Origin of the sequence: Bradyrhizobium vignae (genome assembly GCF_004114425.1) — a bacterium.
Lineage (GTDB): Bacteria > Pseudomonadota > Alphaproteobacteria > Rhizobiales > Xanthobacteraceae > Bradyrhizobium > Bradyrhizobium vignae.
The window spans coordinates 1-57671 of sequence record NZ_RDQF01000031.1 but is presented as its reverse complement, the minus strand read 5'-3'; the positions used below and the strand labels follow the sequence as shown (position 1 = coordinate 57671).

Here is a 57671-nt window from a genome sequence, read left to right as displayed (position 1 = left end):
TGGCGCCAGCAAAAGCGATACCGTTTCCTCTCCTGACCCTTGGCTCGGCACGAACTGCGCAACTTCAAGCAAGGGCCTTGTCAAGCACAGCTGCATCCACATCTGTCGATCGAGGGCGAGGTTTAGCTGTGCTAGAGTTGTGACCGGTCCTCAGCAAAGCGATCCGGGCCTGTGATGGATCGTCCCGCATCGCTCACGATTGCAAGTGGTAGCACGAGGCTCCTACCGAACTAATGAACTGGAGCGCCCGAGGCGGGTCCTCGATCAGCGGTTTTCATTTGCCGAACTCTCTGAATAGCGGGCATGCACGGGGGGATGCTGGCGCGGCCTTGCTCTGTCCCTAATTCGCGGCTGAGGGAGCCAAAGATCTCGGTTCTGTCACGGGCCATCACGAACTAATCGTGTTCAAGGACGCCTCTGCGCGAAGCGACCAGTGTCAGGCCCCAGCATTTCCGTCGAGGCAGTGCATGGCAAGTTGCGCGCTCCACAATCTGACGCAGCGTGCGATTGGGCCCATTTCTTTCGAAGACATGTTGTGCGGCAGTTACAGCAATTCGCGGTCATATTGTTAAATGCACGCCGCCGGGGGAGCACCGAAAGGAAACGACACTCGAATGAAAAATATTCTGATTCTGACCGCAGCCATCGGCGTACTCGGTGCGGCCGCTCCCGCATTCGGCACGGACCTGGCCGGGCAGCCTGTCAAGGCCCACGCGGCATCGCTGCCGGTCCCGGCCCCGATTATCGACTGGTCCGGCTACTATATCGGCCTCAATGGTGGCTGGGGAACGGGCCGCAACTGCTGGGATTTCAATGGCGTCACTCCCGAAGGCTGCCATAATTCGGCTGGCGGGACCATCGGCGGCCAGATTGGCTATCGTTGGCACATCTTCAACATGGTCTACGGCATCGAAGGTCAGGGCAACTGGGCCGACTTCAGCGGCTCCAACGTCAGCAGCGTCTTTCCGGCAAACACCGTCGGCACCACGACAGATGCATTCGGTCTATTCACGGGGCATATCGGCTACGCGTTCAATGCCGTCCTACTTTACGGAAAGGGTGGTGCTGCGGTGACCAGCAACACTTATCACGTCAACTCGGTGGCTACGGGCGCCGAGCTTGCCAACAGCAATGATGTCCGTTGGGGTGGCGTGCTGGGCGCCGGTGCCGAAGTCAGCCTCACGCCGAACTGGTCAGTTGGCGTCGAGTATAACCACTTGTTCATGCAGCGCAGCAACATCAGCTTCCCAGGATTTCTCGGCACGGACCGCACCCACCAGGACGTCGATCTCATCACGGCGCGGCTCAATTACAAGTTTGGCTCACCCTTTGCCAAATAGAGACCTCCAAGCGGTTGAGTGAAACGGAACCCCGACCCACGGTCGGGGTTCTTTCCTCAGCGGGACCTCTCGCTGCCGGCTTCCAATCCCAGTTCCGAAGCACAAAGTGCGAGTTCATCTGAGCAACGGGCCACAGGCTGGGTGGTGTAAGGCCGAGATGGGGGAACAGGGTCAGTCAACTTCGACAGTCCATCGATCTCATGAAGTCCCACAACCTCACGCAGCGTGAGATAGCGGACTTGTCGCAAGGAGCGTCGTATCTGCGAGCTCCGCCGAAGGCGCGATGCTCAACATGGTAGACTCTGCCAGCCCACGATTTGGCACTTAGTGCCCCGTTCCTTACAATTCAAAGAACATTGAGGCGAATAGCGATAGCGACCGCTTGAATTCGGCTCGTCGCACCCAGCTTCCGCATCGCATTCTTGACATGAAAGTTGACCGTATTCTCGCTGATTTCCAGGATCTTTCCGATTTCCCATGACGATTTCCCCTCCGTCACCCACCGCATGCAACTGATCTCTCGCTTTGATAATGCCACTTTTCTCTCGCAACCATCATCATTGCACGGACGAGCGATCTCGCTATAAGCGGTGTGAAAGAGGCAGGCCAGCGCGTTGAGATGACCGATGCAGTCCTGAGGATCGGCATCGTCGAACGCGGATGCAAACGACACAACAGATATCCGACCCAACGGGCCGAACAACGGCACGCTCATGCCGTGCTTCAGCCCCGCCTCTCTCGCCTCCTCCAGTACGCGTCTTTCGTCCGGCTGAAGTTGATAGTGGTCGGCGAGTTGATCCCACAAAAACGGCCGCGAATGCATCGGCGTCCGCCGGACCACCGGATCGATAGTATGGTACTTTCGCTTGAAATATCGGTCGCACCAGTCTGGCGGCCACTTCACAGCCACAGTCGGGGGTGGATACTCTGCCAGGCGAAGTGGCTCAACGAAGTTGAGAGCGCCATATGCAACTTCACTGAAGCCTTGCTTTGTGGCACAGCCTACAAGAAGCTCGAATAGCGCTCTGAGTGAATGAGTCTGGCTCGCACATTCGGTGAAGCTAAAGAGGTCAATGATAGGCGCTTGAGTACGACGATCGAGCTCCCCGTCGTCGTGTTCGATTGCGCTTGTTTCAGGCGAAGCCAAATTCCAGTCCATGATCTGAACCTGACGGTTAGTTATTCGTGCAGTCTGAGCGCTCGCCCTGTGCCGGGCGCCATTCGCCGAATTCCTCGCCCTGCCGCCGAGTGCGCCGGCGTGATCCATCAAACACCCGAGATAGGGCCATCATCCTTATCTCAAAGGCTGAGCGGAAGTGATTGGTCCAGTTCGCCGATAGCGCACTGGTCAAACTAGAGATCATCGCTCGTCATCCGCGTTGAAGGACCGTGCCACCGGTACGTACCCAACGGTGTCCCCTTGGATGATGCGGACGCCGATAGAAGGTTCGCGGGTCCAGGACCGAGCTGACGACAATAACCGGACAGATTCCGCGGCTAGAGGCTCGGCTCTGTTAAGCTTGCACGGCGAGAAAACGCAGTCGCGTCCGAGCGACGCTTTCGTCTGTCTCGAGGCCGAGCACGACGAGATCCTGGGCTCTGATCTGCGCGATACAGCTAAGCTCGGCCACGCGCTTGGCGGTGCGCGACTCGACGAGCGTCCTGTCAGCATCCAGTCTCCGCTGAGAGACGAAGACAACACGAGAGTCATGTCTTTTCCCAATCTTGCGAATTGCCATCGCTAATCGCTCGCCGATCCTCCGCCGTGCGACGGCGCCGGGGACGTGATCGATGAGCAACACGCAACAGCCGGCGCAGACGCCATACTCCTCGCACCATTGTCCGGCGTCTCATCGACTCCGTCCGGCAGGCCTGGCGCAAACGTATCGAACGTGCAGAAACGGGCCGCGTCAAAGGCGCAGCGAGAGATACTCGTCGCCGCGAGATCTGCTTGATGCGGAGGAGATTTTGCATGCGCTTCTCCAACAGCGAGAGAACCCAGGTTCGACTAGCAAGTGTCGTACCAACTGTTGATTTCACCAAACTCAAACGTCGCGGAGAGGGGTTCGGACCCGCACGGTTGGTTGCGAGGTAGGAGCGTCGAAGCCTTTCTAACATGCGAAAGAAAGGCGACAGCACCATTGCGAGGCGCGGCAGGAGATGAGCTACAGCAAGAAACGCAGCTTCACCCCGGCGGCCCCTGGAGTGCCGCCCCTCAGGGTCTCAACGCAGCCCTATTCCAGCCCAGTCAAGTACCAGCTTCGGCAATTGATGGGACTGTTCAAGCATGGCACTCGTTAGGGAACTTGACCTGCCTGCACCTCCGGCCACCGATTTCGGCGAAATGCTTAGATCCGTCGCCAAGCAGAAACACATTTAGACCGCGCTTGATGCACGAATCATGATGGGCTCGGCGCAAAAAGGCGAAGATCTTCGCCAAGACCGGTGAGGCATGACTTCTCTGCTCTTCGCGATCATCTCAATGCTCTATGCGAGCGTTGGCCAGGCTGGTGGCACCGCATTCCTCTCGCTAATGGCATTTTTTGGTATGTCGTCGACAGAGATGCGCCCGACGGCGCTTGGTCTCAACATTGTCGTCGCGACTTATTCTACGTGGCTCTTCAACCGCAACAGGATCGTTGACTGGACGATCCTGCGCCCGCTCCTGTTTTCGTCGATGCCAGCGTCGCTCGCCGGTGGCCTGATTGTGCTCGGGGACCACATGTACAAGACGCTGACCGGGCTCGTTCTTCTTCTGGCGAGCGCAGTGATGATCATGCAGCGGGCACGAGTTTCCGATCGTGTTTCCGAAACTCCGGTCGCAGCAAGCGTGAGCTTTGGCGCGGCCCTTGGCCTGGTTTCCGGGCTGACCGGCGTGGGTGGTGGAGTGTTCCTCGCGCCGACGCTCATCACACTGAATTGGGCATCACCGAAGCAGACCGTCGCGTTATCACCCCCTTTTATTCTGGCCAATTCTGCAGTCGGCTTCGTCGGAGCTCTTTTCAGCGGCCAATTTCCTTCTCCGGATTTGGCTCTTTACGCTATCTCCGCCCTGGTGGGTGCGGTCGTCGGAACGGTAATCAGCCTGAACTGCCTGAACCCGGCAGGCATCAGATTTATCCTCGCGGCGGTTCTGCTCGTTGCCGGCATCCAACTGGTTCTCGCTTGAAAGTCTCAACTCCCATGTTTCGTAGGATCGGCAGGCTACACGGTCAGATCGGGTGCAACATGATGGCGGCCGCAGCTTCTGGTCCGCCCGCCTTGCCTAACTCTGAAGGCCGCCAGCAACCACGAAACGCTGTCGGGTCGAGCGACGATGGAGCGGCATCTCGCGCATCCCCTCTGATCGTCATGAGCCGAGTGGCCCGCATCTCGTCACATCTCGTCCGCGCACCCCATTTGGCAGGAAGGTCAATGTTGGCGGGGCAGCTAGCGGCATGAAGCGTAACTCCACTCGTCTATGGCTTGCGCGGTCTCTAATCTGGCGCGCAGATTCTATCGCATATAGTATATCGTCCGATGCATCGGGCCGGGATTGCCTTCCCATCAGCACGACGTCCAAAGTCGTTGTGAGTTGGTGAGCCGCATTAGACAGCGATGAGACGCCCCTGAGCCAAGGCGCCCCGACGCACTTCGCCGGGGGGCTGCAAGTGCGCTGGGGTCGCCCCAACATCATCAGTACATCCGTGAATGATGCTTGTGGCAATGAGACAACCAGCGTGGCGGAATTGAGGCTTATGCGTTCGATACTAGGGATGAACGCTCGTTTGGTCGGCTGCGTCAAAGGACTTGAATCGCACGTTGCGTCACGTTGTACTATGGCGCTCCTCGCGCTGTCAGCTAGCCGCCAACTTATCTTCCGTGGCACGCGGGCCACGGATGGGAGGCAACCGCTGAACTCTGTGAGCACCAAATCGGCTTTTGAAGAAGACTCCGCTTTGAAGATCCAGTGCGAGCTCGGCTGCTCCTCGTGAGACCTACAAGCCCCTGTTTTCGTCGCAAAAATGACTGACCGTCAGCGAATGCGAAATGACGTGCCCTCCGGTGAGCGATTGATCGCTCGCGCCGGCTCGTCCGGCACCTCTAGCATCTTCAACCGTGCGCGCACGAGAACATTCATAACCTAAACGTCCAGATAATCGCCAAACGAGCGGCTCTCTCTTCCTGCTCTGCCCCTAAGCCGCGTTGACTGTCACATCGAAAACGGGACCAGATCTCAGCAACGACTGGGTGGGTTTGACATAACGCAAAGACACAAGAGAGAGCATCGGTCAGCTTCGTGACGTTCGAGCCTGGGAAAGTTAAGCGTTGCGGACCTTCCTCCTAAACAAGTATTGCGATGCTCGCCTGCCTTGGTACACGATCTATCCAACCGTACCGGATTTCTCCGCGGTGGTTGGTGCCAAGACTTGTGGGACATGGCTGAGGCGGCTGCCGGCCCACGAGCCCGTTTCGCTCTATATCCATGTTCCGTTCTGTCACGCTATCTGCTGGTATTGCGGCTTTCCTACAAGCCTCACTCGCAGCCAGCGACCGGTCCGCAATTATTTGGCAGCACTGCGGGACGAGATAGGCTTGGTCGCAGAGCAAGTGCCGCGCGCTCTGCCGGTGAGCGACGTGCATTTCGGTGGCGGGACGCCGACCACCATTGCACCGAGCGATTTTCTCGGCTTGATGGAAGTCCTGCGACACTGTTTTGCTTTCAGCAAATCAGCTACTATCGCGATAGAACTCGATCCGCGTGGAGTCACGGCCGAGATGGTCGAAACGTTGCAAGCGGCCGGGATCAGCCGCGCGAGCATCGGCGTGCAAAGCTTCGATCCAGTGGTTCAAAGGTCGGTCAACCGCGTGCAGAGCGAGGAGCTCACAGCTTCGGTCGTCGAAAGTCTACGCCAGCATGGCATAAGCCGCATCAATTTCGACCTTCTATTCGGACTGCCACATCAGACAGTGCGATCCTGCGTGGACTCCGCGAGGACGGCTCTGGCCATGCGGCCAGACCGGCTTGCGGTTTTCGGCTATGCTCACGTCCCCTCCTATATGAAACGTCAGCGCCAGATCGACGAGACGGCGCTGCCGGACAATGTCGCCCGCGCTGAGCAAGCCGCGGCTATTGCAGATACGCTAGTCTCGGCTGGCTACCGCCAGATCGGGCTCGACCATTTCGCCTTGCCCAATGACGAGCTTGAGCTGGCCCAGAAAGCTGGTCGGCTGCGCCGCAACTCCCTGGGCTATTCGGCTGATACCTGCAAAACGGTGATCGGCTTAGGTCCGTCAGCCATCGGCCGTTTGCGGGAAGGTTATGTCCAGAACGAGATCGCAACAGCTTCCTATCACCAACACATTCGGGCTGGCCGTCTGCCAACCTCAAAAGGCTACTGTCTCACCGCCGAAGATCGCGTGCGCGCCGCAATCATCGAGCGACTGATGTGCGATTTGCAGGCCGACGTACCAGCAATATGTGCTGCTCACGGATTTGATCCGGTGCCTCTTCTCGGTTCGGCCGACCGTCTGGGAATGCTTGCCGAAGACGGGATTGTGGAGATTGAAGAGGGACTCATTCGGGTCAATCAGGAGCATCGGTTTGTCATTCGGGCTGTTGCTGCCGCGTTCGACACTCATCGCGACCGTGCCCCCTATTAACCCCAGCCACGGATGTGAGTAGATCCCAATCCTCGAAGCTCTCGGCGAAGGAACGATCCAAAGAGTGCGCTCGGACGCACAGGCCAGATTCCGAAAATGGGGCGTCGGTGTGATGATACGAGCTTTCAGCTATGGTTTGAAAACCGGCGAGGGCTGATAAAAAGGGAAGCGGATTGTAAGGAGAGACGCAGCCCGCTGCGCCGTTCAGGGCCACGCCTCGATCATGCGGAAAGGCACTGCCCCACCTCCCCGGAAGCGCTCTCGATCAAGGTGATGGCCTCAGCGACATGCCGCTGAAGACGCCGCCGCCCGCACAAGCTTCGGGTATTTTAGCCCGAGGCAGCTTTGCGAAGCTACGGTCCACCTCCTCGAGCACGGTTGGAGGCTTGACCGCGCAGCGTCTTAGACTTCAAGGCTCGGCTGTCTTCGGCTCGGCGATCACTGGCGCGCCTCCGACGGAAACAGGTCCCCGTGATTTGGACCGCCCTAAGCGTTTGCTGGGGACGCTCGAAACGGCCCGGGCTGGCGACGAAGGACTCTCGGAAGCAGCAGAAGGAACAGGTGTTAAACTCTGCAGCGAATCGATCCGCGAAGTCAGCATGGTGATCTGAGCCAGAATCCCTTTCAGGTCATCCCGCAGGGCATTGATCCGGCTGTTAAGCAATGCGATCTCATCGCCAGTTTTCTGCTGTGCCCAATTTATCTCAAACAAGGATGCCCTGTCCTCCAGTGACAGGCTCATCGTTGAAGCGACGTCTTGGGCTTCTGCCGTCTCGACAAACTCTTCAAGGTTAGCCCAAAGCCAGGCGCCAGCCGCACACGAGCCGACGAGGACAACCGGGAGTACCAAAACCGGGAGAATCCGTCTTGACGGCCCATGCAAGAGCGGCCGCAAGTCTGAAGGGGGCGCTTGATCAATCAAGTCCATTGTCCCTCGCTCAAGATCTCGAGGCGATAGGCTGCAATGCTCACGCGCTCAGCTGCCTGCCTCGATAATTATCATTCTTGCCGAGCTTCACGATCGGCTGCCCTGCTCCTATAAACCGCTCCTTCTTGAGCAACGCAACGCGACAATTTGCGCGCGTTATCCTGATGTGACCAGCGAGCAATAGCACTCATCTTTGCTAACACCATTTTCCCAAAACTCAGGAGGACCTTGGAGATTTTCTCACCGTGCCGATTTTCTCACCGTGCGACGGCACGAATGCAAACGTCCCCTCATTCCTGCAGTGTGTTCGATGGAGTCCCGCCTCATGCGCCACGTAAGCGCTAGGGCTGCTCGGCCGAGCCGCAATGGCCGATTGGACCCGCAAGCGTTACGCCTGATCAACTACCAATTCCGGCGGGTTGCTCGAGATGACGCGCACGTGGCAAGCGTGAGCAACGACCGCCGCACGTCAAGGATTCGGATGCAAGATCAGTTTTGCCGCGCTGAAGGCAACCAGCAACTGCTCGCAGATACGCGCCAAAGCTGCTCGATGGGTTCACTCCTTCGATCTCCTGCGCCATCATGTTGGATGCTGCGCTCTGTTGCCGCGCCGACAAATTCAAAGGCTCATCGGCCTTCAGGCGCGACGATTGTCTCCAATTTTGCTGACAGCGATACCAATGAAGCGATTCGTGAAGCAAAGCCTCTTGCCCGGGGAGCCTTGCTTTGTAGTAGCTGCCGCTCCGTCCAGAAAGCCACCTTCGTGGCAGATGCGCGGCACCGCCAGACTCCGCTGACTCTCAGTCAGCAGGGTGGACATTCCCAACGTTTTTGTGCGCGGGACAGCAACCTCCGCGCGCTCGTGGTGAGCGTTTGCAGAGCCAGCGCTCTCCGCTGGCTTTCGGGCACCGGCCCGATGCACAAGCAAAGTTTCGGACGAGATCATCATCGCGCTGCGGGCTGAGAGGTTCAGGAAGCCTGGCTGGTTCTCCTCGGATAGCTCGAGTTGTGGTTCGTCCCCGCTCGCACTCGGACGCGGAAACGCGGCAAGTTCTCTCTGGGCCAATCAAGCCGCAGTTCAATCTAATCATGGCCCGCAGACATGGAACCGAAGTACGCCATGCGTCATTGCCTTCCTGCGACGAGCTCGCCTCGAACATACTCGGCTACGGCAGCACTTTCTTCCAATTGGGGGGGGCAATCTTGGCTTGTTGTCGCACTTACCGTAGGCGCTTGTGTGGTCGGCAATTCCGCACTGGCACAAATGGCGAGCGGACTTGATCCTAGTAAGCACGCTGTCGATCAGCCCAGCAAAAGAGGAAAGACTTCCGATCGGGCCGCAAAGCTCTTGATCGACCTGAACCGTCAGGCAATCCGCCCTCCTGCCCCGGCGCCAGCAGCAGGTCTCGGACTGCCTTTGAAGAAGCGCGGCAATGCGGACAGGCCTGCTCAGACCAGACTGCAGAAGACGATCGATCCCTTCGCAAGGTACGACAATCTGCGTGAAAAAGGCTCGTGGCTCAACATACCTGGACCTGCGGACACGATCGATCAGGACAGGGACGGAATTAGATCGGCGCTGGCAGATGTCGGCATCGGCTACATCGGCTGGACACACAACAGCTTTGCAAACAACCAGCTGCCGAATGCGGCCAGAAGCACTATCGCAAACCAGCTCTATATGGGCCAGAATCCGACCTTCGCGTCGACAAACTTCATGATCGTTACCTACGATCTCAGCCGGTTTGGCATTGCCGACGGACAGATTGTCGTAGGAGGCGAGCACCAATACTGGACGTGGGATCGCCCGGGACCAGATCGAGCGGGAATCAATACGCTCGCCTACTACCAGACTTTCTTCGACAGGACGCTAGAGCTCAAACTTGGCTATCTCAGAAACCAAAATGAGTTCACCGGCACATTGTTCGGAGGGATTACAGGATCGAACATGTCTGCTTTGTTCCAGGCAGGGATGAGCACCAATGCTGCGCCGACGCCGGCGGTCAACTTGAGGTACAATTTTGACGATCGCTTGTACAACAAGGTCTCCGTACAGCGCTCAATCAGTCCAGATGGTGCCTATGCCCACATAACCGAGAACCCCACCGGCTTGAACTGGAGCACGGCCAATGCGGGCATCCTTCTCGTTGACGAAGCCGGCTACAAGAGCAAGGCTGCTCCCGGCGTACCCGACACGTGGCTGCGGGCGGGCGTTGGTTTCAACAGTAGCCGCTACACGAATTTGGCCGACCCCAAGCGACAAAGGGAAAGTGGGAATAATTTTTACTACATCGCTGCGGACAGGCAGCTCTGGCAGAGCGACGCCCTTGGATCGCCGTCTCGCGGTATCTATGGCGGCTTCTCCATCATGGGAGCTCCGCCTGGCCTCAACAGGATCAGCCAATATTGCGAGCTTCGTCTTTATGCGAAAGGCCCCTTTGACAGCCGGCCCAGTGATCTGATTGCACTCGTTGCCAGCCAGACGAGCTGGAGCAAATTTGCGGTGGATGCTGCCCTGGCTAAAGGCCAGCTTGCGCATCGTGATACCACGGCAATCACCGGAACATATACCGCCCATCTTGCTCCGGGAATATATGCAGGCGTGGGATTATCATACATTCATAACCCCACAAGCGTCACGCACACGCCCCAAACGGAACACGCGCTCAATCTGTTGATATCTACGTTGATATTCTTCTGATCATCGCGCCCTTCTGCTCCCACCTTCTCGTGACGCATGGGACCGGCTTCGCGAACTCTTTGAAAAGATCGCCCCGCATCTGCGCTAGATGAGCCGTTAGGTCGGATATAACCGGACGCCAACTAAAAGGGTCACGGGAAACGATGTCCTTAGTTCTCCAGGGAAATTGAGCGAATTGTTAAGGAGAGGCTGGTCTCGAGCGCCGTCAATTGCGAGATCCGCCAGGGCGAATAACTTCCGTACGAAACCATGGCGAGGTCAGGTTCTCGAAAGCTTGCCCGACTAGTCAGACCTGTTCAGGTGATCCTGGAGGTGAGGCTAGCGTGGACCCGCAAGATTTTGACCGGTTTAACGTGCCAGCTTGGTCCCAGGTGCAAAGCGCGGTCTCGCAAGAGCCGCAGACGAGCCAGGCGGGACAAGATGGCTTTGAGCAGCACTTGGCTGAGGCAAGGCAGGCCGAACCCGCTCCCGTCCGCGGCGGTGGGGGCCCCTATCCCCATCTAACTACAGAAGACCGGGACCTTATCGACAGGGCGATTGCTCAATATACGGCTCAGAAGAACCCACAACGGAACACGGTCGGGTTTTATACACAGGCACTTCGTCGACTGGCGAATGATCTCCGCGCCCGTGGCCAAACGACTGATCTAGCTGACCACAACTCCCTAGTTCATCACGCAGATACCTACTTTCCCAAAGAGGCTCTCGTGAAGACGGCTCTAAGCGTCCTTCGCGCGTATCACGATTCCGACCATGTCGTTTCTCGGGGGCGACCGCGCGCGCTCCCCTCAGCGAAAGACGCTTCTAACGATCTCCAGCAATCCCCGGACGAGCCGATGGATGCACGTGCCCGGAGCAATCTCCCGCCAAACGAGGAGGTCCTCATCAATCATGAGCATGACACAGCTCAATCAAGAGCAGCGAAGAGAAAGAGGACGCTGAACGATCTGGAAGAGGTTATGGTATATCGGCAATCGAGCGCAGGCGGCGCTTCAGGAGAAAGTGGCGGAGCAATGCCGGTCGCCACAATGGGCGTCATAATCCGGGGGCAGTGGGACAGGCGGCCTCTTTATCCCGAGGATGCTCGCGATGTCTTCAGGCTTGAGGAGGCTCTCATTGAGGGCGGGATGGCCGCCGCTACGGCGAAGCAGCATGCAAATTCGCTTATTGGCTTTAGCCGTTGGCTCTTCGCAAAAAGCAAACCAAGCATTGTTGCTCGGCTGGACGGCAAGTCGCTGACCGATGGCGGTGACGTCCGCGAATTCAGCGCAGAGGACAAGAGCAACAGAGTCGTTAGAGCATTAGAGCATCTGCGGACCTTTCGGTCGACGGGCGTCGTCATGCCGATCATTCGCCCATGGCGCACTCGCGCTAAGCTCACTCCTGCTCCGCAAAACGAGGCTTCCATCAATCGCGTAGGCGCGGTACAAGCGGAGCCGAGACGCATCGACGGCGCGGCTGCGCAGCACGGCGCCTCGCACGAAGCTCAGCAAGAGGAGCAGCAGGCGGGGCAGGATAGTCGGCCCGTACTGCCCGCTCTCCGCGAAGGACAGGCCGCGGACGATCCAGAGCAGCCTGGTGAGGAGCAGCTTCGGCGCGTACAGGGTCGTCGTGATGATCAATCGATCGTCTCGCCAGGTCCGGCTTCTTCAGAGGAGCTTCGGCAGCCGGCGGAATTACATGACGAGCTTCACCGGGAAGGGGAAGCCGCTCCTAGCTCTTCGTTTTCCCTTGATCCAGCAGAATTTTCTATTGACCCAGAGCAGTTCTCTCCAGGGGAGTTTCGTCGACTGCTCGAGGATGAAGACGCACAGGAGCTTGCCGAGGAGGGAGATGATCAGCCCGCCACGTCGGCTTTCATCCGGGAGCAAATCACATTCGATTCGCAGCAGCTCCCCCAGATAGAGTTCCGACGAGCATTGGATCATCTTGATGATCAATGGAGCCGGTCGCCGATCTCGGGCTATCCAAAGGAGCTTCAATATCAGGAGGGCCTGCCTGGCCCTTCCTATTCTGTTGATCCAGAAGAACTTAGTATTGATCCGGAGCAGTTCGCTGCGGGGGAGTTTCGGATGGCTCAGGAGCTCGTCGCAGGGCGAGATGATCGATCCGCTACGTCGGCGTTCATCCAGGAGCAAGTTACGCTGAACTCGGAGCAGCTCCCTCAGACAGATCTCCGGCGAGTGCTGGTTCATCTTGGTGATCAACCCAGTCCTTCCCCAATCGCAGTCCCCGCAGAGGAGCTTCAGCAGCTAGAAAAGGACTTGCATGACACGCTTTACGGACTGGACGATCCCCTCGTCCCTCAGCTCACCATTGATCCAGAAGGATATACTTTCGACCCAGAGCAATAGTCTCCACGGGAGCTTCGGCGACTGCTTGACGATGAATAAGCAGAGGAGCCTTAGGAAGGGCGAGGATCAACCCGCCCCGTCCGCTTTGGTGCAAGGGCACATTCGACGCAGAGCAGACTTACCAGGAGCGACGGTGGGCAAGGTGGGGTAGCGCACACTATGGATCGGGCTTACACCGCGTTTTCTTAAGAGACTGTCGTTTTCTAAGCTTCCGAGCCAACCTCCAGAGATTGCAGATCGAGAACGCGTTGGAGTCAACACCGCCGTCCAAATCAGGCCTGTATTCACGCGCCCACTTTTGCGATCTGCATCGATAGGGTGCATGGCCGTCAAGCGTCGCATGATAGAACGCCTCGCGCGAGCTGCCCGCCGAGCATTTGGAATTGCAGTCAACTTGTCGTCTTCACCGACGTTCGGGATAGACGCGTACGCGCTGGCGTCCCTCACTTTCCACCAACTCGCCTCGGTAAGGCACTCCGCGGATCTCGAAATAGGTCGGACGCCCAAATTCGGGCATGATGCGCTGGCCTTCCAGCACGCGGACAAGATAAAGTGGAAGGAACCGCTCCCTGTGCTCCCATCCGCCGTGGATCAGATAACCAAGGTCCACTGCATTCTCACCGCGACCTGCGGCTGCAAGGACCTGCGGAGGGCGATAGAGCGGCCGCGATGGGCCAGCTTCGTTCCCGGCAACGCGCGGGTGATGGATCAGGCGAATATCCGTGCCGCCTTCCGGCCCGAATGCCGCGGAATAACGCTCCCCATTAATCGCAAACTGACTTGGCCCGAACTGGCTTGGCAGCAGATTGATGTTGCCCAATACGTCGATCAACACGTCTGAAGCCGCCTGGGAGCCGTGGCGCCAGTTGGCGCCAACGATCGCTCCAATATCCCGCAGCTCCGGAGCTGCCCCCTGCGGTTCTGCCAACGACGAGGCGGCTGCAGGTTCAGGTGCTGGCGCAGAGCGCGCATCGTCACGCAAGTCGAAGGGTGTGCTTGGATCCAGATCAACGAAGGACTCGAGACCGCCGTAGATGTTTGACGACCTGGGCCTCACGGACGACGGCGAGGCGGGTTCTTGCATCTGTTGCCCAAGCCAAGCCCAGGCTCCCTGGCTCGGGGTGGCCGGAGTAGCAGGAAGCTCGAGCGGCAGATGAGCTTGCGCGGCCGAGTCCGGCGCTGCCGATGGTGAAGCAAATTCGTAGATTTGACCGCCGAGCCAATCCCAGGCGCCCGTGCTCGCCCCCGCCCGCGTTGCGGGGAGCTGCTGCGATGAACCGGCCTGCCAATCGCGGGGCGGCGCTGGCATCGATATGGTGGGCCCGTGGATCTGCTCGCCAAGCCAATCCCAGGCTCCCGCGCTTGGGCTAGCTGGTGTTGCGGGAGCCTCCTGCAGTGAGTGCGGCTGTCGAGCAGCTTCCCGAGAAGGCTGGCCGGGATCCTCAGGAGGCGGCAATCCAAGCGCCCTGTTCGCTTCAAGGATTTGCTGGTAGAGCCCAAGCTTGACCAGATCAGCGTTGATCTTGCTGTCGCCGGTTTCGCGCCTGTACTCCTCGACATCCCGGACAAATGCGGGCGTGGAAAGTCGACCGGCCATAGGCGGCCTATCATGCGTCTGCAGCCAGTCACTCAGCCTGGACATGCGGCGAGCGAGCCTGTCGATCGTGTTTGAGTCGATCCTATGTGTTGCCTTTTCCGCAGCCGCCCACATGCGGATGAGGGTTGCGTCCGCGGCGTAAGGAGCCAGTCGACGGATATCGGCCGCCAGGGTGTTTCCGGCGCCGACCTCACGGAGCTTCTTCAAGGCCGCCTTGATGCGCCGGCCTCGATCATTTGCGTAGGTGTCGACATCCTCATCGAGCTCAGCTTCCAGCTGGTGGTTTTCCACCTCCGGATTCTCCTGCTGCGCGTTCTCCAATTCCCGGCGAATTCGATCCGCAATTGAGGGCCTGCCCGCCGCACTCAGTCGCGCGCTCAAATGGCGCAAATCGGCTGCCGCATTCTTGATGGTGCCGTCGCTGAGGTTGCCAGCCGCTCGGTTTCTGAACTCTGTTATGAGCATCTCGTCCGCGTCAGGGACAGGCCCCCCGCGCGTCCGGCCCGGCTGCCTGGCATAGTCAATCCGTAAATTCGTCGAAATGACGTCAGATTGCCCCACCTCGTGCGACGACTTTCCGCTGCTGCTGCCGCCAAGGGCCTTGCCGATTCCCGACTTGAAGCGTGACCATAATCCGCGGCTTTTCCCGCTCTTGGCCGACGCGACAGACTCTGCGTCCGGAAAGCTGTAACGTGCGCTGCTGAACAGATCATCTCGTAAACTAGGCTGCGGTTGCGCCGAAGCGGGAAGCTGAAAGCTGGGAATGTCTACGCTCCGGCGCGTGCCGCCCAGCGCACTCTCCCTAAAAGCGGAGTGCGGCGGCGCCCGCATCGAACCGCCGAAATCGTCTCGTCGGACTGCTCGGCCACCTCCTGCGGCAGGCCGATCAGGCGAATTTGAGTTCCTTTGATCAGACGGATCCAGATTCAAGTCCCGCAGCCGCCCCTCAAAGTCACCCTGCTCGCTTGGGCTGCCCGCTCCCTGCGCAGACCGCCCCTGCAGGGCGGCGTATTCCCGCATCCAGGCTCCTGAATCGAAGAATGGGTCAACCGGATCCATCCTGCTCTCCTCATGTTTGTGTAGACCCTGTAGCAATCCGCACGGCCTGGATTAAGGCCCAGATCGCAGCTCGTTCAGCAAGAATCAGGTTCTCGATTGTTGTAGCCGCAACCTTTCGAAAAGCTGACGAGATCACGATATCGCTGCCTTCAAGACCGGCCTCGCACCGGCAACCGCGTGACGACAGCACGGGGTCACTCCCATTTGCCGCACCTCTTCGCTGGCCCCCTGCTCGAGGCGGCGAAATTCGTCGACGACATCGCAACGGATCGCCTGCATCGTGCGCTGAATTCAAGCATCACGGCGGGGCCACATACCTGTAACAGAGTCCAATGATCATACGTGACGAGCATCTTGTCATTCTCGTATCAACTTTGGCGCTGAGCTTGTCATCTTGCAGGCGCTCATTCAGGCAACGTTCGTTCTCGTGCCTTCGAGTTCAACTTCTGCTTTGACTGCGGTCCGTAGGGACCGAATTGCCCTCGCTTGTGTTTCACTACTCCGGAGCGATTGCCGAATGCCCTATGCGCCGTCCGGCACTCGGCCGTAAGCCTTCGAAAAAGACGTTCGGTCCGTGAAGACGAGATGGGTCGCCTGCGGCGAACAAAGGGCGTTCAGGCGTCAAACGACCCAAACATTGTTTTATCGAGAAGTGTGCAGGCCGTCCTGAGTTGCAGCTCGCGAAGGCCCCGAAGTCAAATAGACCTGCCGAACAGGTAGCTGCATCGTGAAACCGAGCTGGTTGGCTGCGGCAGCGCCTCCGCAACGGGTGATTTCACCGCTGCGCGCGTTGGTCTCCTCAACAACTTTTTCGAGCAACGGAGCTCTCGTCCCGAAGCGGCTTTCGACCGGACGCAGATACGCCCTCGCCGCGCGCGGGACTTTTCGTCGGTCGGAAACACCGAAAGCCCTGGTCGGCGGCAGCGTACTTTCCAAGGTGCAAAAGCACCTTGGCAGCGAGGGGCGAGGCTCCACGAGCGATGTTTAGGTACCGCCGCAGAGCAATGATAAATACTTCTGCGGCGGTTTGGGAGCCTCATAGTTCGAGGCCGTGCTCTGCGAGCACACGGTGCATGACCTCGCGTTTGATCTCGCCAGCGATCTCGTTTCTGACTTGGGCTCCGAGCACCCGCTCAGCATCCGGATCGCCTAGAAGACCATGCTCGGCCAGTCGCTGATCCAAGCGGGTTTGAAACTCTTCGTCCATGGCTTCGACCAGCCGGTGTTGCATCGCTGCATGCTCGTCCGGAGCAATGCGCTGCAGCACCTTCTCCCAAGGTTCCCAGCGGCTTGCCATGTAGTCGGTGAACTGGCTCGCTTCCCGCTCCCGGACCAGGTCGAGCGCCTCCGTCGCATCATCCTCGCTTACGTGAGAGACCGCCAGGAAGCGCATGTCACGGGCGGCATGGCTGAGCTCGAGTGGCTCGCGCAGCCGATGTTGATAGGCCAGGTAAACTTCGATGTCGTCTACGTCCGGGTTGCCGCTGGAGAGCGAGTTGACCCTGTCGCGCGCGATCTCGTCCAGCGCCTCCAGGCGGAACGCAACGCGGCCACGCTGGATCAGTTCACCAAGACGGTCGTCGTACACGCCGTCCTGGACTTCAGCGTTAAGGCGCGCGGTCTGCATACCGTTCCAGTGCAGAGTAACACGATCCTCGCAGCTCGTGTTGGCTTCGGACGCCTGCGTGAAGAAGTGCTCGCGCAATGTCGGATTGGCGGCCGCCTGCCGCAGATCATCAGCCACTGCTTGCCGAAACGCGTCATTGCCGTAGTTCACGGTTCCTCGCAGCCTGTCCAGGAACTGAGCGTAGTCTTGGGCGCCGGGCTCATCTGCAAACTGCTGCCATTTCGCCAGTTCCGCCGGGTCGTCTGCGAGCCAGTGTGCGACAGTCTCATGCAGGGATTGCTGCGCAAGCTGCGGTGGCGCTGCAGCCGCAGCCATGTGCGCGAGGACGTCGTCCGGCAGCGCGTTATCCACCAACGCGACCCTCTCCAGATTCGGGTAGTAGAGACTATTATTCGGCATAACAGCCTCTAGAACACCTTCAGGCAGGCTGGTCAGCTGGTTACCCCTGGCATTGAGTGATTGGAGCGTGCTTGGAAGAGGGTCGGGAAGGTGGGCCAATTGATTGCCGCTGACATCGAGTTCAGTGAGCCACGAGGGAAGGGACGCGGGAAGCTCGGTCAGCTGATTGCCACTAACCGCAAGCGAGGTGAGGCCGCTCGGGAGAGCGTCCGGCAGACTGGTTAGCCGGTTGTCGTTTGCGTTCAGGATCGCAAGCCGGGCCGGAAGGTTTGCCGGCAGACTGGTCAAGCTGTTGTCAGCGACCTCCAGCTCAGAAAGGGACGCCGGAAGATCGTCCGGCAAACTGGTCAAGCGATTATGGCTGATGAGAAGATGCTGGAGACCGGGTGGGAACACAGCAGGCAAGCTGCTTAGCTCGTTGTGCCTGGCGCGCAGTTCCAGCAACCTTGGCGGCAGGGCGGCGGGCAGAGCGGTCAGCGAGAGCGAGGACAAATCCAGCGAGCGCGAGCTTGTGTTATCCGAATTCCTGATTCGTCTGCGCCCCTGTAGCCTATTCTCGGCTTCGCCCTGCCCCTCTTCGGCAACCCAATTGTCGAGGATCCGCGCGCGTGAGGAGCCGGCAGTGCGATACCCTGTCAAAACTTCGACCCAACCCGCCAGGACTCGGTTGACGCCGCCGAGGTAGCTTTCCTGCTCGCCCTCTTCAAAAGTGTCGCCGGAGGAACCCGTGCGACGGTGAGCCTGTCCTGTGTCCATCAGTTTCCCCATCGTCAGAACCAAAGAGTACGCCCGTCGCTTCTCAAGGCCGCGAAGCAGTGGTCGCGCAGCGAATGTTCCACATTCGAGAGCGTGTGCACGTGCGCTGCGGCTGCCCGGCTGGTCACGAAACCGCAGAAAGCTCGCACCAGTAATAAGTCCGGAGGACCGTCAACGTGACAGCGTTGCTGCCCTTAGCAGGCCCACCTGTCGATCAGCTGACGAGTGTCGGTGCAGAAACACTCTTCGGTTTGCCACCAGTGGCAAACACCAGCGTGGCACAAATTGCCTTGGCACGTGAGAGGGCCGCCGCGAAATTGGGCGTTCGAGCACGCTCGTTGAAAGGTCCGACATTTGCAAATGAGCAGAGGACCAGAATGCTTCATAGGCCGCTCGCGCTCCAGCTGCGAAATCCTCCTCCGGCCCGTTGGTGCTCACTGTGAAATCCACGTGATTAGACTCCGACTTAAGGTAGTCAATCGATAGGCTTACCATAAAGTCCCCTGCGGTTGATCTCAGCAAGCAGACTGTCGGCGCGATGCCTTGCCGGAAATAGAAACTAGCTGATTGCCATTTCGCCGATGCTCGCCTGCATTCAGGGTAAAGGGCAGACGCTGTGACTGGCGTTGATCGGTGAACGGGCGGCTCCGAATGCCTTTCAAATCGAGACAATGCGGTTTCTGTTTCGTTACGCAACGAAAGACTTTCACGCTTCGAAAGAAGATTAAGACATCGCTCGCCGTCGTCATTGCGCAGATTACCGCCGAGCAGTGCCTTCGCCTGGCTTTTGGGAGTACTCACGGCGTGCGATTCAAGACCTCCATGTGCAGAACCCGACAGCACATTCCGGTTGAGTCGATCTGAAATCTCAAAGGGATGGTCTGAATCAACTTCGCGAGTCCTGGCATGTCAATTGCTAGGAGGTGCCCGCTACATCATGCCACCAACTAGACGCAAAGGCCGAGTCAGACCTTCGCGTCTAAACCAAGTCCCTAGCATAGAAGCGGCTCTGTTAACTGCCGCTCCGCCAACGGAGCCAGGTCATGTTAATCGATACATCCGAAATCTTCGACTCCATTCGCATCAATAAGCAGGAAGCGCAGGAGCGCCAGCCCGCGGCGCTATGCGAATGGCCTGGTTGCCAGAACAAGGCGACCCATCCCGCGCCCAAGGGTCGCGACAATGCGCGAGCCTATTGGCGCTTCTGCATCGACCATGTTCGCCAATACAATCAGTCCTACAATTTCTTCTCGGGAATGGACGCGGAAGCGATCGCGCGCTACGAGAAGGACGCGCTGACCGGCCATCGTCCGACCTGGAAGATTGGCGAGAACATCAGCGCACACAAAATAGCCGGCAGCACTGCCAACTTCGAGGACGATTGGCATGCCCTCTGCACGTTCGCCGAGCTGAATGGACGCGCCGGTGCCCGCCCCCGCGCGAAGGCCAAGCCTGAGGCGCGCAAGATTTTCAATGTCGAGGGCAAAGCCTTGCAGGTGATGGGCCTGAATGCCAATGCGACGCTCGGCGAGATCAAGGCGAAGTACAAGGTGTTGGTCAAGCAGCACCATCCCGATGCCAATGGCGGCGACCGCTCCACTGAGGATCGCCTGGTCGAGATCATCAAGGCCTACCAGTACCTGAAGACCGTGGTGCGCTAGAGCTAGCCCGAACATCTCAGCGGGCCTTAACGACGCATCGGAAGTGGAGGACGGAACCATCCAGAGCTTTGCTCTGGCTAGGCGGGCAGTTTGACTTACCTGCCTAACGCTTCTCGAGCGAACCGTGGCGGACAATCGACACGATGACCGCTTCGTTTCGTTCCGCGCAGCGGTCGGCAAGAAGGGCCGGAAAAAGGGATGCGGCAAGATCCTGGGGATGTGATGGCTGCATCGGCCCAGGGGTGAGTTCGTAGAAATGCCAAACGGCTCCCTCCACTCCTGACCAGTACCACCGCTTCCAGCTTCGAAGCTCCAACAGGAGTTGCGCACGATCGATCCCTCCGTTGTTAGAGAGCCAAGCCGAAAGTACAAACTTTTCCGGGGACACTCGTTGGCTGTATGGAAAGGGTCTCGGCGCAGAAGCGGCCCTTCCAGGCCCATTCGCTCGGTGGCGCCGGATCAACGATGATCACGAGAGCCCGATGAATCGCGGGGTTCGCAGCCGGTCCTGACATGGCCGCTGTAGCGCCCGGCGCCACCCACCTATTTCAAGAGCTCGGCCGATCGCCGCGAGGCAAGGCAGGCATCGTGAACTTGATCGCGCTCCAGACCATGCATCGCATTCATCAAGCACTCGATTATTGCGCGCAGTTGCGCGTTTCCTTGTTCGTGAGTGACCCTCTGGTGAGGCTTACGATTACCCACAAATATGGTGCCCAGCGCGATGTCGGTGACAGCCCACGCCGCCGTGATATCCGCACGCCCCCGTCATTCATCCGACGATCGCGGTCGTCTCGTCACTCTTGCTTTGTCTTCCATCGATATTCCCTTTGGCAGCCAATCTGTGGCGCCTCCGAAGAACACGCCCAGGGACCATCTTGCAGCTTCACCATCTGTCAGTTGATGGGAGTGAGGCTCGCGGCCTGAGGGGTTAGCCCCAACGCCGAAGGATCTGTATTCAGCATAATAGCTTGTCCTCAAAGTGTTGGTCTTGCCGGGCGTCCATTCGCGCCACCCTTCCGCGATCACGGGGGCATCTATCTTCGCCGCCAGGAAGACCACGGTGGCGTAGGGGCGCCAAGGGCGGCCAAGTGCGATATAGCCCGCAGCAGGCTCGGCAGTTAGCCTGCAATGGTCAAAAACATAGCCACTGTCCTCATCCGGCGCTGCCTTGCTCTGAGCGGTATAGATGACTGTTTGATTTGCGAGGCCGTGCAACTCACATTGCCGGAACCAGGCCTTGGCGTTGCCAAATATGAAATCGACATGCCCTTCGATGTAGCAGTCCGAGAAGTATTGTCGTGACATTCTACCGTTTGGTCCCTTGCCGGCAAATAGCGTGTCCTGGGCACCGAGCAGGCGGACGCGCGTAACGACATCCCTGTCTCCGGTAACGGACAGTGCTACCGCCTGCGAAGGGGGATTGGCCGGGTTGAGCGCGTACTCGTTCTGGATAGTCAGATTCTCGATCCGCAAGTCATCGCCAGCGGCATCCAGCGTCGCCGAACGAGCGGTTCCTCCTACATTGATCGCGCCGTCGCCATACACAATGACCGTATCCTCCGGCTTCCTGCCAGTCCCTTCGATATGAATACCGGATTTGGAGATTTTGACCTTCTCGCGATAGACGCCCGGCGCGATCCGGACATTTCCGCCTTCCGCTGGCAAGGCGTCGATGGCTTGCTGCACGGAGCGATAGTCTGCATTTGCGGCATGCGACACGAATAGTGGCTCAGCGTAGGCTGCCCGGATGCAGAAACACACGGCCAGGAGCGCAGCGGAGGGCACGAGAATTCGCATGTGATCTCACTCTTCGTTGAGCTCGCGGCACGTTCGACGCAGTCGATATGAGAACCGCCGCGGGATAGCCGCTGTGCATGGTCAAACACATTTTCCTCGCCAGCCCAGAACCCCACGTAACTCTCGCAATTGCGGTCCTACAAATCGGGCGGCCGCCCGCAACGAAGTACCGGACATGAGGCTGAGGTTCTGCAACCCGAGCGATTTAGGCCTGCCGATGCGCAAGTCACCAGCCGGGTTCGGCGCCGGGTGTCGTGCTTAGCGATGTGTGTCGCGGAATGCTCTGGCACATGCCTCCGATCCGCGCGGCAGCGGTTCGCTGGCTCGTCCCGGCAGCGGCGGCGATACGTCGGAGGGACTTGCAGTCACCTTCGCGTGTTCGAGTTGCCAGGTCGCGGAATTGGCAAATCGGACATCCTCGAGTGCAACGTCGAGGGCATGCCGCTCGTCTACGCCGCGCATCAGCAGCACACCATTATCACCACGCACATGGCGCAGAACGATCTGCCGATAGACCGGAATCCTCGTGCCTTGCGCGCGGGGATCATATTTTGCATCGAACGTTACCGGCCAACGGTTGCCCCTCAGGCACACGTTCTCATAAGTCACGCGCTCGACCAGACCGCCTCGACTGACATCGCTCTTGATGCGCAGGCCAGACGTTGTACCGTCCAGCGTCAGATTACGTACCAGTATGTCGCTAACTCCGGAATTCACCTCGCTGCCGATAGACATGCCGTGCCCCCAGCCGAAATAATTATCAACAATGGAGATATGGCTGCTTGAGCCATTGTCGCCGGCCTTGATGGCAACGTTGTCATCTCCCGTGCGGATGAAGCTGTGGGCGATAGTCACATTCTGGCTCGCGCCGGGGTCGATGCCGTCGGTATTGCGCGCATCCGCCGGTGAATCGATGGTCAGGCCCCAGAAAGTGGCACCTTCGACCCGGTTCATCGCGACATGGAAATTGGGGGCATTGCGCAAGGTGATACCAGAGAACGTGATGTCCTGCGCATGATCGATCTGGATCAAGCGCGGGGCGTTCTGGTTGCCGCCCTCAGCTTGCGCGCGGCGGGCCAGCTGCCACCAGGTTTCGGCGCCGCCGCTCATCATTGCGCCGCCCTGACCATCGATGATGCCCTCGCCGTAGATGCCCCCACCACGTGTTTTGGAAAAGCTGATGAATGGCCGGCAACCATCGCCCTTGCCCATGATGCGACCACATTGTCCCCGGCCCTTGTCGTAAGCAGCTGGTTCGGGGATGGCGATCAGCGCGGCGCCGCGTCCGATCCATAAGGTCACGCCCGATTTCATCTCGAGTGGACCTGAGTGAAACTCGCCGCGCCCGAGATAAACTGCAGCGCCAGCGGGGCAATGTTCGATGGCGTCCTGTAGGCTGACTGTATCGTCCTTGCCGGAAGGCACAGGGCGATCGCAGACCGTATGAGGTGCAACAGGTTCGGCGATCGCCCGGCGGTCTTGCGCTTTTGCGGCGGGGCAGACAATCACGGAAACGAGTATGGACGATAGGGCCAAGTTGCGAAAACGCTTTGTCATCGAGCTGCTCGTGCTTTATCGCGCGCATACTTGCCGCGTGCCGTTCTGGTAATGAGTGCTGGCTCCGATGGAGCCGCCGCGCACGTCACTGGCCCGCGCAAGTTGACATTTATAAGACGCAGCAGAGGCCTGGACTTGCGATCGCGCAGTAGCACCTTGCCTATGCGCGAAAACGATCAATCGTTGTGCGATCTCCAAATCCAAACAGATTCTCAGCGTTCTCATACTGATTGAGTGCCCAACTGGTCCAGATTTGCGGGCGACGCGCTCGATACGAGCTAAATGCGGCGTTGGCTTTTCCGGGAAGTCAGGTGATCGCGATAGCGAGTTCGGAGCGTCTGCGACAATGGCTTGTGTCCTCTAATAATCGCTGGGCAACCGGCGAGGCGCGTGATCGGAGGACGCCGGCTCATGTTCAAGCAGTCGCCGAAGCTCTCCTGGCGACATCTGCCCCTCGTTGAATATAATGAATGCATCTGGATCAGCCCTAACCGGCAGATCGCCGACCGGATGATCTAGGTCGGACGACACCGGCCCATGGTCCAGCAGTCCACGGAGCTCGCCTGTTGAGAATGGCAGGTACTCGAGTTCCCGTGCCGCGGTATTGGCCATCGACGGCATGTGGCCGGAGGACGGGTCCACTCCGCCCGGTGGAGGCGCATCATCGATCAGTCGACCAAGCTCCCCCGCAGAAAGCGGTAAGGAATCGGAACGGAAAAGATTTGGATCTGTCGAGCCGGAGTGCTGATCGAACAGCCAATCCGGCAGCGGTGGTGTGAATTCATCATCCAGCAGTCGCCAAAGCTCCCCAGGCGAAAGGGGCGCTGGAGCGATGACAGAAGCTTCTGGATCTAGCGAGCCTGCGGCCTCCTGCGCGAGCCGATGTGGCTGCGACGTCGTGGGTTCAATATCCAACAGCCGCGACAGCTCCCCCGGAGAAAGCGGCAGGGGCGCGAAAGTAAAGGCGTCTGGATCTGCCCGGGCTGCGAGCTCATCGGCCAGCATATCCGGATCCAACTGCGCACGACCCATTAGCCAAGAACTGGGAAGGCTCCGCGGGAGCAAACTGCCGGGCGTCCAACGTGAGCTCCCCTGGATCGACGGAGACCGGCGAATGCACTGGTTGACGCTCCGGTGCTCGCCTGCGTTTCGCCGGGCGCTCCGTGAGAACCTCTGGATCCGAAATGAATTGCTCTCGACCCGTGGAAGCCGACAGAAGGATGGATTGATCATCCCACCCGCCGTCGATTTGGTCGCGAAGCTCCTGTTCCTGCCTCAGAAGTTCGGGATCCTCGGCCATGACGGACGGCTCGTGGCCATCGTCATCATCGAGGAGCCGCCAAAGCGCCTCCGGGATGACATCCGACCTTGGCGAGCCGGCGGCGGCGCTGCTTTTGGCCTGGTCAGGGCCGACTGCGCAAGACCCATGCTCCGCACGGGCCAAGCCCCCTCGATGCTCGCGAAGCGCCCAGAGCGAACCTGTCATTCTCTTCCAGTTCTTCGGGAAGGCTTCCTTAACATAGTCGTACAGCGCCTCATCGCTTGTTCCAGCAAGCGTCTCGCCGCGCTCGGCGAGACTGTTCGACAGCTTGCGAAGGGTGGTGTCATGATGCTGGACGGTAGCTGGCGCCCAGTGCTTGCTCTTGCTACCTTCGTCTATGACGCTTTCGATAAGCGGCGCATCAACTTTAGTTGGAGCAACACGTGTGCGGCCAGTACTCATCGAAGTGGCGGCACGCGCGCGCCTGACCCTGACTACAGTTGAACCTCCGCGCTGTTCTTGAAGCGCGCGCAAAGCTATACCTACGTGCTTATTCTCCCTGAACACGGTGTCAGAGAGCTGATTTAGTGCATTATCATCACTGGATTCGAGCGACTGGCCGCGTTCGCCGAGGTAATTCGCCACCTTGTAAAGCATTAAAGTATACTTCTCGGCAGTCAACGGCGACAGTTTTCGGCGAGCACTGACGCCGCTCATCATCTCGTGAATGTAATCAAAATCCGCGCGCGACACATTCGGCGGCGGTTTACGGCCGCGGCGCCAGGCAAGGTCAGCGGAATCGACCGCGCGCGCCGCATCTAGTTGCTGCTCAAAGGCCTCTGCTCCCGCCTGGTTCGGTTGATCGTCTGGAACGCCGTGCTGTACCTCTGGCGGAGGTGCGGCATTGGATATGGCGAAATCGTGCGAGTCCATGCCAGCCTCCTCAACCAAGGATCACTGGTCAGTCCGTATTCGGAGAAGCTTTCCAGAAGCTGACGAGGCTACGGCCGGCCCTGGATCGCATTCGCCGGGAACCCTTTTCTTGGGTTCTCACGAATTTAGGTGACTGACGTGCCTGCCCTCTTTCGGATGGCATCGTGATCATTTGCGAACATAGCCAGCGAGTTCTCGTCATCCTCCATGCAATGTCGGATGAGACATGGTCGGCTCCCGCGGTCAGCACACGCCCGTGACCCGCATGCCATAGCGGACCATCGTGTCATTGAAGCGCCCCTCGCGCTCCAGACACGTCTGGCGGTAAATTGAAAGACCTTAAGACGGACAAAACGGAACTGGCTGGCTCAAGGTGGAGAGCTTTGACATTCCCTCAGAACATCTACGTGAGCAGCCCCCAAAACAGGAGGCTCTAGCGTAAGACGCGGCGCGACGTCCGGATGTGCGTGCATCTCTGGAGAACGCACCGCGGGCAACCCAAAAGACGAGCCTCTCGACAGGGCTGCACCCCGTTGTCCGGTACGTCCGGCGGGCTCGCAACCCTATGCGCCTCGAAATCTTCACCAACTCCGCGACAAAAACGTTCGCCGCCAAGTCCGGCGCGCAGCTTTCAGCAATCCCATGATTGACTCGAAAACGCCGCACCAGCATTCTGATCAACAGGATCATCGACGCTTGAGGATGTGCGCGGTCGTCTTTTACGTATTGAATTGATTGCCGCAGAGTTGCGCTGGCATTCATCTATCGACGGTGAGACCGCTCGACGCTCAAGCCTTCGCTCCAGATCCGCCAATCCTGCCTTACATTCGGCGACAACCGATTGAGCGTGAAGCAGCTTGACCTTGAGCTCGTCCTGTTGCCTGAGTATTTTCTCGAGATCCCAATCGCCCTGCATCAACTCATTGACCCGCTGGAAAGCACCGATTGAAGGCCGCCGCTTAGCTCCACCAGCCCAGGCTCGGCATCTCGCAGATGCCCGCGCTTGAGCCCGGGCCAAAAGTGGCGCAAACATGGTCGTGAGGTATAACGCATTTACGTTGGCCTGAACCATCTTGTTGAGGACCGCCATTCGCTGCGGCCTTTACAAGACAATCGGATTCTGCCCGGAAAACCGGAGCGCGATCCGAAAATGGCAGAGTTCGCGGCGCAGCCGCATGGTTTGGAAAGCGCATCAGGAGACCTCTGCCACCGATCAAGCGGGCAAGTTTCATCTGAACACCTCGACCGAATGCTGAACGAGCATCATAGTCAGAAGTGGTTGGTCACATGTTCAAGCAACCGGCATGCCAATGCCGTGGAGCGTTTTATGAAGAAACGATGTCGGTTTTCCGGTGCTGTTGTCGCGTTTGAACAAACCACGTCTTGAACGAGACATCCGAAGCCGCAACCACGACGTCCACGGCAGCGCTCACTATTGCAGCGGTCAATAGAAAAGATTTTGCGTGCGGCGGCCAGAATGCTCTCACCATTTTTGATTGGTGGGTTGGGTCGAAGCACGGCAAGGAGCCGCCCTACTCATGGCGTTCGCGCTGCGGAACGCAGGTGTTGTTCACAAAGGCCGACGGAGGTCGTCGACCGAGCAAGCTCATCGGGATCGGCACCGCGTTGATCCGCGCGCATTTTCTAATGAAGCTTTGGCAGGACTGGATCGAGTTCTTCCTGCTCGAGCGTCTTGGCTCCATCTTCCGCCAGGTACGCTGCCAGAGCCGCGATACCGGAGCTCGGTGGACATCGAGCGGGTGCCGATTTTTTGAAGGGCACTTGTCCCAAGCGCTCGGCGACTTCGACGCTCATGAGGTGGGGACGGATCGGTCGATCGACGGCGCGCTCGATGGTGTGGAAGATCCAGGTGCCGTCCGGATCGATGTCCGACCAATGAAAGATCGGCGTCTGTTCGGATATCAATCCTGCGATGGTCCGCAGCGCCTGCTGGGTGGCAAGCGAGGGGTACCCGCCGACATACATGGTCGTTCCTAATCGGCCCGGGTCCGCTTCGGCAATGTGCCGGTTGAAGCTTGCGAAGTTTTCAATCGTCAGAACGTAGGCCGGCGGCTCCCGGAAGCGGATGCGATCTGCTTCGTTGGGACTGATCCCGAGATAATGCGGAGAGATACCGGACAGGTCGGCTCCATCGAGGTCGATCTTGCCCGCGATCAGCAGCGGCGGGGCGAAGCGCTCCAGTCCGATCGCTCGCAGTGCCTCGCGGGGGCGGGCGCCAGGCGGAAAGTCCATTATGCCGCTCAAAAGCCGGACTACGGCACCCTCGATGCGCTCGAGTATCTTGCTGTGCCCCACCGTGCGTCGCGAGAAAGTTTTGTAGTCGACGTCCAGATGCTTGTTATCGAGGATCGCCTGCGCGAGAACGAATGCGTGGCGCAGCGTGTCGACGTCGGACGAACCGAATCCGTGCCACGTCTTACCCCGCGCCCACACCTCTGCGATTTGAGAGCCACTGTTCTTCAGGGACTCGTGCAGCGCCACGCCGGCTACAAGCCGCGCGGCGGCGTCCTCCGCGATGCGTGACGCCGGGGTGCGGTCGAGATATCGGTATAAGATCTCCGCTGAGGCCAACCGCACGTGCGCCACTTGGTCTCGTTTGGCACCGCGGCCCCAGCCAATGGACACCGCGCCGGCACTTTCGGCTATCCTGATCTGCTTCAGAAAAGCGTCCGCCGCGACTACCGACGAGAAAGCGGCATAGTCGGGGTGGGCGATTGGGCTTGCGGCGCCGGCCTCGAAACGGTCGAGCAGGTCGTTCAGCAGGCCGATCGCGTCCGTGAAACGTCGCGCCATGACTACTCGGCGGCCAGACGGCTGGCGAGCTCATCTTCGGACATCAAATCCGGATCGATGGCCATCAGTTCGCGCTTGGCCTTCTCTTTCAGTTCCACCACTGTCGCCCTGGACTGTTCGCCGATGCGGTCCACCTCCACGATGGTGTCCATGTGCTCGAGCACGGCGACCCGCTTCTCGAACGGCGCCGCGATCACGAACTGGAGTCCCAGGTTCTTGTAGAAGCTCATCATCTGCCGCTGGTTCTTGCCGTCCATCTTGGAGAAGGCTTCGTCGAACATAGCGAGGGCGAAGCCGGAGGGCTTGCCCGTGCGGCGCTCGGCGCTGCCGTAGACGGCGGCCAGCGAAGCGCCGATGGTGACGTAGATGGGCACCTGCTGTTCGGCGCCGGATCCGGTGCCGCGCCGCTGCTCCCAGCGGGTTGAACGACCCGTAGCTACATCCTCCATGTGAATCTCGAAGGTGTAGAAGTTGCGGTAGTCCTCAAACTGGGTGAAGTCCTTGTCTGGATCCTCGAGCAATGCCTCGAGCGCAAGGATCGTATCCTTATGCGGGAAGTCATCGGGCACGTCGCCTCGGAACAGCATATCGAGCGCCTCCGGAGAGGTTTTGGCAATCTCGATGATCTTCAGGATGGGCTGGAATTCCACCACCTGGGTGCGGTGGAATGAATAACGCTCGTTGTGGAAGGGATGTGTGTAGAGGCTACGGTTCAACGATTGCAGCTCCCGCTCCATCTTGCCGATCCGGGCTGTGAGCGCGTTGATGAACTCGCCGCGCAGCAGGGTGGAGGCTTTTTCCGCCGCTTCCCGCGCCTGCCGTTCGTACTGGCGCAGCTCGTTGGATTCGATATCCGCGATGAGCTGCTCCATCCAGGGCTTCACCTCCCTCAGCGGCTCGCTCTCCGCGCCGACTTGCGAGCTCATCCCGAACTGGTCGAAGTAATCGTAGAGGAGCTCGCGGACCCGCCGCTCGATGCGGGCGCGCTCTGCGTCCGAGGCGTCCGCATCCTTCAGTGCCCTGTCCGCGATAGCGCGGTGCTTCTCGGCGAACCCCTTCTGGGCTGCGACATTGAGGCGCTCGCGGTACACGATCCTGCCCTTGGCGGCGGAGTAGAGCGGGAAGATCTTGCGATAGATCGACCGGGCGACCCGCAGGTTGAGCTCGGAGCCGGGTACGTTTTCGCCCTCTCCCAGTCTCCTCTCTGCCGATCTGACCTCACCGTCATGCTCGCCGAACGCCTTCTGCTGAATCTTTCTCTCGTCGAGCCTCTTGTCCTTCAGCTTCTGCTGCGCTCTCTTCTTGTCGCGAAGGCCGCCGTCACTCGCGCCGTCGAGCGCATCTAGTCTGGCCTGCGCCTCGGCGATCTCGGTCTGCGCAGCCGCGAAGGCCGCGGCGCAAGCCCTCAGATCGTCACGCCCCTCGCAGATGTTCTTCAGTGCGGCAAAGGCCTGCTCCGCTGTGACGGCCTCCTTGGTCTTGTCGGCCAAGATCCGATCCAGCTCCTCGGCCTGATACTGCAGGGAGCGCAAGGCGTTCGCCTGGGCCGCCTTTCCGATCTTGTGTTGCGAGGTTTCGATCCACCGATGGCTTCTGACGAGACCGTCGTCGTAAAGGCCGTCCTTCATGATAGCCCGGCCGGGTCTGTTGAACTGGTCAAGCGTGTCCGCGAGGCGGACCGTGCCGTAGCGGCGCATGATGAAGGCCATCGCGTCCGGATCCTGGCTCCGGAAGATCGAAGGGAAAGTGCCGCGCTCCGGCTTGGCCCTGAACTGCTCGAGCTTGTTGAGGCTCACGAGCGATGCATGGCGAAACTCGCGGCGACCTTCCTTGAAGATTGACGTGGCGGCGCTGATATCCGCTCTGTCCACGAGCACGGCTTCCCGGTCGCGGCCGAGGAGCGCCTCGGCGGCTCCTACCCACTCGGGTTCGGCGACTTCGATGATGTCGCAGAGCACGCGCGGGGCCATTCCGCTCTGCCGCAGCCTGCGGCAGAGGAGTTCAGTGTCGTCGCCGAGATAGGCCCGCGCCCCTCCGGCGGCGTGCTGTCGGATCCGTTCGAGCACCTCGTCGCGGCGGCCTCGGAGCCCGGAAAGCTCCGCGATGATCGTTTGACGTGCTTCGTCGATCTTCGGCAGCCATTTCGCGCCGCTTGCGGCGAAGGACTTCTCGGCCGCGGAGAGCTCGTCGGAGACGCGCCCGATGTCGGCCCCGGCGGTGGCGGTCAGAAGACGCTCAAGCGCAGGAACGAAGTCCTCGAAACGGTCCGCGCACATCGCGCGGAGCGGCTCCAGGCGACGGATGTTCTCCATACGAGCTTTGAAGTCCGCCGAGGCGCGGTGCGCCGCCTGCCCGGCCACATCGGCGGTCTGCTGCAGGAACTTTCTGCCGGTCTTGGCATCGTGCTCGGCGATCGCGGCCGTGAGGCGTTCGATCTCGCTATCGATGGCCTTGACGTCGTCGTCGATGAATTCGAGTTCTTTTGCTGCCGCGTCCCGGCGCGCCATCTCGGTACGCCGCTTGGTCTTGAAGTCCAGGTTTGTCGCGCGCGCCGCGAGCCAAGTCGCGCGTTTTGCGATCCATTCCTCCCTGAACTTGGTTTCGAGCGCTTCTTCAAGAGTGCCGAGGACGACCCGAAGCGCCCTCAGGGCTTCGAGCCTGAGGCGCATCTTTCTGATGGTTTCGCTAATGTTGCGGTAGGTCTGGATCGACTCGCGCAGCTCCTTGATGCCAATCGGACTGTCCTCGAGGATATAGTTCCGGACGAACTGCGTGGCCGTCTGGTTGTGGTCGAGCGTCATCGCGTTGACGATTGACTTCTGCAGGGCGCTGGCGTTCTGCTCGCCATAGGCCGAATGCGGCAGAAGATGGCGCATGTACTCGCGGACGTAGTCGCTCGGCCGGTCGCGATGATTGACGAAATTGCCTTCGCCGACCGCAGCGACGATCCGAGCGCGCACGTCCTCCCACTGCGCCGGGAATTGCGACTTTCCTCGCTGCTCGATGAAGTCCTTGGAGCTCAAGACGGTGCCGACGGCGATGAACAGTGCCAGCACAGTCTCCCTGCTGTCGGACTTGCGCGCCTCAAGCGCCATGCCGATCGTGACCGGCGGTCGATCGCCTTCCTTGTCTTCGAAGCCTAGCGCCACATAGGTGCGTGCCTCGTCGCGCCGGCGCTGGTCTTCTCCGAGCGTCCCAAGGCAGTAATCGACGACGCTGCGCTTCGAGCCGCTGCGCGATTTTCCGCTGTCGCCGGCGACCGCGTTCAGGCGCAAGAACCGCCGGCTCCCGCCGGTGAGAACGACCTGTGCCATGTCGAGGATTGTGGATTTGCCGGACCGGTTCTCGCCCAGGACCCCGACGTGTCCTGTCACGTCAATGTCGGCGACATCGAACAGGTGCCAGTTCACCATCGTCAGGTGGCGTAGCTCCATCATGCCTCGTCTCCTGCAGGCTGCGGAAACCGCGCCTCCTCGCTACGGACGTAGCGCTCAAGCCGTTGGAGGGCGTCGCTGCCACTGATCAGCTTAATAATCGGGCGGATCCTGATCTCGCAGTCCTGCTGCTCGTCGTCAAAATCACCGATCTCGACCAAACTGCGTTGGGCGGCCTCGCGCAGGATGTCCCGGAAGCGGGCCGGCGAGATCGCGCCTCCGCCGCCGTGTTGCGCCATCTCACGATAGCGATCGAACAGGTCGTTCAAAGTGGCAACTACGACGGCCCGGTCCTCGACCGCTCCGACGTTGACCTCCTGTTGCCAGTATGCCGCCAGCACCAGGACAACAATGGTTTCGTCGAGCTTCATTCGAGGCAGCGGCACGTCCTCGTCCATGGCGACGATGCCGGCCCACTGCGCCTCCGGATCGCGATGGACGCGGTATCCGCAACTATCGAAGAAGCCGTCGACCACGTCGCGGAAGCGGCCATCCATGATCGTGTTGTAGACTGTCCCAGTCCGGGGATCTCCCGCGAACACGAACTGCCGCCTTAGCAGGAAGTGCAGGGCTTTGCGGAGGTCGGCTGCCTTTTCCGCGCCGAAGGAGCGCTCGACGTTTTCGAACTCACTGAGCACGGGCTGCCTCTGCTTTCCGGAAGGGGCCGGATCGCCTGACCACGAAGTTCGCACACCGAAGCCATTCGCTGTCGTGGGGCGGCGTGTCTGGGCGCGGCTCCAGATCGAACCCGGCCGCGACCTGCGCCGGAACCTCACCCGTTAACGCATATCGGCGGGCGCAATCGAAGGCGAGAAAGTCGTCCACGGTCTCGATTTCCATGAAGCGGGCTTCCTTGGTCGCGAATGGCGGCACCTGGCCCTCGAGAAATCGTCTGACATCCTCAGGGCGGGGTGCGATGCGAGCGATGTACTCGAGGCGGAGCTTCTTCCGCAGTTCGTACAGCGGGTCAGACGGGGGCCCTGCGAGCTCCCTCGCTTCGACGGGACGGCGCGGCTGCCTGGCCGGGGCCTGATGGTGCTCCGACCAGGGGGACCGCAGCGGCTCGATGCTCCATTCGATAGTCGCCTTGTGGTGTCTGCCGTCCCGCAGTAGGGCATCCAGACGCCGCACCAGGTCGCCGGCCCGGCCGACGAGTCCCTGCCCGCCCCGCTCGGCGTACTTAATCGTGTTGCGGACCCGGGCTTCGAGCTGCCTGCGGAAGGCCTCGATCCTATCGAACATCTCCCCGATCTGATCGAAGATGCTCTCGATGGCCAGCAGGTCGTCGGTCGCGGCCATTCGACCGTCCTCGATGTCGGCTGCCATGCTGGAAGCTGTGTACTCCTCGGCGAGGACCTGCATGGTTTGCGGGGTGTAGGAGATCCTCCGCGCGAGATCGACGATGGCGTCGCGGAAGCGGTAGGGATGGTTGACGGTGAGGATGGACTCGAAGTCCTTCAGCAGAAGCTGGTCGACGAACTCCTCGAAAAAGGCTTCCAGCCGGGTAGCGACTGTTTTCGACTCCATGACGGTCCGTCGGACGCGCTTCAGGTCGGCCAGAATGGCCCGCAGGCTCTTAGTGAACTGGTCGGCCTGATTGCGCGCCTCGCGGACTGCGAGCGCGGCTTCCCGCTGTTTGCGGTCGGTGATCTCGGGCCTCAGTTTTTCCACGGCCTCCAGGTTGAGGCGGATTTGCACGATCAAGCCGCCGAATCGCTGCGAGAGATCCTTGTTGAGGCTCGCGAGCCGCTGGATCACGAGCAGTGGTCCCATAGCCATGTCCACGGTAACGCGAAGCCCGTATTCCTCCTCCTCAAGCCATCCCCAGGCGAGCAGTCGGGCGTACAATTGTCGGGCAAGGCCGAGCGCCTTGTCGCCCTTCTCGCAAGCGAGCGCGAGGTCGGCCTTCCGGATCCGGCGGCGTCCCGCGGAGATCATTTCCGGCAGGCTGCCAAAATCATCGCCCTCATTCCAAAGGGCCGGGTTGGCGCGCATGACGTCATAAATGGCATGGACGACCTGCTGGGGGGTCGGAAACGACGGCGCGCCTGAAAAGAAGCGTTCATGGAGGTCGAGCAGACAGGCCGCGTACAGGTGCTTGTGATCGCGCGAGAAGGCCAAAAACGCGTCGTCATGCAAATGGCGGAACAAGGTCAATGACGCGGCTCCTTGGCCCGACTTCATGCTGAGATGGCGACGCTAAACGCATGATGTGCCGGACAACATTGTTATTGAGAGTGGGTCTTGAAAATACAACCGGAAGATCGATCCGTTCTTAGTATGTTCTAATATAGCTTTCCAGCTCAATCGCTGTCGAGGCTCCAAAAGTCGGATCGGAGTTTGTGTCTAGTCTTTAGATATGGAGCAATCGGCCTCAAATCATTGAATCTATTTGTGTAACTCTTCTAATAAAAGGAGTTGCTGGCGCGAGAGATACAACCAGTTTTGTTACCACTCCGCCAAAACGTGAACAAACATCTATAAAGCATTTTTCCATCATCGATCGAATCCATTCTCTCATTCATACGCAATTGCGTATTAAACGTAAATATACGCGGACGCGCATAATCGTTGATATTCGCGAACGCGCATATTGACGTCATATACGCAGTCGCGTATCGTGATTTGATGGATACGATCGCCCGCACCCCGCAACAAGTTGGCGCTGGAATCAGACGCTTCCGGCGGCAGAAGAAGCTTACCCAGCGTGACCTGGGTGAGAAGATGCATGCGCGTCAAGCGACAGTCTCGAAGCTCGAGGCCGGCGAACCTGCAACGCAGCTACGCATCCTGATGGATGCGCTGGCCGGGCTCGACCTCGAGCTCGTCATCCGGCCGCGCACCAAATTAACGGCTGAAGCGATTGAGGATCTCTTTTGATGGCGCGTCGTCCTGCCCGGGCGCCGCTCAATGTTTACCTCAACACGCGGCTGGTCGGCCGGCTGCGACGCGAGAGCAGCGGCGCAATCGATTTCCAGTACGACAGGCAGTGGCTCGCGTGGGAAAATGCCATCCCTGTTTCGGTGTCGCTGCCTCTGCGCGAGGATCGTTATATTGGCGATCCAGTCGTCGCTGTCTTTGACAATCTTCTGCCCGACAATGACGACATTCGCCAACGCGTCGCTGAACGTGCGCATGCTGACGGCCCCGACGCCTACAGCCTGCTTTCCGCCATCGGCCGCGACTGCATTGGTGCGCTGCAGTTCCTGCCCGATGGTGCCGCGCCCGGAGCCGCCGGCGCTATTGATGGCCGTGCTGCCAGCGATCAGGAGATTGCAGCCATTCTCGGCAATCTTGCCAGCAATCCACTCGGCATCGGCCCCGACCAGGATTTCCGTATTTCTCTGGCCGGTGCGCAGGAAAAGACAGCGCTGCTTTACTGGAAAGACAAGTGGTACGTTCCTCATGGCACGACCGCAACTACGCACATCATCAAGCCGCAGATCGGGAAGTTGCCGAACGGAATCGACCTGACCAGCAGCGTTGAAAACGAGCATCTGTGCCTCGAGCTGGTTGCCGCGCTCGGCTTGCCGGTCGCCAAATCAAGCATCATCGATTTCGCCGGGCGCCGCGTGCTCGCAGTCGAGCGGTTCGATCGCACCTGGACGCGCGACGGCCGCCTGTTGCGGCTGCCGCAGGAAGACTGCTGCCAAGCACTATCGGTTCCGCCCGCGCGCAAGTATGAATCCGACGGCGGACCTGGCATCCGCAAAATCTCGGATTTCCTCAAGGGCAGCGATACGCCTGAGGACGACCGGGCCATTTTCTTCAAGGCGCAGATCGTGTTCTGGCTGCTTGCCGCCACCGATGGCCATGCGAAGAATTTTAGCATTCATTTGGCGCCGGGCGGACGTTTTCATCTTGCCCCGCTTTACGATATCATTTCGACCCAACCGAGCCTGGACGCTGGACAGATCAGCCAAAACCAAATGAAGCTGGCTATGGCGATCGGTAGCAACCGGCATTACGTCGTCCACACGGTGCTCGGCCGACATTTCGTGCAGACTGCGAAAAGCTGCGGTCTATCCGACAAAACAGTCAAGGCTGTCATCCAGCAGCTCGGCGATACAGCCGCAAAAGCCATAGATCAGGTGCTGAATGCGCTTCCAGAAGGATTTCCGGAGAAGATGGCCATATCGATTGCTGATGGCGCGAAGCGCCGTGTGAATTCGCTGGCTGGTCTCAAGAGTAGTGAATGATCCGCGGCCAGTCGGCGCGGCGCGTAGTTAGGCTTTTCTGACCGAGCCGGCGTTGCGGCCAAGATCTCGGGATCATAAATTTGCTATGTGTCGCCTGATGAAAGAAGTTGCTCTCCGCGTCCCATCTTCCAAGGCGGCCTTCATCGAAGGAGCCCAATCAGCCACCGCCGCACTCAATTCGTGCCCGGCGCCTTCACCGCATGAGGCGCCGCTCCAACGCCTCTAGAACGGCGTTGAGAGCAAGTCCGATCATCGTGATGCTGATGATGCCCTACATCTGAGGCATCAGGAACGTGTACTGACTGTTGATGATGAGACAGCCAAGATTTGCCTTTGCCCCAACCATCTCGGACGGCATCAGCACCACGTAGCGGACGCACTGCCAAGACGAGTGCATAAAGATGGTGGGAAGCAGGCAGGATCACCCTCCGGATGAGTTTTTGCAGCGTCGCGCCCAGCATCGTGATGCGCGAGAGGCTTGCCGGAAGGCAACTATTTGACAAGCGTCTGACGGCGCCAGCTCTCGACAGCCTTGTCGAGCGTCGCCGCAGCCGCTGGGTCGGCCCAACGATCCCAGAACTGGATCGTGCCGCTAAGCGGTTCGTTTATCGGTTTGGCAATGCGGATACGCGTGGGCAGTAGAATCGCATCGCCAACGACGAGTGCTTCGCCCGTGTCGAGGACCGGAAGCAGGTCGCCGAAGCCGCCGAGGCTGTCGGGCAGCAGCCGTCGCACGACAGCTTGGTCGTCGCCGTTGGTTAGCCGCATCGCGATGAGATTGTTGCACTGGCTGGCGACCGTGCGGTTCACTTCGGCGGGGCGCTGGCTGATCACCACCAGCCCGACGCCATATTTCCGCCCCTCCTTGGCGATGCGCTCGAAGGTAGCGATCGCATTCTCCGCGGCGCCCGAAGTCGGATCCTGTGGAATATAAAGATGCGCCTCGTCACAGAACAGGGCCACCGGATGGCGAAGTCCCTGCGTGCTCCACTGCTGCACGTGGAAGGCCATGCGCGCGACCATGCCGACGATCAGCGGCAAAATGTCGGATGGAACTTCAGAGAAGTCGATGATCTTGACGCCACCGTAGCCGCCTTTGGCCGCCCTGCCACCGAGCAGCAGCTCAACTGCGCGATCGAGCCAATCATAGCTGTCCGCCACGCCGGACGCAGGGAATAGGAAGCCCAGGCGTCGATCGGTGCGTTTGCCCTCGAGGCGCTGAATTAGACGGCTGAGCTTGCCGTGGAAATCGCCCTGCTTCTCAGTGCCCGCCTTGGCTCCCGGTACCATCTCGGCGTTGAGCCGGTTGAGCTCGCCTAGCACGGTTTCCATCCTGAAAGGCACCGGACTGTCGATCGTGAAGTTGGCGAGCACCTCGACATGACCGCCGGCTTTCAGGAAGCCCGTCTTGGCGTCGACGACGGTACGCGACATGATCATGGCCTGGTTTGGGGCGTTCTGATCGGAGCGGTCAACAAACATCGAGACAAGCGCCTCGTAGCTCATGAGCCAGTAGGGCAAATGCAGCACACCATCGTTCAGCCCCTTCCCCGCTTCGATGTCGCTTGGGCCCGCGACGCGAAGATGGACGAAACCGTCGCCAGCCATCGACGCATATTCTCCGTGCATGTCGAACACGATGACATTGGCGCTGTCGAGCTCGGCGATTTGCTCGAGCAGGCGCGCGGTCGTCCACGACTTGCCCGAGCCGGTGCTGCCCACGATGAGCGCATGACGCTGGAACAACCGATTGCCATTGACGAACGCCTGAGCGTTGGGATCGAGCGTATAGGCGCCAAGCGACAGGCGCTGCGCGCCGCCGGTCACCTCCGAAATCACCCCCATGAAGCGCGTAAGGCGCTCGCCTTCGAGAGCGAAGCAGCAGGCATCAATCTCCGGGACGGTCTCAAGCGTGCGCCGGAAGACATTGGCGCGCGGTCCGTCCCGATCGAGCAGCGTGCCGATCAACATAATCCGAACCAGATTGACTTCGGGATGCGCGGCCTCGCCTAGCTCGACATCGGCGATCTTCGCTTCACCGAGCGCGGTACGGATGATCTTTTGGATCACACCAATTAACTTATGGCCGGCAAGGCTGCTCTGGAGCGCAACCAGCCGGTTCACCTGCAGCGCCCGCAGCGCCTCGACATCATCGACGTGGACGATCACCGTGGTCGTGTCGACCGATTGGACGCGGCCCAGCGCTTCTCCGTCCGCAAAATTCAGAATGCTCACGCGGAAACTCCTGTCATCTCATTGAGGAAGCGGTCGAGCCGCCAGATCGGTTGATCTACGTCGAACCCGTTGGGCACGTCGTGCATGTAGGCGCGCGCGCCCATCGTCCCCTCCTCGATTGCGAGGTAGCGCCGGCAGCGTCCGCCGCCCAGGAAGGTCCGGGCGGACGTGGTCAGCTCTTTGGTAATCACCACAAGCGGGACGGAATCGCGGTCGCAACGCTCGATCAGCTTGGTCTGAAGGTGTTCGTCGTTAAAGCCATAACCAACGCAGAAATAGGCGCGGGCGTTCTCCAGCGCGGCGTCGCTGCAGCCCAAGATCGTTCGGAACGGCTCGCCATGTGTCAGCCGGTATTTATCGATGCCCGGCGTGATCATCAGCGGCGAGTATCCGGCCGGCACTTCGGGCATTCCGCGAACGCCGATGATCTGGCCAGCGGAATCCTGGAACCAGTCGAGAGAGCCATGCACTTTCCAGACGGCAACGGTACGGGTCACCTGCCGATTAACGAAAACGCGCGTGTTCGAATCGCGGGCGCGCGATTGCAGATAACCGTAGTTGAAGCCGGTGAACGTGCTTACGTCGACGGCATCCGCGGCATATTCGGCAAGCCGGTCATAGTTAGGCGTGACGACATGGACGGTCTTGTGCGTGCTGTCGAAGAGATGGCGGTACAGCCGCGAAAGGGGTAGCGCGCGCCGATCCGCCACAAGCGTCTGGAGGACGCGAAGATCGTGCGGCAGCAGGACAGCGCGGGTCTCGGTGGCGATGAACTGGGTCTGACGTTCCGTGGGGCGCACGGCCTGGAGGGCGCTTTCGAGATCATTGCCGGCCGCAAGCCGCGCGACGAACTTATCCCATTCGCTCCTCTCGTCTGCCGTCCAGCTCGTGGGAGGCTTGATAGCGGAAAGCTGCAACGCCAAGCCGCCCATGCCGGGCACACCGTGTGCAGCCGAGGCGCCGCTGCCTAGAATGATCACCGGCGTGGCGCTAAGCGCCGCCTGCGCGAATTCCTGCGCCATCTCCGGCGCGCTCTTGGCCGCCATACAGTCCCTTCCCGGCCAACGCGGACTGTATCCACTACAGCCGTCGTCATCCCCATGAGATTGAGTGAATGGAACAATTTCGGCGAGGATTGCGTCCTCGCTAAATCTGAAATTAGCCCTTAGCCGATCAGGTTACGCTTGGTGTCGCGGCGACGAAGGGCCTGCAGGACCGTGAACTTTCCGGGATTGATCTTCCCCAAAGGAAGTCCGAGAAGCATATCGACGCAAACTCCGCGTCGCGGACTGCGTTTGAACTTAGCGAAAATGATGTCGAGACATGCATTCTGTAATCCATCTAAGCAACATTCTTCATTTGATGTGGGCGCGGCTCAAGCGTTGCCGTCGAAACACTCCTGCCAAACGCAGTAGACGCCACATCAAGCAGGTGCTGGTGATGGGTGAAGAAAAGCACCTGCGTTTTCTCCGCAAGCAGTTGCAACACCCTGAAACCGGCCGAGGCGCGCGCATCGTCATAATTGATGAAAAGATCATCGGCGATAAATGGCACCGGCGCAGCATGCATCAGATACTCTTCAACGGCAGCAATGCGCAGCGCGAAAAAGAGCTGATCGGCAGCGCCTTCGCTGAGACCTGATACGGGCACCGCTCCACCGTCCCCACGCACGCCCGCCAGATGTGGCAGATCTTTTTCGTCGTATTCGAGCGTAAGGCGTTGGAACGAGCCGCCGGTCAGAATAGAGAACAGCTCCCCTGCCCGTTTGAGCAATGGTGCCTGCTTTTCGCGCCTAAACCGCTCGATCGCCCACCTCAGGATGATGGTTGCGGAGCGAACGCGCGCATACTGCGCCGCCACCTCCTTCATCTCGGCCAAAGCCAGCTGACGATCACCAGCAGCTTTGGCCGCAGCGGCGTCGCCGCCGACGGCTTCGAACAAACGCTCAGTATCATTTCGACTCTGAATTGCGATCAGCTGGCGTTCCCTGACATCTTTGAGTATTGCCTTTAGCGTTTGCTCCCGAGCCGTTGTTTGATCGGGATCGGCGCTGCGACATTCCTCGGCGAGTTGTTCGACACCAAGCCCATCGCCATCAGCCTCAAGCGTGGTCCGCAAGCGCGATCGCTCATCCCGAAGCGCGCGTTGTAGATCGGACTGAAGAATAGCCGCTCGCAATCTGTCGATCGAATCGACGGCTGCGGCGCTTTTGAGGCCATCTATTACGGCCGCGGCGTCCGTCCTGGACTTGTCGCATTCTTCCAATTTCTTCTGGAGGCCCCGCATCGCCTCAGCTTTTTCGTCGCGGGAGACGACAGTCTGCCTCGCCGCATTCAATTGAGCATGGAGTTGGAGGATTGCTTCATCTGCATTCTGCCCGGAAAACCGTGGCGCGATCGCATTTACGAGCTTTTCGACATCCTCCGTAAACGCCGTGATGTCCCGCTCGATCTTTCCAATGCGCTCGTGTTTCAAATCCGCGATCTTGGCAGACGTCTCCCGCATCTGATCGATTGCTTCGATTTGCTCTTGAACGGTCTCAAGCGGGGCTTCGGGTAACAGATTGAGACCCCTCAGGGCCTCCTTCCATTGCGCGTTCCAGACATCACGCTCTTTCGCAGCGTTTTCAACAGCCACGCGCCTGCGTTCGACTTCTGTTGCGACCTTCCGTTCCTCGAGCGCGAGTTCATTCCTCTTTTGTGTGTTGCCCTCCTCCGTGCGCAGGCGCGCTTCGGCAGCCCCAAGAATTCCGTTCAGCGGCAGTATATCTGCCGAGGCTGCGATTGCCGTGTCCGCCATCAAGCTGGCGAGCTGTTGCTTGGCTTTTGCAATTTGCTGCTGGAGCGAGGACGCTGCATGAAGCGCGGCGTCACGCTTTGCGATTTGATCGAGCACGCCAGCCCTCGCATCGAGCCAATCCAGCATTTCGTCCGGAGAACGCGGGTCATCGGTAACCTGGTTCCACAGGATCGCCCAAGCCTCGGCCAACGCTTTCTGCTCTTCGGCGAACGAAAAAAGCTCCTGCTTGGCGGATTCAAGGACGTCTTGCTCGTCAGCGATTTGCCGCGCCAGCACCATGGCCGCAGCCGTCGACTGCGCATTCTGAAAGCGACGGTCCGCCGCGGTGTCGGCGTCTTCGATGGCCTTCATATAGGCATTGAGCAGCGGCTCGCCGCTTGTAAAAGCGAGCTCCTCCGATTCTGGCACCATGATCTTGTCGACATGTCTGCGCCTGATGATAGACCATCCGGCATCTCGCCGTTCGCGCAGTTTCTTCAACTCCTCAACCCCGACAATTCTTTCATCTGACACAAGACGAGCATAAGACTTTCGATTGTTTTCGACTGTACGCGTCAGCTCACGCGTCACAGCTTGCTGGCGCTGAATACGCGCCTGAAGCTCGCGGACAGCATCGCGATGCGCCCTTACCGCCTCTTCCGCCGGGCTTTTCAAGGCCTGCAAACTCGTTTCACTCACGATAGGCGGATTCATATCAGCCATTTGCCGCTGACATGATCTATCGGCATCCTGATGCTCTTGACGGATACTCAGGAGACGCGCATCGAGATCGCCAAAAGCACGAATGGACTCAACGACCCCAGCCAGCACCGAAAGGTCTTTCTGCGCTCCGAGCGCTTCAATCCGTGCCTGGATATCGGCGAGTTTTTCGCTGGCATCCTCTAGCGCCGCTTCAGCGCTATCAACGGCGGCAAATCGGCTGCCACGCGATGTTAACAGTCCGCGGACTGCTGCAACCTTGGCCCGTGGCGGAATTCTCTCGACGAGGTCGGCGACGGACCCTGTCCACCCCAGTTCAATCGCCGCGCGCTTCAGGACTTCTTCCGCTGCGGCGAGTTCGACCCGCCGCTTCGGTAAGTCCGCCCGGCCCGAAGAGAGTTGTATGCTGCGCTTCGAAAGTCGTTCAATCTCCGTTTGGTGGAGCAGAACGCCATCGTCAACCACAAGTCCGGAAATTTCCGTGCCGATTGTTGCGATCTGTTCGCGGAATGCGCTTATACGCACTTCTGCAGCAGCGTTATCGCCCGAGGCCTCCTCAAATTGGCTAGCCGCGTCGGGAGGTAATTCGACCACCGCGCCGAGGTCCACTATCTCGGTTTCAAGCTCTTGAAGCCGACGCACACCGCGGTATACGCGCCGGACTCGAGAAATCTTCGCAAGTTCGGAAACGTGCTCTTCGATTTCCTTCTCGATCTGATTGCAAAGGCCGCGCGCCTCTTCAAATGCGGATTTCAATTCCTGCCATTTGTTTACGCTCACCGTGTGTTGACGCAACGCCGCATCAGCCTCTTTAAGGCGGTCTTCCGCTTGGTAGTATTTTCGGTGTCCCGCCTTGCGGCTGGCCCAGAGCCCATCCGCCTCTGCCTGCATCGCACCCAGCCGATCGCGGAGACCTGACACGCCGGCCCCGGCGGCGAACAATGCCGCGCCGATATCATCCTTGGCCTGGGTGATATCCCGCCCGCCAGCCCGCAGGCGCTCATGGTCAAGACAGAACATCCGGCAGAAAAACGCGCGGTCCATCCCGCCGAGCAAAGGAGCAAGCATGCCATCGCCAGCCGCAAGCGGCAGATCGTCCGGACCGAGAAGCGTGTCCTTGTTGCCCTTGCGACGCCGGACCGAAAGCAGCGCGCCGTCGCGTTCTAGGGCGGCGCCGATACGCAGCGCCGCATTCTCATGCAGGAAATTACGGGATGATTGCCCGGGAATACCGAAGAGTAGATCTTCAATCGCCGACATCGTCGTCGACTTTCCAGCCTCATTCTCGCCGTACACGACATGAAAGTCAGGTTCGCCTGACGGAAAATGAAGCGTCGTGCCGGTGAAATGTCCGTAACGGATCAGGTCAAGAGAACGAATACGCACGGATCAACGCCTTTCCGCAGTCAGACGTGCGCTCAGATATTCGCCAGCCTGCTCAATCACAACCGAGTATTGTTTCGCGATCACCGCTTCGAGAAGAAAATCGTCAATATCAAGCGCCGCCTCGTGAGGAAGCCTGCGGACAAGGTCGCCCAGATCGTTCGCGATTTCTGCCTGGAGGTCGGAATCCCCCGCAGCCTGAGCTAGTAGGACTTTGAGATCGTTGATCGCGCTGCCCTCTGACTGGTTAGATACTGTCGTCGCAGGCACGGTCGCATTGATCACACGTTCGATCCATGCAACCTCTTCGCCAAGAGCCAGTGCTGCGGCCCTCGCTTCAGCCAACAATTGCGGCGCAGACGCCATCAGTTCGGCGTGAAGAGCCGTCGGGCCAGTTAGTTTGATGCGACAAGCCAGCAGTCGGCCTTCTGCGTTCTTGGCCGCCTCGTCGATCGAGCGTTTGATTTGATCTACAACATCCCCGAACCGCGCGCTACCACTGACCGGTACATCGACATGCATCCACCGCACGACATCCGTTTGGAGCAGCTCAGCGCCTTCGATCGCTCCGTCTTGGACCGTAACGAGCTGCGCCGATTTCGGGCCGGCTTCGCGGATGTGGCGCCCCTGTAGATTGCCGCAGAACACCACGTGCGGATTTCGATGCAGTACGCCGCCCTGATGCACGTGCGCGAGCGCCCAATAGTCGTACCCCTTGTTGACCAACTCTTCGAGCGTGCAAGGGGCGTAGTTCTCGTGAGAACCACCCGTTCCGCCGAGTGCAGTATGCAGCACGCCGATGTTGAAATAGCCTTTGATCGGCGCGGGATAGGCTGCCGCCAGATTTTCCGTCGTGGTCTGCAGGCGGAAGCTTTGACCGTGAAGGGCGACGCGGCAATCATCGAGCTTGAAAGTTTGAGGCTTTCGAGAGCTAAACACCTCAACATTGTCGGGAAGCGTCAGCCGCTTGGTGATTTGGCTTTCGGCGTCATGATTGCCGTGCAACACGAAGGCGGGGATTTCCGCCCCTCGCAAACGACCCATCTGCCGAACGAAAAACAGGCCGGTGTGAAAATCGCGCCAATCGCCGTCGTAGAGGTCTCCGGCGATGACCACGAAAGCCGCCTGTCTATCGATTGCCTGAGTAATGAGGTCCTCAAAGGCAGTTCGGGTCGCCGTTCGAATACGCTCGGCCGCTGGCCCCTCCTGTCCGCTCAGGCCTCTCAGGGGGCTGTCCAGATGTATGTCGCCGGTATGGATGAATTGGAAAGTGCTCACAACAGGACTCGCTTAATTCCAATCAGAACAAACTAGTAAAATCCTCTTATCGCAATCTTGGGCGGAGTGTTGTCACCAACTATCGGCAAACGGTGAAAGGGATTGTCGATGAGGGCTCGAAGGGGCCGCCGAATTTGAGGGCGGCGCGAAGATTCGGCGGCGCATAACATGAGTATCGCGTCATCCATGTTGCGGACCGTGTGTCTTTGGGTAGGGTTCGTACAAGGTCGAATCTGAGCCAGCTCCTCAGTCCTGCGAGCCGCTTTCCTCGCGACCTTGCGTCGAAATTCTGGCAAATGCGGCGATCGGCTGGGAACACACACCGTGCCGCGTTGACGCTTTGGAGAGGACCAACTTTGGTCACTCTCACGGACCCCGATCGAAGCGAGCCGAAATGCCGAGATGCCCGATCACTTCCAGTTGTCGCTCCTGGGAGAGACTTAAAGCGTTCGCGACGATCCCACGCCTTCATCTTCTGCAACTCCGGAGTCAGAAACCCTGGTGTGCAGCACCCGAAGCAGCCTAGCTGCTCGGCATCGATAGAAAAAAGCTGCGGCGGTGTGAGCTCATTCCGAGCCTTTATCCGGACCCGGGCCCTTCGACCGGGCACCGTCCACAATTGAAACTTACCTCGTCATGAAGAGGAAAATTCGCCAATTTCTGCCGGCCACCGCAGATATCAAGCGAATTTTCTCATTTCGCGCTGGAGTTCATCGAAGAAATCGACCGCATCGATGTACCCATGCGGTACTGCAGATAGGCCAAGTCTATGTCGAGAAGGTTCTCATCGCCGACCTTACGCCAGACGCCATGTCGTCATGGACAACCTCCTCCGCAAGGTGATTACTGATAGAGGCTGGGGTGAAGATTTCGCCGAGCAACGTAGCCAGCTCGCGCCATTTCTTGTCTTCCCCACTTCGCCGAATTGACAGTGCCAGCGCTTCGAGGCGCTTCAGCGTTTCTATCTCGAAGCGCAGCTCCTCGATCGTGCGCGCCGCCGTGGCCTGGTCAAGGACCTGTTCCTCGGCCTCTTTAAGCTCGGCGTCTGGCGCGTCGTCGAGATCTTCCACGTCTTCACGATCTAGTAGCGGCGTCCGAGTATCAAACACCGCGACCTGACCGCCGCGATGCAAGACTTCCAGCTCGCGCAGGCGGCCTTCGAGCCGTTCGCGTCGGCGGCGGAGCGACCGGTAGATAGCCTCTGGGGATGAGGCTAGGCGACGCTGAAGAACAGTCAGCGCGAACCCGACCGTTCCAGCACGCTTGTCGTTCTCCAGCGCCTCCGCGCGATTGAACTCCTCCCGGACATAGTCGGTGACCGCCTTGTAGAGCGCGGCCTCTGCCTCGGAGAGCTTGTAGGGGACGGTGTAGGCGACGCGCTCAGGGAACAGCGGCGTCGCGTCGAACTTCAAAAGGTTCTCCTTCACCATGCGCCGCATCAGGTCCGAGACGTCAGCCACATGCACGCCGTCGCGGAACTTGCCCTCGAAGCGATCACCATCGAGAAGCGCCATGAAGAGCTGGAAGTCTTCTTCCTTGCCGTTGTGCGGCGTCGCCGTCATGAGAAGGAAATGCCGCGTAAGCTGCGAGAGGAGTTGCCCGAGTCGATAGCGTTTGGTGTATTTTACTTCCCCGCCAAAGAAAGTGGCCGAGAGCTTGTGCGCCTCGTCGACCACAACTAGGTCCCAACCGCAATCGGGCGCTTGCAGCTTGAGCTGGACGTCCTCGTTGCGGGCGAGCTTGTCCAGGCGAGCGATGGCTAGATTGGTTTCCAGGAACCAGTTGCCGGTTCGCGCCGCCTCCAGCTTGTCATTGGTCAGGATGTCGAACGGTAGGTTGAAGCGGCGATACAGCTCGTCCTGCCACTGCTCCGCCAGGCTCCCCGGGCAGACGACCAGACAGCGCTGCAAGTCGCCGCGGGCGATCAACTCCTTGATGAGGAGCCCGGCCATAATGGTCTTGCCGGCGCCCGGATCGTCGGCAAGCAGGAAACGCAACGGCTGGCGAGGCAACATGCTCTCGTAGACAGCCGTGATCTGGTGCGGCAGCGGCTCGACGACGGAGGTGTGGACGGCCAGCACCGGGTCGAACAGATGAGCTAGGTGGATGCGTTGGGCCTCGTCCACCAGCCGGAACAGTGCTCCGTCACCATCGAAGCTCCAGGGCCGCCCTTCCCCGACGATTTCGAGGTCCGCTTCCCGATCTCGGTAGAGCAACTCATTGCCGACCTTGCCCGACGCGTCCTTGTAGGTCAGCTCGACCGCGTCCGATCCAAACCACTGGACGTTCACGACGGTCACGATCCCATTCGGGAGGACACCGCGAATGGAGCTGTTTGATTTCAGATTCTCAAGCTCAGTCAAAGGCCTACCTGCAAGTCTTGCCACGACGCAGCGGCGCCAAACGAGAAACACAGCACATTTCGCGCAGAGGTGGCAATGATCTGCGAGTTTTGAGGTGATGAATTTGACGCGGGGCGCGACGACCGTCGTTATCAGGGCCGCTGGGCTTCGACGATGTGGCCTGCGTCGGGCACGCAATCACGCAGCAACCTTGAGCCGCTTAGCGATCTTCGCGATCGTAGCCCGACTGCAGCCCGCAGCACTCTGTATCGAGTCCCAGGAGGCCCCTGCTGCCAGCATGCTGGCGATCCCAGCATTGCGATCAGTGTCCTCTGGACGGCCCTTGTAGCGCCCCTCAGCTCTCGCCTTGGCTTGCCCCTGCGCCTGCCTGCGGCGACGGTCCTCGTAGTCCTTCCGCGCGACCGCCGCCAGCATGTCGAGCAGCATGCCGTTGATGGCCTCAAACATCCGGCCGGTGAACTCGTCGCCGCAAGTGGTCGCCATCATCCACGAAGTCGGCAGGTCCAGCGCGACCACCCGCACGCAGCGGGAGGTGAGCTCGACCTTGAGCCGCTCCCAATCCGTTGCGGTCAAACGAGAGAGGCGGTCGACTTGCTCGACGAGCAGAATGTCGCCGGCCTCAGAGTCTGCAAGCAGTCGAAACAACTCTGGACGCGCCAATTTGGCGCCGCTCTCATTCTCAAGGTACCAAGCCGCAATTTTGAGGCCGCGTTCTGCCGCGAAAGTTTTGAGCTGATCGCGGGCACGCGCAGCATCCTGCTGGCCAGTGCTGGCGCGGAGATAGGCTCGTACGAACATAACCCCCCCTTTAGTCTGCTTTGGATGGTTCGCACCATATCGGTTCATTTTGATTCTTCAACCTTATTTAGTGAACCGGCATGCGGACTGGTTCTAAATAGGTGTACCTAAATTGAACCAACTCGATGCCGCACTTGAGCTGCTCGCGCACCTCGTAAGACCTCCTTCTGGTTGCAAGAAGAAATGATTCTCGGCTATGGCTCCTTAAAGATTATTTTGGGGAGCCATGCCGTACGCTTATCATCCCGATTTTCCGCAGAACTGCCCTCTAGATGGAGCGACCCCAGTGGGGACCATATATCGAGCGGTAGAGAGTTTCCCTCCGACCCAAGAAGACTTTCTATCGAGTGTTGAGCTTGGGACACCCGGTGCTAAGCCCACAAGCTGCAAGCATTGGGGCTGCTCCGTATGGGAGACGATGGAAGCTGTCGAACATGGGCGGAAGATCTATGATCGTTTTCGCAACAGTTATATCGTGGTCGCAACACTTGATGCGACAGCCGGCGAGGTGCTCACGACCCCTTCGAGAAACCAGCCGCAGCATGCGACTTTTTGGAAGGTCCACGGTCTGGACGTGAGCGGCTCGTTTGAACTCGCACTCGAACCCGACGTTCCGCAGCTGGACGATGATCCTTTAGGACCTGCGTGATGTGGTCTGTCAGCGAACCAGCCTCTTTGCCTTGGACGACGGAGCCCATCGAACCCGAGGACGTGCTTTATGAATTCGACGGGCCGCTAACATTCACCGCCAGCTTCGGACCCTTCGAAGCCTTGTTTCATCATGTTGGTAAGCGGGGAAACTCCCATTATTACGCCGTTGTCGAGACGAATGGCGAGGCAATTGATGCATTGAGAGAGGGAGCCCTATCGGTCCGTGGAGCCCTTAATCGACCGAACATGTGGGTTGTCGATTTGAGTGCTGCGCTGGAAGTCCAACGCTATTGGTCCTGCCGGCAGGAGGATTTTCCAGAGAAGCTACTTCCCCAGCGAAATGTTCCGCTATTTGCATACATGGAATATGCGCCTGATAGCCTGGAAGAGGCGAATGCATACTTTTCCATTTCGTTCACGGGGGATCAGATATCGAAGAAAAGCATTCCCTTTTTCATGCTGAAGGCTCTTATCGATAATTCGTACGAAGCTGCGAGACGTCTATTAAGTCCCGTCTTTATGGCCGGCGCAAAGAGCGGGACTTTCGACTTCCCTGCCAGAGCAGTGGCCGGAAGCCTGATCGTCAGCCTGGATCCGCCTTTGATTAATAACGCTAGGCTTCGTCAAAGAACAGCCGATGCCGTATCTCTGGAAGAAGCTCAAGTCTCTTTCACGGAACAACGAAGCACATTCTTTGAAGAGGCAAAAGAATTGGTAGCCGCCGCAAACAGCGGGAACGTCTCTGACGCACTCGCCGAGGAGCGTTTCGCATTGTTGGATAACATCCAACACATCATTCCCTCCGATCAAAATCTGCTTGATGCGGTCGCCTTCAGCGCGCGCGGCGCGCACGGTGTTCTATCAGTCCTGGTGAACGAACAAACAGGCACTAAGCTGCACCGCGCATTCAAACGTATCGAGAGACAGGCCGTTACGGATTTTGGAAGGGTGGAAATAGTAAATTCTCCGAGCAAGACCTTTGTTTATCGTTCATCTCGAGGAAAGCAGGTCACTTGCATCATTCCGGCGGAGTCGTTTGTGCGACTAGAGGAAAATGGCGAGCTGCGAAACGGGTCTTTGGTCAAAGTTCGAGGCCATCTGCGTAAGAGGCCTCAGCGGGACGAGATGGTCTGTGAACTTGCCCCGGAGTTTTTACCTTCTCCGCCTCCAAATTTGCGTTAGCTCCGGTCTCGCTCGAGGGCGCCAATACCGGTCTAATTACCGCGCAAAATGCCGACCATTGGTTCACGCTGACGCCTGTTCGCGCTATGTAGCAATCGCAAACGTTTTGGCCGACTAGCGCGACGAAGGGCGAGCTTGTCGAGGCACCGCTGTAAGGAGTGATTGGGCTCGCACAGATGCCCCTGCCGTCGACGCGCCAGGTGAAGCGGAAAACCACCTCGTCGTAATCGAATCTTGCGTCCAACGAGAGTGCGGTTCGCGCGCCGCCATCGATGACCGTGTATTGCGTCGGATCTTGCAAGTTGAGATTCCATCAGTCAGAGCTTGCACCCCACAGACATCGCAAGTTCGGTTTCTCAATTTCGCGGAATTGACTCCTGCGGACAGATGGGCCGTCTATGCATGGCGCCCGTCCCGGACGCTCACCCCGGCTTCGTCCAGCGTGACTGCTTCCGGTCAAACCGCGGCCGACGAGCCGATGTGGTCTGTTGGAGAAGCCCCGCGCAAAGCGATCGTTCGGGCGCCTAACGCGGAGAATGGACGGGAGCAACTGGCGCGACCTTCAAATCCGATCCCGAGGAGACGGTCTAGCGCGATATCAACACCGCGACAGCTAGTCGCAATTGGCTTTCCAGGCTCCGCCGGCGTTACGAGCAACTCTTGCTAGTGCGCTCATTTTGCGGCATCCTAAGGTCACTCGCTAGCCTTTCCTCGGCTAGTGCTAAGTTAGCGGTCAAGCCATTTTTCTTGAGCAGTGCCTTACCCGTCCGGTGCAGATTCTCGCCGTGGACTAAAGTGTCCGAGCTTCCAATGATCCAGATAGCGCATTTGTCCGATTTGCATTTCGGGGCCAGGTTTGACGTCAATACGTGGAGGGCCGTCGAAGACAGCGTTATCGCTTTTGAACCTGACTTGATCATAGTTTCAGGTGACTTAGTTGATCATCCATCACCTGTTCATCTGTTAGCGGCAAAGTGCGCCCTTCGAGATCTATCCCAGAAATCGCATGCGCGCTCGAGGGCCGGCAGGGCTGCAGAACTCGTCGTGATTGCAGGCAATCATGATGTTTTCGAGTCCGGTCTTTCAACGGGGGTCTTGAAGCGGTTGAATTGGTTTGAGCGGATTTTTCAGACCGATACTAGCGAAGCCGAAGCCATGCTGGCGAAAGAACTTGGCCACGAGCCTGGCTTCAACCTACTCTGTCGTGACCAGCCAGCCGTCGCGGAGGGGCGGTTCCCGATGCTCCGGCAGATCCTTTTAGGAGAACCTCGGAAGGAATTTACTGGCGCAATTGCAGATGCGCCTGCTCAAAAGGCAGACGTCTTTAGGCCCCGGCAGTGTGCAGTGTTGCTGGCGCTTCTTGATTCGAACCCCACTGGAGGTAGTCCAGATTTCGCGACCGGAGTTGTGGACGAGGGCCAACTGATCGGACTTGCAGCGGATCTCAAAAAGTTCGGTGCCACGACCTATCTAGCGCGGATCGCAGTAGTCCACCACCATGTGCTCCCCATCGCTTTCGCTCCTGGACGCAAAGGAAATACGGAGCCCATGATGGTTCTGCGGAATGCGGGAGCCGTCCTGAACGTCCTCGCCGATCACAGTTTCGATTTAGTTTTGCACGGACATTGGCATCAGGCTCAATTCGCCCGTGTTGACCTCGGCACTGGCGACAATGATAGTTATTCGATGGCCGTCGTAGCTGCGGGGAGTGCAGCCATGGAGACGTCCAACCCTATCGGGAATTCGTTTAATCTAATCACGATCGAGGATAGCGGACGTGTAACAGTCAAAACCGTGTTTTACGGAGGAGCACGGGCACCAAACCCAGCAGACGAGCGAAATCGCGATGTCCGTCGATACAAGGAGCCGATCTCGGCGGTGAAGCGGAGAGCTTTCGCTCGCGCTTTGGAACGTCATCCAATCCGATGTGACGTCCGCGCCTCTGCATTCGAGGTCACAGAAAATGGCGACTTGTGGGTCGATCACTCGGTTGAGGAGCTGCGGCTGCATGGGGGCGATATTGACCCGTATCGGCAGCGGCTAGTCGCGATCCAAATTCCAGCGGATGGAAGCTTTGTAGAGGAATCCTTGACGCCTGATGAGGCCACTCACCGACGGGGCGTTGAAGTTGAGCGCGCTACAGATATCCCCGACAAAGAGAACGTCAAGTACTGCTGGGTCAAATTCGGTGATGGCCTGCGCCGCAATGGCGACGCGACCAGTTACGGGTTTCGGTACGCGTGCTCCAACTCCATCAAGATGACCAAATGGGAAGCCGAAGAGAAGGCTCGCTTAAAGAAAGACAAGAAGACAGAATGGGAAGAGGAGTGGATTGGGCTGCGCGTGTTGTTTCCGACTAAATGTTTGCGCCTCAGTGTAAAACTTCCCGAGAGCCTGAACGGCGTTGAGCCTTACATTCGCTGTCTTCGGCCTGCTTCTTTTCCTGACTACGAAGTGAACAAATGGGGTGACGTGAAGGCCGGCACTTCGCCTCCCGTAGTCGACATTGGAACGTTGGATGAGGAGCGCTTGCAGTACAAGGCGTCGACGAGGACATGGCGCTTAGAAGTTGAGCGTCCAATGGTTGGCTATGTTTATGAGATTCGATGGAAGCTTCCCTCGGACAAGCCGATCCGTGGCATCGCAAGCGAGACTCGCCGATTTCAGAACCTTCTTCTGACGCATGACCCGGTCGCCGACGCGAAAGCGGCAGAAGAGTTTGACGTGCTCTTGGGCGTTCTCAAGAGGCTGTTCCGACTTCGCAACACTCGAGAAAAGTGGGTAGTGGTGATATTTGCTTATGATCATACGCTGGGCGCGTTGCGTCCCGCCTTGAGCTACCGCTCTTGGTCGGCCTCCAAACTACCCTCTAACTTCGCAGTAACCTCGGGAAAAGGGATTGCAGGGGCGGCGTTTCAGCAACGACGGATGATCGCGTGGGGCCAGTCTTGGGCAGGCGAATCGCTGGTCAAGCCAGTCCACCATCCGTACGAAACCGATGCCGACGATGTCGAAATGGCGTGTGTTGTGGCCCTTCCGTTGTACCATCCTACTTATCAAGACCATCGTCGTCCGCCGCCTTGGGCAACTATCGGTGCGGTATCTTTCGGATCAGCAGCCGAGTCCCGACAGATAGCGACGCTAGCTGAGCCTGATGTCGAAGCGGCTGAGGACCTGCGGAGAGAACTCCGCTCGGCCGTACAGGTACACGCATTAGCCATTCTTGAAGCCTTAAGAGTTGGATAAAAAGGGTTGGATAAAACCCAACGAAGGTTCTTAATGCCTAAAGGTGGTTTTGATGAGATGGCTGCGCTGATTCATTAATGATTCGTCAGCGTGATCTTTGTCACAATTCAAAGATGGAAACTTGCCCTAGTGTTCCCCGTTGTATAAGTGGGCGCTGGGCTACTTGAAGGATGCTTCTATGCGCGTTGTGAAACTTGGCGGTGGCGCGGTAGGCTTTGAGCCGGAGGAGAGCGCCGACCGGGTTGGGAGTCTAGACCCGAGAAAATTGCGGGAAAAGGGCTGGGGTGATCAAGCCGTTCGTATTTACGAACAGTATAGCAACCCTGTTGATTTTCTCAAACGTGCCAGGACGTCTGGCGCTGGTCGGTCTAATAAAAAAACGGTCACTGAGGACTCTGCCGGAGCAGCAGGAACTGGCTCCTTGGTGAGGAAAGACGGGTAGTGTCCGCAGACCCCTGCGGACGCCACTTCGGCGCGGCAATGTTCTTTGTTCTTGTCATGGTGTCTGCAGCACCCCCGCCGTCGGACGCTCCCGATTACCTGTGGCAGTTGCTGAGTACGCCTCGGGCCTAGTGGAGGCGGTCCGCCTAATTCATTGTCTACAGGACTAGCGAAGATTGCGTCGGGCAGCAGGGCTCGGCACCACACAGACCGCGCGCCATCAAGCTGTGAACTGAACTAGGGCCTAATAGGGCCCGGCGAGTTTCCGACGCGCCTTCCGTCTCCCGGCGACAATCGAGAACGCCCTTATTTTCAACACTTTCGCTGATTTTCACTAGCTCGAAAAATAGCTGGACGCCAGGAGGGACCGATCCTTCAGCTCGACCGCTATGCGCCGATTGAGCGCTGATCCAGAGCTGCGACCTACGATGTCGGCGATGCCATCGACACTGACATCGACGTTTCACCCGCGCTGCAAGCTCTCATCGAAGCGTTCGACCTTCAGCTGACGCTTGGCATCATCGCCACGTCGTATCAATCGCGTTCTATCGCTTTCCGAAGCTCTGCCAAGGATCTTTCCGACAGACCTAGGGCTCTGCATTCGCCAAGCAACGCACCACCCAATTCCGCATCGGTCATTTGTTCAAATACGCCTGGTCCGCCGACCTCAAGTTTCTGAACCAAGAGACCGCCAATGTGGGCAGCGAGCCTGATGCCGCTAATAGCCGCTTTCAGATCTGGCTTGTACAAACCGGTGGGAACGCCATTCGAGTCGAATTTTGGTAAGCCGCGGATGGAGAGATCGACCACGTGCATCAAGCGAGCGATTATCCATTCCTCAGAAAGGCCCGCGCGTTGGATTCCATCAGCGCTTGGGGGCCTTTTCTTCGGGCAGGCAGGCTGCTCCTCGCGACTTTTAGTCGAAAGAGTTCCGGCACTATTAAAACCCGCAGCTGCTCTCTCAGTAAGCGAAAGGCGCCCTCGCATCATCCGTGCGAGCGCGTCGTCTTATGTTTGGCCGGTCCGCATCGCTCGGTGGTCCCACAGGAGAGTTTGCAGCATCCCCGGGTAGGTATGCAGCGGCCCCCCCCTGGAAAAACGCACCAGTGGGCAGACCGCCGACGAAGAAAAGGCCTTCCAGCGAGCGAAGCAGGTCTTGGTCTCGTCCACCGTCAGCTTGGCGGCTTCTCCAAGCCTGCCTCTAAGGGCCCACGTGGTGGCGTCCCTTCGCCAGCCTATCAGCACCGAATCGGGGGTAAAGCCAGCCGAGATCAGCGCCCGCGCCGCGTCTAGGAAGGGTTGCCTGCTTAGGCAGAGCACACTGCCATCAGCTAGTTCGGCTCGGTAGCGGCCGTGACGGTTCACCGGGACCAAGTAGATGTTGATCTCCTGGCATCGACTGGCTGGTGAGCCAGTGTCGGATATTCCACTTAGATTGCAATTGCTCTCTATAGGCTGGTGAGCCAGCCTAAGTGATTGATCGAGGTCGGTGTGTCGGTTCTGCCGGGATCGCCAAACTGTTTCTTGTCCAGACCGAAGACATGGGTAACAGATCGTACCTAAGACATAGGTGACAACCTCGTGCCGAGCGGGTTGTCGAGGGGTTGCAAGGTCATTTCTCCAGGGTCGATGCAGACTGCATCGAACGCATCCGATTGATCCGATATGGTGTGACGCATTCTTGGCATGGCCATTATTGCTCGGCCGGCGCTTTCGCCGTCAACCCCGCGCGGCGAAGGCCGCGCCCCTGCGGGCTTCGGGGGATGACGGCTCAGCGCGGCCAAGCAAGGGCCGACCATGCCAAGAATGCAGACAAGCGCGTCTTTCTCAGGGCGCCGACGTTGTAGCTGAGACATGGGTGACGGGCTTCGGGCCGAATGGGTTGTCGAGCGGTTGTAAGGTCCTCTGCTCGAGGTCGAAGTATCCGAGATCGTAGTGCATGAAGCTGACGAGCCAAATGCCGTCATCGACCTCTTTGATTCCAAGCTTTTGACCCGCCAGCACAGCAGAGATGTTGATCTTCTTGCGATGCAGGCAGAGGCGCCCGCAATTGGTGACGAGTACGTCGCGATCGTGGAAGGGATAGGTCAGCTCCGGCAGGCCGCTATAGGGACGCGGTGAGGCTGTGTAGAGTTCGGCGGGGCACTTCATGTTGAGCGCCTCATGCCAGCGCTCGATGTTGAACTCGCCCCGGAAGGCCTCGAAGCGTTCCTGCTGTTGCAGGCTGTTGAACCCCGGTGGCCTGGTGGCCTCCTTTTTGAGCGTGAGATGCATGCGCTCGTGCCGGCCGTTCTGCTGCGGATGACCTGGCTTGATGCGCTCGATCGCGATACCCAGCCTGAGCCACCACACCGACAGCTTTGAGAGGTTGAACAAGGCATTGGGACTGGCAAAGGGCACGCCATTGTCGGAGCGGATGGCAAGCGGCAGGCCGCGCTCGCGGAACAGCCGCTCAAAGGCTGTCATGGCCGGCTCCTCACGGGTGGAATCGAGGGCTTCGCAGAGCAGCAGAAAGCGTGAGGCATGGTCGGTGACGGTCAAGGGAAAGCAGTAGCGGCCATTCCCGAGCTTGAACTCGCCCTTGAAGTCGGCGCACCACAGATCATTGGGGAGCGTGCCCTGGGACAGTGGCGTGCCGCGCGCGCGGTGGCGCGGCCCGCCGCTGCGCTTGACCAGGCCGTGGCGATCGAGCACCGCATGAATGGTGCTTTTGGCCGGAACCTTGATGTCGCCATCGAGTCGGCGCACCAGCAGCTCGCGGATCTTGCGCGCACCCCAATGTGGCTTGTCGGCTTTGAGCTGGACAATCAGGGTCTCGATCTGAGCCGGCAACTGGTTGGCGTAGCGTATCGGCCGCCTGCAGCGGTCGCTCAGCGCCTCGAGCCCGTGCTCCTTGTAGCGATCGAAAATCTTGTAGCCGGTCTTGCGGGAGATGCCGAACTCCCGGCAGACCTCGCTCATGGCTTCCCCATCGAGAAGCCGGGCGACAAAGCGAAGGCGCTCTTCCATGACCGAACTCGCTTTCCACGGCATCCACACCTCCCGCAGAACAAAAGCGGAAAGTGTAACCCATGTGTCCGGTACGTTTTGTCACCTATGTCTCGGGTCGCTCATCTGCCAGCAATGATTTCAATGAGTTATCCTCACTATTGCCTAACTCGTCGGGCGGGTTAGGCAATCGGATGTCAAATCCGACTTCGAGCTTGGTCATGGCGGCAACGGCAAGCTTCTTGCGCGCGGCTTCGCGACAGTATCGTTCAATCTCGCGGATATCCGTATGGCCGGTGATAGACATGATTTCCAGGGCGCTGCATCCGGCCTGGGCCAAACGCCGATATGCGGCCTTGCGCACGCCATCTGGTGAAGACTTCGGGGGAAGGCCGGCGGCGAATGCTGCTTCGCTAATCCACGCGGAGAACGCTTTCTCGCTACGAGCGCGCCCGTACAAGATCAAGCACTGGATCCGCATCGGATATCTCGGCGATTTCGTCACAACAATCCAACCTCGCGAATGCAGCAACTACTTCGCAATCGCCGGACATATGTTTCCGTCGAAATGTGAAACGCTCTAGGGTCCAAACCCAATCAGGGTATTGAGGCTTGGGTGCAAATCAGATTCAAGCTCTGCAAGGAGCTTGATAATGGCGAACGAGTTTTGGTTGAGCGATGGGCAGTGGGCGGCGATCGATCCATTGCTTCCGAAAAACCGTCCTGGGGCACGCCGGGTCGATGATCGCCGCGTCATCAGCGGGATCATACATGTGCTGAGGGCCGGCTGCCGCTGGCAGGATTGCCCGTCCTGCTACGGGCCGCCGACGACGATCTATAACCGCTTTCATCGATGGTCCGCGCGCGGCATCTGGCAGAAGCTGTTTCGCGCCTTGGTCACGGCAAGCCCCAATGACATCCACATGATCGACAGCACCACGGCAAAGGCTCATCGCTCGGCTTCGGGCGGAAAAGGGGGGCGGAGGAACAGGCGATCGGGCGCTCGCGCGGCGGGCGCACGACCAAAATCCACGCCGTTGTCGACAGCCAGGGCCGGCCGCTCGCCGTCGAGATAACGCCCGGACAACGCGGCGATCTTCGCCTCGTTCTACCGCTTCTTTCCGGCCTGCCAGCGGCGCGCTTATGCGCGGCCGATGCCGCCTACGACAGCGACGGCTTTCGGCTCTTCCTACGCCAACGCGGGACCATCCCGGTCATCCCGAACAATCCAACGCGAAAGCGAACGCATCCGTTCGACACCGAGGCCTATAAGCTGCGTAACCTGATCGAGCGCATGTTCTGCAGGCTCAAGGATTGGCGCCGTATCGCTACCAGATACGACAAGCTGGCACGCAACTTCGAAGCCGCCGTCAACATCGCCGCTTTCATAATCTGGTGGGCCAATTGAGTCTGGACCCTAGCACTACTTTGGCAGATTGTTGATTTTGGCGCGTTTTATAGGATTCCCGAATCAATTTTTCAATGATTCATGGGTGGTCGGCTCTTGGAGGGCTGACCATGCCGGGATGGGAAGACGAACTCGAA

The 57671-nt window shown here is 59.1% G+C and carries 34 protein-coding genes and 1 pseudogene; 12 read left to right on the top strand and 23 right to left on the bottom strand.

The window, feature by feature from the left end; translation table 11 throughout:
- Nucleotides 1–614 precede the first annotated feature (614 nt).
- The gene (locus EAV90_RS24090; protein ID WP_129144898.1) at nucleotides 615–1340 is read left to right on the top strand and encodes an outer membrane protein; all 726 of its coding nucleotides are present in this window, start codon (nucleotides 615–617) and stop codon (nucleotides 1338–1340) included.
- Between the two features lie 346 nt (nucleotides 1341–1686).
- Here EAV90_RS24090 and EAV90_RS24085 read toward each other — a convergent pair whose 3' ends face one another.
- Complete coding sequence (locus tag EAV90_RS24085) at nucleotides 1687–2415, bottom strand: helix-turn-helix transcriptional regulator (protein ID WP_129144917.1); 729 nt, start codon at nucleotides 2413–2415, stop codon at nucleotides 1687–1689.
- Between the two features lie 1377 nt (nucleotides 2416–3792).
- On the opposite strand from EAV90_RS24085, the gene EAV90_RS24075 reads away from it, so the two are divergent.
- Both EAV90_RS24075 and hemN read left to right on the top strand, forming a co-directional pair.
- Nucleotides 3793–4509 carry a sulfite exporter TauE/SafE family protein gene (locus EAV90_RS24075; protein WP_129144896.1) on the top strand — a complete coding sequence of 239 codons (717 nt, stop codon included), beginning with the start codon at nucleotides 3793–3795 and terminating at the stop codon, nucleotides 4507–4509.
- 1139 nt (nucleotides 4510–5648) lie between these two features.
- On the top strand, nucleotides 5649–6983 hold the full coding sequence (gene hemN / locus EAV90_RS24070; protein ID WP_129144895.1) for an oxygen-independent coproporphyrinogen III oxidase: 1335 nt from the start codon (nucleotides 5649–5651) through the stop codon (nucleotides 6981–6983).
- A 409-nt stretch (nucleotides 6984–7392) separates the two neighbouring features.
- On the opposite strand, the gene EAV90_RS24065 is transcribed toward hemN, so the two are convergent.
- The gene (locus tag EAV90_RS24065; RefSeq protein ID WP_129144894.1) at nucleotides 7393–7911 is read right to left on the bottom strand and encodes a hypothetical protein; all 519 of its coding nucleotides are present in this window, start codon (nucleotides 7909–7911) and stop codon (nucleotides 7393–7395) included.
- 1237 nt (nucleotides 7912–9148) lie between these two features.
- Here EAV90_RS24065 and EAV90_RS24055 point away from each other — a divergent pair.
- Complete coding sequence (locus tag EAV90_RS24055; RefSeq protein ID WP_245509598.1) at nucleotides 9149–10612, top strand: carbohydrate porin; 1464 nt, start codon at nucleotides 9149–9151, stop codon at nucleotides 10610–10612.
- A gap of 836 nt (nucleotides 10613–11448) precedes the next feature.
- Nucleotides 11449–12966, top strand: coding sequence for a hypothetical protein (locus EAV90_RS24045; RefSeq protein WP_129144891.1), 1518 nt, complete (start codon nucleotides 11449–11451; stop codon nucleotides 12964–12966).
- 403 nt (nucleotides 12967–13369) lie between these two features.
- On the opposite strand, the gene EAV90_RS24040 is transcribed toward EAV90_RS24045, so the two are convergent.
- The 3 genes from EAV90_RS24040 to nopM all read right to left on the bottom strand — a co-directional run bounded on the left by EAV90_RS24040 (nucleotide 13370) and on the right by nopM (nucleotide 18404).
- Nucleotides 13370–15622 carry a hypothetical protein gene (locus EAV90_RS24040; RefSeq protein ID WP_245509597.1) on the bottom strand — a complete coding sequence of 751 codons (2253 nt, stop codon included), beginning with the start codon at nucleotides 15620–15622 and terminating at the stop codon, nucleotides 13370–13372.
- Between the two features lie 642 nt (nucleotides 15623–16264).
- Entirely contained in the window at nucleotides 16265–16597 is a 333-nt protein-coding gene (locus EAV90_RS41780; RefSeq protein ID WP_430644745.1) for a DUF6088 family protein, read from the bottom strand.
- A gap of 61 nt (nucleotides 16598–16658) precedes the next feature.
- Nucleotides 16659–18404: a T3SS effector NEL-type E3 ubiquitin ligase NopM gene (gene nopM / locus EAV90_RS24030; protein WP_208738541.1), complete on the bottom strand. Its 1746-nt coding sequence runs from the start codon at nucleotides 18402–18404 to the stop codon at nucleotides 16659–16661.
- Between the two features lie 1043 nt (nucleotides 18405–19447).
- On the opposite strand from nopM, the gene EAV90_RS24025 reads away from it, so the two are divergent.
- Nucleotides 19448–20065 carry a J domain-containing protein gene (locus tag EAV90_RS24025; RefSeq protein ID WP_129144889.1) on the top strand — a complete coding sequence of 206 codons (618 nt, stop codon included), beginning with the start codon at nucleotides 19448–19450 and terminating at the stop codon, nucleotides 20063–20065.
- A gap of 768 nt (nucleotides 20066–20833) precedes the next feature.
- Here the strand turns inward: EAV90_RS24025 and EAV90_RS24020 are convergent.
- The 9 genes from EAV90_RS24020 to EAV90_RS23980 all read right to left on the bottom strand — a co-directional run bounded on the left by EAV90_RS24020 (nucleotide 20834) and on the right by EAV90_RS23980 (nucleotide 34021).
- Nucleotides 20834–21865: a pectinesterase family protein gene (locus EAV90_RS24020; protein WP_245509596.1), complete on the bottom strand. Its 1032-nt coding sequence runs from the start codon at nucleotides 21863–21865 to the stop codon at nucleotides 20834–20836.
- Nucleotides 21866–22123: 258 nt separating this feature from the next.
- Entirely contained in the window at nucleotides 22124–23422 is a 1299-nt protein-coding gene (locus EAV90_RS24015) for a glycoside hydrolase family 28 protein (RefSeq protein WP_129144888.1), read from the bottom strand.
- 360 nt (nucleotides 23423–23782) lie between these two features.
- The gene (locus EAV90_RS24010; RefSeq protein WP_129144887.1) at nucleotides 23783–24427 is read right to left on the bottom strand and encodes a hypothetical protein; all 645 of its coding nucleotides are present in this window, start codon (nucleotides 24425–24427) and stop codon (nucleotides 23783–23785) included.
- Complete coding sequence (locus EAV90_RS24005) at nucleotides 24414–25616, bottom strand: hypothetical protein (protein WP_129144886.1); 1203 nt, start codon at nucleotides 25614–25616, stop codon at nucleotides 24414–24416. The genes EAV90_RS24010 and EAV90_RS24005 overlap by 14 nt, the downstream gene beginning before the upstream one ends.
- 631 nt (nucleotides 25617–26247) lie before the next feature.
- Nucleotides 26248–26706: a hypothetical protein gene (locus EAV90_RS40755; protein WP_245509595.1), complete on the bottom strand. Its 459-nt coding sequence runs from the start codon at nucleotides 26704–26706 to the stop codon at nucleotides 26248–26250.
- A gap of 554 nt (nucleotides 26707–27260) precedes the next feature.
- Nucleotides 27261–28430: a Wadjet anti-phage system protein JetD domain-containing protein gene (locus EAV90_RS23995; protein ID WP_129144885.1), complete on the bottom strand. Its 1170-nt coding sequence runs from the start codon at nucleotides 28428–28430 to the stop codon at nucleotides 27261–27263.
- A gap of 2 nt (nucleotides 28431–28432) precedes the next feature.
- Entirely contained in the window at nucleotides 28433–31864 is a 3432-nt protein-coding gene (locus EAV90_RS23990; protein ID WP_283810503.1) for an SbcC/MukB-like Walker B domain-containing protein, read from the bottom strand.
- On the bottom strand, nucleotides 31864–32502 hold the full coding sequence (locus EAV90_RS23985; RefSeq protein WP_129144883.1) for a DUF4194 domain-containing protein: 639 nt from the start codon (nucleotides 32500–32502) through the stop codon (nucleotides 31864–31866). Before EAV90_RS23985 ends, EAV90_RS23990 begins: the two co-directional genes overlap by 1 nt.
- Nucleotides 32492–34021, bottom strand: a complete 1530-nt coding sequence (locus tag EAV90_RS23980) for a Wadjet anti-phage system protein JetA family protein (protein WP_245509594.1) — start codon at nucleotides 34019–34021, stop codon at nucleotides 32492–32494. Before EAV90_RS23980 ends, EAV90_RS23985 begins: the two co-directional genes overlap by 11 nt.
- A 471-nt stretch (nucleotides 34022–34492) precedes the next feature.
- Here EAV90_RS23980 and EAV90_RS23975 point away from each other — a divergent pair, with 471 nt between their 5' ends.
- Together EAV90_RS23975 and EAV90_RS23970 are read left to right on the top strand one after the other, a co-directional pair.
- Nucleotides 34493–34744, top strand: coding sequence for a helix-turn-helix domain-containing protein (locus tag EAV90_RS23975; protein ID WP_129144881.1), 252 nt, complete (start codon nucleotides 34493–34495; stop codon nucleotides 34742–34744).
- Complete coding sequence (locus EAV90_RS23970; protein ID WP_129144880.1) at nucleotides 34744–36063, top strand: type II toxin-antitoxin system HipA family toxin; 1320 nt, start codon at nucleotides 34744–34746, stop codon at nucleotides 36061–36063. The genes EAV90_RS23975 and EAV90_RS23970 overlap by 1 nt, the downstream gene beginning before the upstream one ends.
- Nucleotides 36064–36555: 492 nt before the next feature.
- On the opposite strand, the gene EAV90_RS23965 is transcribed toward EAV90_RS23970, so the two are convergent.
- From EAV90_RS23965 to EAV90_RS23940, 6 genes are all read right to left on the bottom strand, one after another.
- Nucleotides 36556–38298 (bottom strand): ATP-binding protein, encoded by a 1743-nt coding sequence (locus EAV90_RS23965; RefSeq protein WP_129144879.1) that lies wholly within the window; start codon nucleotides 38296–38298, stop codon nucleotides 36556–36558.
- Entirely contained in the window at nucleotides 38295–39344 is a 1050-nt protein-coding gene (locus tag EAV90_RS23960) for an SIR2 family protein (protein ID WP_129144878.1), read from the bottom strand. The genes EAV90_RS23965 and EAV90_RS23960 overlap by 4 nt, the downstream gene beginning before the upstream one ends.
- Before the next feature lie 295 nt (nucleotides 39345–39639).
- Entirely contained in the window at nucleotides 39640–43182 is a 3543-nt protein-coding gene (locus EAV90_RS23955; protein ID WP_129144877.1) for a YhaN family protein, read from the bottom strand.
- Between the two features lie 3 nt (nucleotides 43183–43185).
- Complete coding sequence (locus EAV90_RS23950; protein ID WP_129144876.1) at nucleotides 43186–44457, bottom strand: metallophosphoesterase family protein; 1272 nt, start codon at nucleotides 44455–44457, stop codon at nucleotides 43186–43188.
- 767 nt (nucleotides 44458–45224) lie between these two features.
- Entirely contained in the window at nucleotides 45225–46844 is a 1620-nt protein-coding gene (locus EAV90_RS23945) for a DEAD/DEAH box helicase (protein WP_488226162.1), read from the bottom strand.
- Nucleotides 46845–46997: 153 nt separating this feature from the next.
- Nucleotides 46998–47618, bottom strand: a complete 621-nt coding sequence (locus tag EAV90_RS23940) for a recombinase family protein (RefSeq protein ID WP_129144875.1) — start codon at nucleotides 47616–47618, stop codon at nucleotides 46998–47000.
- 418 nt (nucleotides 47619–48036) lie between these two features.
- On the opposite strand from EAV90_RS23940, the gene EAV90_RS23935 reads away from it, so the two are divergent.
- From EAV90_RS23935 to EAV90_RS23925, 3 genes are all read left to right on the top strand, one after another.
- Nucleotides 48037–48267 (top strand): hypothetical protein, encoded by a 231-nt coding sequence (locus tag EAV90_RS23935; RefSeq protein ID WP_129144874.1) that lies wholly within the window; start codon nucleotides 48037–48039, stop codon nucleotides 48265–48267.
- Entirely contained in the window at nucleotides 48267–49451 is a 1185-nt protein-coding gene (locus EAV90_RS23930) for a hypothetical protein (protein WP_129144873.1), read from the top strand. Before EAV90_RS23935 ends, EAV90_RS23930 begins: the two co-directional genes overlap by 1 nt.
- Before the next feature lie 810 nt (nucleotides 49452–50261).
- Nucleotides 50262–52697 carry a metallophosphoesterase family protein gene (locus tag EAV90_RS23925; RefSeq protein WP_129144872.1) on the top strand — a complete coding sequence of 812 codons (2436 nt, stop codon included), beginning with the start codon at nucleotides 50262–50264 and terminating at the stop codon, nucleotides 52695–52697.
- 975 nt (nucleotides 52698–53672) lie between these two features.
- Here EAV90_RS23925 and EAV90_RS23920 read toward each other — a convergent pair.
- From EAV90_RS23920 to EAV90_RS23910, 3 genes are all read right to left on the bottom strand, one after another.
- The gene (locus tag EAV90_RS23920; RefSeq protein WP_129144871.1) at nucleotides 53673–53957 is read right to left on the bottom strand and encodes a hypothetical protein; all 285 of its coding nucleotides are present in this window, start codon (nucleotides 53955–53957) and stop codon (nucleotides 53673–53675) included.
- A gap of 1008 nt (nucleotides 53958–54965) precedes the next feature.
- Complete coding sequence (locus EAV90_RS23915; RefSeq protein ID WP_129144870.1) at nucleotides 54966–56171, bottom strand: helix-turn-helix domain-containing protein; 1206 nt, start codon at nucleotides 56169–56171, stop codon at nucleotides 54966–54968.
- A gap of 61 nt (nucleotides 56172–56232) precedes the next feature.
- Entirely contained in the window at nucleotides 56233–56592 is a 360-nt protein-coding gene (locus tag EAV90_RS23910) for a site-specific integrase (RefSeq protein ID WP_164937084.1), read from the bottom strand.
- Between the two features lie 187 nt (nucleotides 56593–56779).
- Between EAV90_RS23910 and EAV90_RS23905 the strand changes: the two are divergent.
- A pseudogene (locus tag EAV90_RS23905) lies at nucleotides 56780–57465 on the top strand (IS5 family transposase); the annotation flags it as partial.
- Nucleotides 57466–57671: the final 206 nt, after the last annotated feature.

Bases quoted from the DNA above. Each gene is read 5' to 3' on its own strand.
- EAV90_RS24090 (WP_129144898.1), top strand. From the start codon at position 615: ATGAAAAATATTCTGATTCTGACCGCAGCCATCGGCGTACTCGGTGCG.
- EAV90_RS24075 (WP_129144896.1), top strand. From the start codon at position 3,793: ATGACTTCTCTGCTCTTCGCGATCATCTCAATGCTCTATGCGAGCGTT.
- EAV90_RS24065 (WP_129144894.1), bottom strand. From the start codon at position 7,911: ATGGACTTGATTGATCAAGCGCCCCCTTCAGACTTGCGGCCGCTCTTG.
- EAV90_RS24045 (WP_129144891.1), top strand. From the start codon at position 11,449: ATGGATGCACGTGCCCGGAGCAATCTCCCGCCAAACGAGGAGGTCCTC.
- EAV90_RS24040 (WP_245509597.1), bottom strand. From the start codon at position 15,622: ATGGATCCGGTTGACCCATTCTTCGATTCAGGAGCCTGGATGCGGGAA.
- nopM (WP_208738541.1), bottom strand. From the start codon at position 18,404: ATGGACACAGGACAGGCTCACCGTCGCACGGGTTCCTCCGGCGACACT.
- EAV90_RS24025 (WP_129144889.1), top strand. From the start codon at position 19,448: ATGTTAATCGATACATCCGAAATCTTCGACTCCATTCGCATCAATAAG.
- EAV90_RS24020 (WP_245509596.1), bottom strand. From the start codon at position 21,865: ATGCGAATTCTCGTGCCCTCCGCTGCGCTCCTGGCCGTGTGTTTCTGC.
- EAV90_RS24015 (WP_129144888.1), bottom strand. From the start codon at position 23,422: ATGACAAAGCGTTTTCGCAACTTGGCCCTATCGTCCATACTCGTTTCC.
- EAV90_RS24010 (WP_129144887.1), bottom strand. From the start codon at position 24,427: ATGCTGGCCGATGAGCTCGCAGCCCGGGCAGATCCAGACGCCTTTACT.
- EAV90_RS24005 (WP_129144886.1), bottom strand. From the start codon at position 25,616: ATGGACTCGCACGATTTCGCCATATCCAATGCCGCACCTCCGCCAGAG.
- EAV90_RS40755 (WP_245509595.1), bottom strand. From the start codon at position 26,706: ATGGCGGTCCTCAACAAGATGGTTCAGGCCAACGTAAATGCGTTATAC.
- EAV90_RS23995 (WP_129144885.1), bottom strand. From the start codon at position 28,430: ATGGCGCGACGTTTCACGGACGCGATCGGCCTGCTGAACGACCTGCTC.
- EAV90_RS23990 (WP_283810503.1), bottom strand. From the start codon at position 31,864: ATGGAGCTACGCCACCTGACGATGGTGAACTGGCACCTGTTCGATGTC.
- EAV90_RS23975 (WP_129144881.1), top strand. From the start codon at position 34,493: ATGGATACGATCGCCCGCACCCCGCAACAAGTTGGCGCTGGAATCAGA.
- EAV90_RS23970 (WP_129144880.1), top strand. From the start codon at position 34,744: ATGGCGCGTCGTCCTGCCCGGGCGCCGCTCAATGTTTACCTCAACACG.
- EAV90_RS23960 (WP_129144878.1), bottom strand. From the start codon at position 39,344: ATGGCGGCCAAGAGCGCGCCGGAGATGGCGCAGGAATTCGCGCAGGCG.
- EAV90_RS23940 (WP_129144875.1), bottom strand. From the start codon at position 47,618: ATGTTCGTACGAGCCTATCTCCGCGCCAGCACTGGCCAGCAGGATGCT.
- EAV90_RS23935 (WP_129144874.1), top strand. From the start codon at position 48,037: ATGGAAGCTGTCGAACATGGGCGGAAGATCTATGATCGTTTTCGCAAC.
- EAV90_RS23930 (WP_129144873.1), top strand. From the start codon at position 48,267: ATGTGGTCTGTCAGCGAACCAGCCTCTTTGCCTTGGACGACGGAGCCC.
- EAV90_RS23925 (WP_129144872.1), top strand. From the start codon at position 50,262: ATGATCCAGATAGCGCATTTGTCCGATTTGCATTTCGGGGCCAGGTTT.
- EAV90_RS23915 (WP_129144870.1), bottom strand. From the start codon at position 56,171: ATGCCGTGGAAAGCGAGTTCGGTCATGGAAGAGCGCCTTCGCTTTGTC.